The following is a 57,671-nucleotide window of genomic DNA, read 5'->3' on the forward strand; positions in this document are numbered from 1 at the left end:
AGACAGCGCAGGCTATGCCTAAATCAGATGCTATGGACAGGCTAATAAAAGAGCTACTTGGCGACAGACTTCTGGAACTTAGTAGATATGTGATGCTGGATACGCTAAACAGATCCATGACAATAGACAAAACAGCACTTATAGATGCTGGATATACGCTAATAACTCATTAATGGGCGGGTCAATTCACAGTGTAAAAATCGGGATTTAGAAATAAATCTGACCCACCTCTAAAATCGCTAGTTTTGATTTTAAGGTGGGTCAGATTTAAGTATAAAAGTGGGTCAATTTTACTTGACAATCAACAATATGACCAATGCAGCTGGTTTTGAAGAAAACTACAAAACTTTTAATTGGAACACTCAGAATATTCTAAGCGGCATAGATCCGGACATGAAGGATGAGGATATAGCATTATATTTGCATGATGTAATAGATGAGATGACTACGTACAAACATATAGGTTATGGGGCGTACAAGCCCTGTGGACCGCTTGTATATGGACAGGCTGTGTGTGAAGGCTATGCAACAGCATATATGTATCTGCTCGAAAAAGCAGGTGTACAAACATATAAGGTATACAGTAATAGTATGAATCATGCATGGAACTATGTAGAACTTGATGGGAGTATATATGCGATAGACGCTACCTGGGATGATACAAGGTATTCCGGTTCAACATTAAACGGAGCATACGGACATAAGTATTTCCTAAAAACCGATAGTGAAATGGAAGCGCTTGGACATTATGATCTCAAAGTATCAGGAGATGTAAAGGTTTCAGCGACATCTGATAAGTACTCTGATAGTTTTATACATACAGTTGAAGGTGCATCAAAATTCTATGAAGGTTATTGGTTTTATGCTGATGGTGCTGATATTAAATATGCGAATTTGTCTGACTCCGAAGGAACTACAGTTTTGACGGCTAACGGAACGGTTAAACTTGTAGATGTAAAAGATGGAATTATAACATATATGGTTGGAAGCGCTACTTATACTTACAATTTGACCCAAGATTCATCTAAAGGAGCAAATCAAGATCAGACCGGCAGCGACAATCAAGATAATAACAATTCAGGAACTGTAGCAGGTAGTACTGAAGATGGTGCATCTAATCAAGAAATAGATCTTTCAACCTGTACCGTTGCTAAATTTTATCTTGTAAAAGAAGGTGGAAGCAGAAAAAATTATTCTTCTGGCAACTATATTAGTCTTGGAAAAGGCTACATAATAGAAGAAGTAAAAATACAAGATGATGAAGAAGCTATAATAGCTAATCTTGCTCAGATACCATCATATGAAAACTATGTTTCTGAGGGAAAGAGAGTACAGTGGTATTCCATCAAGAAAGAAAATGATGGATGGCACGTCGATGGGGAGATAGTAAAAAAAGAAGAAAACCAAGAACCACAAGCCCCATCAGAACCACAAGCCCCATCAGAACCACCGGCCCCATCAGAAACAACGGATTCATCAGAATCATCAGAAGAATCCGGATCCGGTAATATAGACAAAACGGAAGAAGGAACTACAGAAAACCAACCCATAAATAGCGATAATCAAGATACAGGTGACAACCAGGGTAGTGTAGAAGAAACTCATGTGGATGATACATCAAAACAAGAGATAGATCTATCAACTTGTACTGTTGCAAAGTTCTATCTTGTAAAAGAAGGCGGAAGTAGAAAGAATTATTCACCAAGTAATTATATAAATCTTGGAAAAGGCTACATAATAGAGGAAGTAAAAATACAAGACGATGAAGAAGCTATATTAGCTAATCTTGCACAAATACCATCATATGAAAGCTATGTTTCGGAAGGAAAGAGAGTGCAGTGGTATTCTATCAAGAAAGAAAACGATGGATGGCATGTTGATGGAGCAATAGTTGACGAGTAAGTATACTTAAAACCATATATAATGCTAGTACACAAATGTGACATCATCATGTTAATGGCTTATTACAAACAGAGTAAACTGTGGAAATAATACAGTTTACTCTGTTTGACTATATAAATATAACATGCTAGAATTACCACGTTTTGAAAAAATCATCTGGGGAGCAAAGAAAAAATGTCTGCAATTTATGGAGCGATTGACTTTAACGGGAGATATATAACAGATAAGGAAATAGAATGTTTAAAAAAGCCCTTTGAAAGGTGCAAAATAGATAGATATTCAGATAACCATGAAGGAAATGTTTATATGGGATGCGGATTACAATACGTAACCAGGGAATCTCATATGGAGAAACTTCCGTATTGTGATAACGAAATTTTTTTTGATGCAGATCTGATCCTTGATAATAGAGAGGACATTGCATTAAGACTGGGAATTGATACGGATAAGATAAAAGATATACCGGATGCAGAGCTTACTTTTAGATACATCAAATCAAAGGGTGTTGATGGGCTAAATGACCTTTTGGGAGCATATGCATTTATTTATTATGATAGAAACAGTAACAAGCTTATTATGCCTATTGATGCAGTTGGTAACAGGTGCATTTATTATAGAGTGATTGGAAATACTTTTTATTATTCTTCACTAATGGAATCTCTTGAGAATCTTGAAAGAACTACTAAAAACGGCAGATGGATATCTGATTTTCTTGCCATGGATTCTCTGGTAATGATTAATGAGCTTTTTGAAACTCCCAAAAAGGAAATCTTTAGAGTGGGTCCGGCTCATTATGTTTCTTTTGATGGAAAGAATGCAAAGCAGGTCAGATATTGGGACTGTTTAAGGGACAACTCCCAAAATCTCGTAATAAAAACAGATGACGAATATAAAGAGGAATTCAGAAAGATATTTTTTGATGCGGTACGGTGTGTACTTCGCTCAGACAATAAAACATCAATATTGTTAAGCGGAGGTTATGATTCAACCGCTGTTGCGGCGGTTGCCTCAAAAGAACTTGCAAATAGAGGAGAGGAGCTTTTTTCATACACTTCTGTACCTTTAAAAGGTCTAAATACCCAGAGCCTTAATAATGCAGCAGTTGATGAAACTGAGGCTGTACTTAAGACTCAGAAAATATACACCAATATTAATTGTAAATTTATGGATCTTGAAGACAAAAATCCATGGAAAGATAGAAAACTCGTATTTGATGATATTGAATTTCCATATAAATCTATCCCCAATACCATGTGGATAAGAGAGGCATTTGTCAACTCAAGAGATATAGGTGCTAAGGTAATGCTAATGGGAGAATTTGGTAATACTACCATTTCATATGGCAACTATAGACTGTACGTGTATGAGCTTTTAAAAAAAGGCCATTTTATCAAAATTCTTACACAAACCAGGGCTTTTTGTCATAAAAACGGATATAGTACCAAATATTTTTTGAAATGCTTTATAAAGGATTTGATAAATAAACATACAATTGATATGGATAAATTAAGTAAATCAATATATTTATCTAATACAGCCATAAAGAAGTACAGTGTGTATGAGAGACTATCGAGCTTGTATGAAAAATTTGATAAGGCTGAGAGATCTTATAAGCTTGAAAGAAGTGTAACAAATGAATTGCTAGCACTTAGACAAATAGGTGAGATAAATACGAAGCTCTCGCTTGAGACTGGGGTAATTGTTAGAGACCCTGCCAAGGATAAAAGAGTATTAGAGTTTTGCCTTAAAGCACCTATTGAATTATTCCAACATGGTTTTGAGTGGAGAAGGCTTTGCAGCATATACTTAAAAGATATAATGCCTGAACATGTTTTGAATTGCAGTTTTAAGGGTATACAAAGTGCAGATTTTAAAAGCCGTATTGCTGTTAACTGGGATGGCTTTATAAATGATTGTAAAGAACTTGTGAAAAAGGCTCATAATAATAATGAATTAATAGAAATAGTAGACCTTTCAAAGATAGAAAAAGATCTGGACAATTGGGATGATTCAAATAAATTAGGAACATTTGATGTTAATCGAATGATATATACAATGCTTATCATTGAGTATTATTTGAAGAAATGACTGTTTTGAATTGTTACAAATGTGTAGGAATCCTTGATAATAAGAGAAAAAGAGATAAAATAAATTATGTAATAAAAATTTATAAATAAAGGAGAACTACGGTATGAAGAAGTGGAACGTACCAGCAATGGAAGAACTTTCTATCAACGAAACAGCTAACGGACTTGCTCCAAGCGAAGATTTTGATGGAGATTGGGTACAGATCGACGGAAAATGGTATCGTCCAGGAAATGGCAATTCTAGTAACTAATTTTAGTTAATAATAATGCCATGAGCCGTGTATTTATTACACGGCTCTTTTTTTGTTATTATATATCATTTAGGAATTTGAAAATACTGGATTTGCCGTATGTATAAACTTGGGGTACAATATGGCAGTAAGTCTTTAACAAGGGGGATTTTGAAATGTATAAATATCGAGAATTCGGATTTAATATAGAGTCATACAGAGAAATATTGGAAGCGCCTGTATCAGATTTTGAAGGTGAACCGGATGTTGTTATTTATGAGGAGCGGTTTTCTAAAGATTATGATAAGCTTTTCGAGAATATGAATGATGACATAAACCAGATGTCAACAATTGATAAAGATGAAATTGTAATTGCTCATAAGAACTATGGTTTGTTTGTATTTCGTGAAGGTAAGAAAATAGGATGCCAGCTCCTTGGCTCATGTACAGCGGAGAGATTCACTATTTTCATAAACTGTTTTGCCTTAGCTCATCTTATGATTCAAAGAAAAGAAGTGGCAATACATGGAACGGGTCTGGAATATAAAGGCAAAGGGATCATAATCTCAGGATTCAGTGGTGCAGGTAAATCGTCGATAGCTCAAGAACTTATAGAAAGAGGTTGCGGATTTCTTTCTGATGATCTTATCAGAATAAGGCAGATAGATGATGTAAACTATATGTGTCCTGCCAATCCGGAGAGAAAACTGTGTTTTGATACAGCAGAAAAATATAATTATGACATAACCACGTTAAGAAGAGTTATTGATGAAGATAGAGAGAAATATTATCTCAAGGAAAATGATAATTATATAGATAAGCTTATGAAGGCTCAAGTGTTTATCATTCTTGATGTAGATGATATCAAAGAGGTTAAATACGAAGAGATAACCGGAGGAGAGAAAATTAAGCAGATCATGGAATGCCTCTTTAGGCTAAGTGCGTATAAAGAATTCGGACAAGAACCGGCTCTGTTTATGAGAATGATGAGTCTGGCCAATCAGATCAGCTTATATAAGATAACAAGGCCAAGAGAAGGAGATACTATAGCTCAAAGGGCGGATTTTATCCTTGATATTGTGGATAATATTTGATACTATGGATTTTGCTTTGGGGATTATGTAGATATAAGTTGTATGATGGAAGCTGAAATGAATTATTGGAATAAAGAAACTATAAAGGATTTCCTTGGATTGCTCAAGGCTTCTCTTTTAATTAAAGATAGATATGAAGAAGCCGTTAGTGTTATAAATGGTATTAATTTTTCAAATATAAATTGGGATGAAGTATATAGTGCCGCTAATATAAACGGAACAATCCCGTTGCTCTACCCGGTAATAGAATATATCAGAGATAATTCTGATGTTATTGCTGATGATTTAGCTGATAAGTGGAAGACAGGTACAAAAGTTAATATGATCATCGAGTTGCCTAAATATACAGCAATTCGAAGAATAATTGAAAAGGCTTCTCAGGCTGATATTAAGATTGTCTTTTTTAAAGGGCTGATTCTTTCTGATCTTTATCCCAGTTATCTTTATAGAAGTAGTTGCGATTCAGATATATTTGTTGATAAAAAAGACATAAGAGCATTTGAAAACATTCTTGAAGAACTTGGATATGTAAAAAAGCAAAGTTCTTCCAAAGAAGAGGTTCAGGTTTACAAGCACCCTTCAATGCGGCATGTTGTTGAGGCACATACTTGCCTATGGGAAGACTATAAAGGACCTAGAATGGATATTCTGGATAGACTATCTTTAACAGATAAGTCTACAATGGTTGATCTTACTGCATGCGGAATAGAAGTAACAACGCTTGGATATGAGGAGCATCTTATATATCAGATGTTTCATATCATTAAGCATTTTAGTCTTAATGGTATCGGTATCAAATACTTGATAGATATTACATTATATGTGAACAAGTATCTTGAGTTCATAGATATAAACAGATTCTGGCATAAAATAGATTCTCTTGGATATGCTAAGTTTGCGGAATATTTCTTTTATGTATGTCATGAATATCTTGGAATGACAGATGAAATATATGTTCAAAGGAATCCGGAAATTGGAGAAAATGTACTTGGCTTTATTATAGATTTGATAAATCTGGGGAATGTTAATGAAAGAGAAGCCGGATGGCAGATCCTTGGAGCTATGGAAGCCTATTTTACCGGTGAAGAGAAGGTATCAGGTACCAGATTCAGACGTAAGATACAGATGATATTCCCATCTGTAAAGGCGATGCCTAAGGTCTATGGGTATGTAAAGAAGTATCCTATTTTGCTACCGGTAGCCTGGATACACAGATATATTAAGTTTATTAATAAAAAGATATCTCAAAAAGATAATGTTTACGGAATGACTGAAAAAATCAATGTTGCCGAGAAGCGTTTATATTTGATAAAACATCTGGGTTTGGCTGAAGCCATAAATGATGAGTGTCGCGATGATGACTAAAAAAGAGCAATCGCTATAGATGATCCAATCATCTATAGCGGTTGCTTTTTTACCGTGAGCCTAACGGAATACGTCATTTTATTGAATAGTAAACTGGTAGAAGAATACAACTTATTTTATAAGTAATTGGATTCATTGATCTCATGAATCTGGCGTTTTTTCCCTGATAGGCGTTTAAATACTTGTTAGATTTCCACTTTGGGAAAGTATCCTGTAGTTTTTTCCAATTTAAAGAAAATGCTTTCTTACGGCTAGCAGAATCTTTTATCCGTGCCATACGGCCAAAGGAACTGCAAAGGAGTATTCTGGTATATAAAAACTCCAAAGCTTCTCCATAGTCTTTAATAAAGCCTTTCTCTTTATAAAATGCATATATGTCATCAAGAATATCGAATATCTGCATTGTCTTTAAAGTCTGAAAGTTATTGATGGAAGTTCCTCTTTGAACATAGTGGACGAAGGGGTCTTCAACATATTCAATCCTTGTAAGAAAAGGAACGATCTTACAATAAAAGTTTACATCCTCATATATCAGCCCCTTAGGGAATCTGACACCGGTTTCCAAAAGCCATGAGGCTTTGTATATCTTGTTCCAAACAACGGATCTGCCGTTCATAATAAGTTCTTCTTTATCATGAATATGCCTGCCTATCTCGGTGTCTTCGAAATCGTCGAAAGTGTGGTGAAGATTACATTCTACAATGTCTGCAGACGTTTCTATAGCACGCTTATACATTGTTTCGTACATCTCCAGATCTATGTAATCATCCGAATCAATAAATCCGACGTATTCTCCGTGAATATATGGAAAAGCGTAGTTTCGGGCATCAGAAAGTCCGCCGTTTTGCTTGTTTAATACAACGATCCTGGAATCTTTTTGGGCATATCTTTCAAGGATATCAAGCGAACTATCTGTAGAGCCGTCATTAACTGCAAGTATCTCGATATCATTAAGCGATTGGCCGGTTAATGAATCGAGACACTTCTCAAGATAGTTTTCAACGTTGTAGATAGGAACTATTATGCTGACCTTAATATTGGTATTGTTCATAATAGGATTTATCCTGCCTGGTTTTTTATGTTAAAGAAATAAAATTAGCCTCTTCAAGCTGCGCAAGGAACTTCTCTGTTCCTGAAAGGCATGTTTCTTCATCTACATCGTAGATAGTAAGGAGAGTCTTTACAAGATCTCCAACAGTTGTTTCACTCTGGATATTGTCCCAGATATCTACAGCTGTTCCTCTGAGAAGGAAATATTTACCGCTATCAAAATCAATCATGACCTTATCACCGGCCATATCAGTTACATCAATTTTTTTGATCAGTTTGATTTTTGTTTCTTTGTTCATCACAAACCCCATTTTCTAAAACTATTTTCACATAGCAGTTGTATTTTCTGCCGAATCAATATTATATTATAGTGAAAGAAATATCAAGTTAAAATTCTATAATGTTAGATCGTGGGGTTAATATGAATAGTAACAAAGCATTACTGACTAAGCAGTTTATCCGGTTGCAAAGATATGCACTTGATAACAAAAAGCCGGATATTTCTTATGTCGGTTGTGACTGGGAGACGCTTATTTCTTTGGGCGGGTTAAATAAATGCGGGGCTCTTCTTAACAATGCTGTAAATAAAGATCCGGACTATTTTGACATAGATAAAGAGGTACTTAAAAAATGGAATGAAAAAGCCAAGAAGGAATTTCTGGATTCCTATAACAGATTCTCAGAGTTTAAGAGAGTTTATAGCTGCTTTCAAGAAGAAGGAATAAGAGCTGTTGTTTTAAAAGGGTATGTTCTTGCTGTGTTGTATCCTGATATTTTTTCAAGATATAGTAGTGATCTTGACATTAAACTTGATCCTAAAGACAAAGACAGGGTGCATGAATTATTAACACAAAAGCTCGGCTTTTCTTATAACAAGGCAGATAGCAAGAACAATGTCAAACTTTATATGCATGGTAATCTTTTGATAGAAGCACATTACACCTTGTGGGAAGATTATCATGGTGATAATATCGATGTGCTTATAAAAGAAAAACTCGATGATGAAGGTACGCTTGTTAAAGTTCCTATCACGGATGATGTTGCAGTGTGGACTTTGGGACATACAGAGCACCTTATTTTGCAGATGTTTCATATTATCAAACATTTTATCGTAGAAGGTATTGAGAGCAGATACTTGATTGATATTGCTTTGTTTGTTAATAAATATAAGGATGAGATTGACTTTAAGAGGTTTTTCAGAGTATTCAAAGAAATGAATTTTGATAATTTCTGTGCTGTTTATTTTACGAAATGCATTGAATACTTTGGAATGGATGAAAATGTTCTGGCTAAAGAAGACAGAGTTTATCCGGAGGATGAAGCGGCTTTCCTGCAGGACATTGTTTTTGCCGGCAAAAGAGATCTTGAAGATAATTCAAGTTACAGCCTCCTGGGAATACTGTCTCCGTATGTTAATGGCAAAAAAGATGCAGGAGATAAAAAAGGCGGCAGAATACTTCATACTCTATTTCCATCAGTCTCAGATATTGATGATAAGTATGCTTATTGCAAGAAATATCACTTTCTGTTGCCCATAGCATGGATACACAGGGCATTTCGGGCCATATATTTTAAACTTACAAAGGGAAACAAAGTATACGGAGTAAAGGATAAAATTACCGGATCTGAATACAGGATCAGGATGATGAAGAATTCAAAGATTCTTTAATATAATCAAGGAAGTTATAAAGGTGAATCAGGTTTCAGTAATTGTGCCTGCCTATAACAGTGGCAGGACTATAGAAAGATGTATAAAGTCTTTAATTGGCCAGACTTACGATGCTAAGGAAATAATCATCGTAGATGATGGGTCTACAGATAATACTCCTAATATCTGTCAAAAATATGAGCAAAAGGGAGAACTTAAGTACTATAAAGCTGCGCATGGAGGCGTTTCTAAGGTCAGAAATCTAGGCCTTTCAAAGGCTAACGGACAATATGTGATGTTTGTAGATGCAGATGACTATGTCAGAGATACCTTTTTGGAAAAAATGGTAGAAGCTTTGGAGATAGGAGACTGCGATATGTGCATCTGTAAATATCTTCGCGTCGTCTACAATGATCATTATCCGATAAAGAACCTTCAAAAAAGCGGCATCATAGATAGGAACAAGTATCTTATAGACACTCTAAATGATCCCGGACATCACTATTTTGGCGTTATCTGGAATAAAATATTTAAGACAGATATCATCCGAAAGAACAATATAAGATTTAGGAGCGATATCACGCTGGGAGAAGATTTTGTATTTTCGCTGGAATACCTGCTACATGCAAAGAAGATCAATGTAATAGATGATAAACTTATATATTACTGCTATCAGGACAGCAACACACTTTCCAGGATTAAGGAAAAAAAGATCACTGACTGCGAAAATGAAATGACTAATCGTAATCATATCTACGAGACGTATGTTAATGTGATGAATAAAGCAGGTCTTTACAGTAAGTATGAAAAGCTTATTAACAGGTACTGGATTGTCTTTTATCTGAGACAGAAATATGATCTTATTTCCAATTATAAATGGAGCATAGAGGAAAAGAAGCTCTGGATGCAGGAAATTCTTGATAATGGCAACTTAAAGGCAGCTCTTAGAATATATAAAAAGCCCGAGATCACTGCGCAGTACATGTACTACATAGTGACTCAGACTACTAAAAATATGCTTAAAGCGGTTATAAAAAAAGTTAAGAGTTAAATTCTGTTTAGAGCTGTATAAGAAGCAGGTCAAAGTTACATACAACGCATTTGTATTATGAAAACAGCAGTTTATTATAATGCTTACATATTCATATACAGATAATCTGATCAGTTATGAGTGAATCAGTCCTTAAGAATGGGTAGTGTTATGGCAAAAGTTGTGCCATGGTCACTACCTGTTTTTGATCTACAGGTTATAGTTCCTGAGTGGATCTCAACAATCTTCTTACAGATAGACAGACCAAGTCCGGCGCCTGATTTGCCGGAAGGAGTCCTGGGTATATCTCCTGTAAAGGATCTTTCAAAAATCTTATCAATATTATCAGGTGAGATACCCGATCCGTTATCTGATACAGATATAATAACATGTGTTTCGGATTCATCGGTACTTGCACTTAGCGTGATACTGCCATCTTCCCCCAGATATCTGAGAGCATTATCAAAAAGATTATTCAATACTCTGTCAAAATAATTAGGATCGATCTCGATAGTGTACTCAAAGCTCATAGGCACATCAAGTACAAGATCAACATCTTTGAATTTGGAATCCGCCTCATTAGTAAAAAAGAAATCTTCAAGATAATTGCCACATGGAAGCGGAACAGGCCTTACTATCGTACTGTTAGAAGATAACTTAGACAAAAGAAATATCTCGTCTATCATGTATTCAAGTGAAGCGGCTTTTTTATCGATCAGTCTGTAGAGATCTTTTCGGTTATCTGTACTGATTCCGGGAGTTTCTTCTAAATACTCAATAGCACTTCTGATAGCAGCTATGGGTGAACGAAGATCATGCGAGATATTAGAAAAATACTCACTTTGCTTTTGATTTATACTTCCTAGTTTAAGATTTGATTTATATAGACCTTTCGAAAGATCTTCTACTCCAAGAGATGGTTCATCGTATCTTTTTTTGGAATGCTCTTTCATCTTACCTTATTTGATCCGCATAAAGTTAAGGATCAACCTTTCTTCTCATATAAGTTTGGCGGCATTTAAAAAAGCCGGATTTTCATTTGGTTTTAGAATATATTTTAAGCCACATACAAAAAGCGGTCTTGATGATACCTTGAATCTATAAATGATAGTTTGGTTTTAACAGTATAAAGGTCAGTTCATCTTGGAATTATAAATTTATATCCCTTGCCATAAGCCGTTTCTATGCAGTTCATAAGCCCACCATAGCTTTCCAGCTTTTTTCTGAGGCGGCTTGCAACTACCATTATGGTTCTTCTATCACTTTCCTGATATATACCCCAGATTTTTTTGCCTATAGTTTCAAAAGGAATGACTACTCCGGGATTTTGGACGAGCAACAAAAGAAGCTCATATTCTCTATTTGCAAGTATGATCTCGGTGTCGTCATTGTACAGAACTTTGCGGTCTAAAAGCTTGATTTGAAGAGGGGGATATGTTATCGTATTAGCTGCTTTTGTAATGTTTTTCTTTTTGATTTGAAGCCTTATTCTAGCTGACAGTTCTTTTAAGCTGTAAGGCTTTATCATATAATCATCTGCACCGGACATGAGCCCTTCAACACGATTGTCTTCAGAGGCTAGTCCGGACAAAAGTATAATTGGGGAGTCGGTATATCTTTTGATAACATTGATGGCGCTAAGGCCATCTGTTCCGGGCATCATAATATCAAGAACGATGCAGTCCGGATGAATCTGCTTAAGGGCAGATATAGCATCGTCGGCCGTCTGATAGGTATATACTTTATATCCTTCATCTGAAAGATGGTTTTTGTTTATCTCTAAAATATCCCTGTCGTCGTCAATTATCATTAAAACCATAGTGTACCTCACTGTGAAAATAGGTTTTTGTTAATTATATTATATCTGTTGGAGGAAATGAATGGAATTATCTGGGGAAAAATTGAATAAAGCAGCTGATTATGCTGAAGCTAATTTTAAGCTGATGTGGAAGCTCTTTTCCGAAGAAGACAGAGGCCGTATCCTTACCGGTATGGATGAAGTATCAGAATATATCAGAACGATTGTAAGAGATTCGTACATAGTAGATTCAAGCCCTATTTATTGGCTGGAATTCCCGCTTATTGGAAATCCTTGTACAGACTTTTCTGTTGGATACTATGCTGATGAGCTTCCTGAGCAGATACACATAGTTGGCGAAAGCCTTAGAGATAAAAAGGGATACTTTGAGCATTTCTACAAGTTACTGAAAGAAAATGATAAGCACAACGAAGTATGTCTTGAGTTTGATGTATCTGCAGGTGAGATAAAACGGCCATCGTATGGGAGCATCCCATATATGGTAGATGATTTTACCATCTCTGAGAATAAAAAGAGAATAATTGATAATATGACTCTCATTAATCAAACTGACAGAATTGATGAAGCAATATCTATCTATGATAAGAGCCCTGAATATTGGAAGCCATACTATCAAGGCGTATCTGACGTAAGAGAGAATCTCCCTATGAGGATCACGTGGTTGCTTGATGATGATTGCAAACAGGTCTATAAGGAGGATCCGGGACAGCTCAAAAAAGACCTTGAATCTGTAGGAGCAGTTATGACGGATGCTACTATAGATCAGATGCTTGAAGTTCTTAAGCTTGAAGGAACTGTAGAACTGCAGATGGATCTATCAAAAGACGGTCATGTTCTCTCACATATCGGGCTGTGTGTTTCATCTGATTATTATTATCAAAGCACAGATCCCATGAAGATTTATGAGGATTATATAAAGCTTGGTATTAAATGGGGGATTGCAGATGAAAGGTATAAGTGCATTTCTCCTGAAAATAAAGTCATCATGTTACCATACTATGATGAAGAAAGGGGTATGATACATAAAAGAATATCAATGGGGCTTTATATATTAAAGTTTAAATGGTCACATAAAGGTATCATACCACTCAAAGCATATTATTTTATGAAAAGTAATAAGATGATGTGATGGTCAAAATAATCTTGGGACACCATCATCATATGATAAGAAAGATAGTAGATTAATTACCATTTAGAAGTGAGGTAAATTTACAAATGGGGAAAATCAAACAGTATTACAAAAAGTATAAGAAACAAAAAGAGAGGGGAAGAAATTACTTTAAATGGCTCTTCGGATATACAAAACCATATATTTTTAAAATAGTTGCTCTTATGTTGATAAGCATAGCTTGGACATATATTGGAATTGAATACTCTATTATGTCTAAGAAAATCATAGACATGGCGGGTGATGGTTATATTACTAAATTCTCGATTGCTGTATTTGTTTTGCTTATCGTATTAATTCTTGTTGGAGATGCAGTGCAAAATCTGCTTTCGGCTATGCTTAATGAAAAATATTCATTTGGTATACGTAAGCAGGTATATGATAAGATTATACGTTCCACATGGCTTGGAACACAGAAGTTCCATACCGGTGATATGATGACCAGGATGACATCTGATGCTGGCAATATAGCCAATGGAATGGTCAATGTTATTCCTAATATCATAGTTTTTTTGATAGAACTACTAATGGTATTTTTTACTTTATACAATAATTCCAGATTGTTGGCTGTTTCAGCGTTGTTTCTTACGCCTATTGGACTTCTTTTTGCATATGCCCTTGGAAGAAGACTAAAGAAATATCAGATCAAAGTTCAGGAATCAGAAACTGCATACAGATCATTTATTCAGGAAAGTCTTGCTAACATACTTATTGTTAAGGCTTTCTCAAGTGAAGACAGATTCTCTGATGATCTTACTACTCTTCGTAACAACAGATTTCACTGGGTCTGGAAAAAGAGTAAACTTTCTGCTGCTTCTAATCTGGTAATGGGTGGTACATTTCAGCTAGGATATATGTTTGCATTCATTTATGCAGCAGGACAGATATCCCGTCATGAGATTACATTCGGAACTATGACTTTGTTTTTGACTTTATTTGGTCGAATACAGTCACCTATTGCTTCACTTATGAGAGAGCTTCCAGGAGTAGTATCTATTTTTGCTTCCGCAGGAAGAATTATGGATATTCAGGATATTCCGCTTGAGGAGCGTATAGAGCAGAGTGGCTTAGAAGGAGCTATGGGCGTAGCTGTTCAAAATTTGTCTTTTGCATATGATAAAGATTATATATTCACTGATGTAAACTTTGATATAAAGCCTGGAGATTTTGTAGGTATTGTGGGCAAATCCGGTATAGGTAAGACTACTCTTATAAGGCTTCTTATGAACTTTATTTCCCCTTCTGAGGGCAGTATCAGATATTATGATGATGCAGGCCATACAATGGATCTAAGCGCTACAGTCAGAGAATTTGTGTCATATGTTCCACAAGGTAATACCCTGTTTTCTGGTACTATCAGGAAGAATATTCTGATAGGAAAAGAGGATGCAACTGACGAGGAAATATGGCAGGCTTTGGATATGGCAGTGTGCAGGGAATTTGTCGAGAAGCTTCCGAAAGGTCTTGATACAGTAATAGGTGAGAAGGGTGTTGGACTATCTGAAGGGCAGGCTCAAAGACTTGGACTTGCCAGAGCACTTATCAGGAATTCGAATTTTATTGTACTTGATGAAGCAACATCTGCTTTGGATGAGATTACAGAAAGTCAGCTTCTTAAGAAGCTATCTGAGATGACGCCAAGACCTACATGCATACTGATAACACATAGAAAGAGTGTTCTTGATTACTGCAACAGAGAATTCGTTTTGGAAGATGGAAATGTTAAGGTGAAAGACATTGGTTAAGCTTAGAATTGCTAATTTTGTTATACATTTTTATGGTAAACCCGAATATCTTCATGAGAGGTTCAATGACTTTCTTTATGATGGAAGTGATGAGCCGGATATGACTATACGCATCATTGATAGAAAACCATTTTTTGTAAGATATCTTTTTGATAAAGGGACTCCTATAGGAGAGTTTTCATTCTACCATGATGGGGACGTGATGCAGCAGTACTATCAGAGTAAAAAAAGGCTTGAAGTAAGGCTTGTCAAAGGAAAAGATAACTATAAACAAACTGATATATACTTATGTGACAGATATAAAGGTTATACAGCAAAAGTAGTAGGCCAAAAGCAGTATCTTGAAATGGTACAAGGCCTTATTTTCAATGCTCTTCAGCAGATCTTCTATAACAGGATCCTATTTGAAGATGCGATGTCTATTCATTCAGCCTCAGTAATCTACAAGGATAAAGCGGTTGTCTTTTCTGCCTCTTCAGGAACCGGTAAAAGTACTCAGGCAGGTCTATGGCAACGAGAACTTGGCTGCCGTGTGCTGGACGGAGATGTAACTGTATGTCGTGAAAAAGAAGGAAAGTTGTATGTATATGGCCTTCCCTGGTGTGGATCGTCCGGAAAATATATAAATAAAGAGGTTGAACTTGGTGCTTTGGTATTTCTAAAACAAGCCAAGGACAATACTGTCAGGATCCCGAATATTCGTGAAAAGATAAGCTATGTTTTTTCTTCTACATTTTCAGAGTCTCTTACAGATGAAATGGCTCATAGAGTAGCCGGTGTAACTCAGAAAATAGTAGAAAAAGCTCCGATATATGAATATGCTTGCAATATGGAGCCTGAAGCTGTGAGTACATTGAAAGATGTTATTTTTAAGGACTAATAGTACTTTTAATAAGTATGTAAATGATATATTTTAATACCTGAATTAGTGGTGTATGCTCTGTAAATTTGGACCATTAGCAGGTCGCTTCACTTGCGTCATGATATTAATGATGATCATTATATTTTCTGCATAGTCAGAATGTTTATGTAATGAAAGTGGACTTATATTGGCCGAATTCTTACAATCTTGCAACAAATCAAGAAATAACGCCGTTTATTCTTGAATTATCGATTATTTGTTGCTACTATAATTAACGTTCTTAGAATATTCGGAAAGGGGAGAGTGAGTATGAAGAAAGCGTATGTTAAACCAGAGCTTAATGCTTCAATGAACGGTACACTTGAAGGCGTATATGCTTGCTACGATTATGAGACAAGCAGCAACAAGGGCAACAACTGTAATTGGCAGCCTTATCCTTGCCAGCCTCAGCCAAGATGCGGTGGAAGAGCTACAGTTTACATTGGATGGTAATAAGCTGTAACCGATCATTGTTTGTACTAATGTGGTGGCAGGAAACTGTCACCATATATCATTTAAAAAGGAGTTTATATGAGATTAAATACTGAGTTTTCAGTATGCGAAGTATCTGGACAGTCTTTCATAGTACCTACCGGATCGAAGCTGATGGATGTAGATAAAATGATGGATTTGAACGATACGGCTCTATTTATCATTAATTCATTAAAAGACAAGGATATGTCATTTGATGAGCTTCTTGTAGCAATAATGGATGAATATGAGATTGATATGGAGACAGCTTCTAAAGATCTTGGAGACTTTATAGATAGTGCCAGAAAGGTCGGAGTAATCATATCATGATGGAACAATCTGGGAATCGTGATGAGATGATTCATACAGATGCATGGATGCCTATCTATCTAAAGGGACTTAAGGAAGGCAGGAAGGTCAAGCTTACCCCTTTTGGATTTAGTATGTATCCTCTGCTTGTAGGAGGCAGGGATAGCTTGATACTTCGAGGTATAGACAGAGAGCTTAGGCGAGGCGATATATGCCTGTACAGGAGAGATAACGGCATATATGTAACACATTCGGTTCATCATGTGGATAAAGAGGGGATTTATCTGATTGGAGAAAGCCAGAAGAATATAGAAGGACCGCTTACAATGGATCATATGCTTGCATATGCTGAAGGATTTGTGAGAAAAGGGAAACTTTATTCTTGTGATAAAAAATCATATAAAATAGCGCATGAGATTTGGATGATACTAAGACCTTTGCGTCCGATGCTGATTAAAATATATAGAAAAATCATGAAATATTGATGGAAACTAGTTTTGAAAAGAGTTTTTCCTCTTAACCAGAAACGTTGATGTATAGGGATAGAACAAAAAATATACATTTGATATATATGTAAATACAGTTAAATATGTATCGAAAATATGTAAACAGCGGAAACGCTGCAAAAATAATCAAAAATATGATTGTTTTTATGATAGTTAATCTGCTATTATCGAACGGAACTTGTATTAGAGGACTAATACAAGTTAGAGGGGTGAAAAAAAGGGAGAGATGATATGAGAAAGTTATTATTGGTAGCTTCTTCAGGTGGTCATATGGAGGAGCTTACAAGACTTAAGAGCATTACTGAAAGGTATGACTGCTGCTGGGTCACTGAAAAGAACAATTTTCAGAAATATGGGAAAGTTGAGGAGATTCAGTATTACGTTCCTCAGGTTAATCGTAGGGAGATTCTTTTCCCTTTAAAATTTTTCCTTTTATTTTTTGTAGCATTTTATGTGCTGATCAAAGAGAAACCGGAAGTTGTTATTTCAACAGGTGCTTTGATATCATATCCATTCTGTCGTCTTGCCAAGATGATGGGCAAGAAGGTTATTTTCATTGAATCTTTTGCCAGAGTCAATGAATTATCTCTTACAGGCAAGCTTCTGTACAAGCATGTTAATACCTTTATTGTACAGTGGTCAGAGATAGCACAGAAGTATGATAAAGCAATTGTTGGAGGCGGTATATTTTGATTTTTGTAACAGTTGGAACTCAAAAGTTCCAGATGAACAGGCTCATGAAGCAGATAGAAATGCTTGCAGCCATGATGCCGGAGGAAGAATTTGTTATACAATACGGGCATTGCACCTATGTCCCTAAGAATTGCAAGACATTTATGTTTATGGATCGTCCTCAGTTTGAGGAGTGCATTAACAAGTGCAGAGTGCTCATCTCTCATGGAGGAGTAGGAACAATTATGGCGGGTCTTAGAAAGAGAAAACCTGTTATAGTAGTACCAAGACTTCATAAGTATGGAGAACATGTTGATGATCACCAGATCGAAGCAGCACATGCACTCAAGCATAACAAATGTCTGCTTATCTGTATGAATATAGAATATTTGAAATTTATGGTTGATAATATTGACAACTATGAATTTAAGCCATATATAGAGCCTGAGAGGAAGGTTGAGGATATTGTTATTCATTGTATAGAAGACAATTCTTCATATTCTGAGAAGCATTCATTAACTGCCCTTGTAGGTCTTTTAGGCAAGAATGAAAAGATGATCAAGAAGTCGGCATCAACACACAACGGGATTTTTTGACTATTAGATATTTGGCTTTTGATAGGTGAAGAAGTTTGTCAGGAGTATGCAAATATTACTTTTGGCACCGACATTATAGTATGGAATATATTTATAGGCAGTATACTTATTGTATTTATTCAACACATTAAGCGTACTGTCTTTTTTATGTTTAAAAGTTTCTATCCTTCTTATTTATAGGCTTTTTCTGCTATTCGTGATAGAATGTATAGAATAGATTTAGGAGATTATTATGAGCAGTTATAAAATAATGATTGTAGAAGATGACGTAAATATAGGCGATATGCTTGAGGAAGTATTGAAACTTGAATCATATGAAGTTACAAGGGCCTACTCCGGAACAGAAGCTCTTATGCTTTTGGAAAAAGGAAGGCCGGATCTGATACTCCTTGACCTGATGTTACCCGGACTTTCAGGAGAGGAGCTTATTACAAAGTTCAATGGAATCCTTACTATAGTATTAAGTGCAAAATCTGATATAGATAGCAAAATAAGTCTTCTAAAAAAGGGTGCCTGTGATTATGTTACAAAACCTTTTGAACTATCTGAACTTCTTGCAAGGATTGAAGCCCATCTAAGACTCATGAAAGAAAATTCGTATCAGTCACAGCCACTGGATGAGGGAGTTATTAAGGCCGGCGAGATTATGCTGGATACTAATCTTATGTCTGTAACAATCGGAGATAGTGAAGTCAGCCTTACCAGAACAGAATCTGCCATACTTAATATACTTATGCTTAATCCTAACAGACCGATAGGACGCAGTACTATTCTGGATCGTATAAGTGAGTCTACGCCGGATTGTACGGAGCGCTCTTTAAAACAGCATATCTGTAATATTAGAAAAAAGCTCCAGCAGATTGATAATATTGATCATATTGAGGCAATTTATGGAATAGGATTTCAATTTCACGAATCTTGACCATATCTTGACGTTTTCTATACCACTTTCTTGACCGGAGGGTGGTATTTTTATTGTGATGACGCGAGCTCCATCAATTTGAACCATTAGTAACTCGTTTCACTCGCGACATGAGGTTAATTATGGAATACGTATTTAAAGCAAATGGAATAAGTAAACAATACGGAAAGTTTACAGCTCTTTCTGACGTAAATATGGAGATACCTAAAGGTGCAATATATGGTTTTGTAGGAAAGAACGGAGCAGGAAAGACAACACTTATCAGGATCATGTGCGGGCTTCAAAAAGCTAGCAGCGGATTTTACGAGCTTTTTGGCAAAACAGCAGACGATGCAGATATTTCAAAGGCAAGACGCAGGATGGGGGCAGTTGTAGAATCCCCTGCAATATATAAAGATATGTCTGCAAGAGACAATCTGATACAGCAGTGCCTGATGCTGGGGCTGCCGGATTTTAGCTGTGTTGACGAGATTTTAAGCCTGGTAGGACTTTCAGGTACCGGCAAGAAGAAAGCAAGACACTTTTCACTTGGAATGCGTCAGCGCCTTGGAATTGCAGTAGCTCTTTGCGGCGATCCTGACTTTATCGTACTTGATGAGCCGATTAATGGTCTTGATCCTCAGGGAATTATAGAGATAAGAGAATTGATTCTTAAGCTTAACAGAGAGCGGGGAATTACCTTCCTTATATCAAGCCACATCTTAGATGAGCTTTCCAAGATTGCAACTAATTACGGCTTTATTGATAAAGGGCATATAGTCCGCCAGATGAGCAGCAAGGAGCTCAAAAAAGAGTGTCGTAAGTCAGTACGTATGAAGGTAAGTGATGTAGGACTTCTTACAAAAGTCATGGAGGAAAAAGGTATAGAGTACAAGGTTATCGATAACAGCACAGCAGATGTATATTCATCGATCAACTTTTCTGAAATTGCCAAGGACTTCGACAAGGTTGGATGTTCTATATTTACCATGGAAGAGCATGACGAAAGCCTCGAGGCATTCTATCTATCATTACTTGGAGGCGGAGAAAATGTTCAGAAATCTGTATGCTGATACCAGAAAGATATTTTTTAGCCGAGGTTTTTATCTGGGAGTCATAGTAATCCTGTTATACCAGATATTTGCAAGTCTTATAATCTGGATGCTTACCGTTTTGTTTATAAAAGGTCAGGTTGCATCGGATGATATAGCTTTTTCTTTTACCAATATTGCAGTATTTGTAGTAACCGCAACAACGCTTCTGGTAATGCAGGGAGACTTTGAAGACGGATGCATCCGCAATAAGCTTATATCGGGTGTAAAAAGAAGAGATGCATTCCTTTCAGTAGTGATAAGTGGGATGCTTCTGGGGGCGCTGCTTTCATTTATAGCATTTGTATCTTCTATGGCTGTCTTGCCTATATTCTCAGAAGGCTTTATGAACTATAAGGTTTCTGAGATAGCAGATTACTGGCTTATAATCACCTTATCATGTATGGCGATAGGAGCTTTTTCTGCATCGCTTATTATGGTGCTTGGTGGAAGTAAGCTTTCTTATGTAGTTGGACTTGCGATTGCTTTTGGACTTGAGACGCTTGATACTCATGTACTTGATAAGCTGTATCCGGAAAAGGGGAATTGTACATTAACAGGTTCAAAACTTTTATTGTACAAATTTATCGACAGGTATATACCGTATTCTTATCTTTCAATAGGACCGCATTGGGATAGCGTCAGCTACCTTGCAGGATGTACCGGACTTATACTGATCTCGGTAATAATAGGACTAGTGGTCGTTGAAAGGAAAGAAATACACTGATAAAAATAAAAAACAGATGATATCAAAAAAATAAAAAATATAGAAAAAGAAAATGATACCAAAAAGAACCTGATATCAAAAGAAACTAATATCAAAAAGAAAAAGATAACAATATTATTGGTATACAAGTCGATAGTCATAAATACACATGATTATCCTTAGCAGGAGGTTTAAATGAAAAACATATATATATCCGGTATATATAGAATTCTAAAAAATCACATATTTATCCTTGGATGCATTCTGGCGTTCGTTATAACCCTCGTATTTACAGCCAATCTGATGGGCATGACAGGACGATTTGAAAGAATGGGATGTGCCGGCAGGATGATATTTATAAATATAGCTATGATGGCCTTTTTTACGATATTTGTACCTCTTTATACCAACGAGGAATATCGCGATGGCACTATCAGAAATAAACTCGTAGCAGGCTTTTCGCAAAAGCAGGTCTATCTTGGAATACTTTTTTCACATATAACAGCGCTTTTGGAGATGACAGTATGCTATTTCCTTGCCGGAGTAATAGGCGGCGCAAAGGTAAGCACGGAGCTTGCCATAACAACAGTTGTTTTATTCTTTGCCATGTGCGGATATATATCTGTTATGGAGTTTGTAGCAATGCGTGTGCAAAAGACAGTATTAGTGGCAATATGTGCTTTTGTAATTCTGAACCTTGCCTATAACATAGTTATGATCGGTAATTTCTTCCTTGCATTTATTCTAAAAGGAACTGCTTATACAATTGGCAGGATCATCTATAATGCTTCGGTATTCGGTCAATGGCTGATACAGGCAGGATTTGCTGATCCGCAGACAAATCCCGGGAATATAAATCAGCTTATAATTTCAGTTTTGATAGTTGTTATTTCAATACTTTTGGGCTGTATTGGACTTAACAAGAGAGATTTAAAATGATCTGCACTTTATTAGGAAACATATATAGAATCGATATAATTAGCTTATTTGATTAGTTCATAAACTTCATATTCAAGAATATATGTTTATGATATACAGTCTTGATTGCAGAAAAGAGGATTATAAAGTTGCGTAGATACAGATTTGTTTTCATGATAAGTACGATGGTAGTTGTAGTTTTCATCGCACTTCTTTCATTTTTTAAATATACAAATGCCTTTAACGATGTAAAAAAAATTGATGGAATAGAGGATGTGGCACAGACTTTTGATGAGTTTGAGATTCCGGAAGGTGTGAGAGTAGTTGGAATAGGAGAAGCTACTCATGGAAACCGCGAATTTCAGCTTGCTAAAAAGGCAGTACTTGAAAAAGTTGTAAATGAAGGCGAAGGCCGCTGCATCTGCTTTGAGATGGCTACTGGCGATGCAGCCATGATCAATGATGCAATACATGATAAAAGCTCCGATCTTGTACAAGTGATAGGAAAGCAGAGCTACCCACTTTATGATACTGATGAAATGGTGCAGCTTCTTAAGTGGATGAGAGATTATAATATGACAGTTCCCTATGAAGAGTCCTTAATGTTCTATGGTGTCGATATTCAGGGAGCCCAGACAGCTATCACATATATGCAGGAGCTTTGTGATGAGAATGATACTCTTTTTACCCTAGAGGAAAAAGAAAAACTCTTATCAATAAAAACAGAAACCAAGGATGATTACAAAGCTGACAGAGATTTTTTTGATAAGCTGTCCCAGCGCCTTTCTAAAGAAGAAGGACTTAAAGAAAGGCAGTTATCTATTGTAGCCAAGTGCGTAGTCCTTCACATTGATGCGCCGGATTATGATAAAGATCAAGAGGAATTTGGCAAAAACAGGGATATTCAGATGGCACAGCTTTTGAAAGACTATTCTGAACTTGAAGATGCTCGTGGTTATGCTCAGGTAGTTATAACTGCTCATAATGCGCATGTTATGAAGGGCGGATCCAGCGTGCTCCCTGCTGCAGATGATGACACTATGGGTGATAGGATAGACGCTCTGTTTGAAGGAAGCTATTTCTGCATCGGTACGGGATTTTATGAAGGAAATGTAAATATCCATACTGCCGGAACTTATGAAGAGAACTATGAGAGGAAGGATCACTTCTACGTCTCTGATGATCCATTTGCTTATCAGGCCAGGTTTTTTGAAAATGGCACATACTGCCTTGATTTCTCAAAGGTAACAGATGAAAATAGTAGTGTATACAAAAAGCTTCACAGCTACGTTTTTACAGGCCTTGTCGGTGAGGGCTATTCACCTTTAAATGATCTTTTTAACAGCCATAGAACATCTATGATACTTGCAGACCGCTATGATGCTTTGATATGCTACTATGAAGTTACACCCATAGATCCAATTGATTACTAAATGAATTATGAAGAAAGGTCAAAAAATCTCTTTTGACCTTTTTTATGTCATAAAGACCTTAAAAAGAGCCAAAGGAGCTTTTACTAAATGAAATACCTGCTTATAATCTGCCTGATAGTTATAATAATATTGATCATGAAGATAATCGCAATGAAGCTATCGATCAAAGAACTAAGAGAAGACTATGAGGAGAGAGCCGGTATTCATACCAATACAGTTCTGACAGTTTCAAGCAGGGATAAGGAGATTTTAGAACTTGCCAGGACTCTTAATAAGACACTTGTAAAGCTGAGAGATTCTTATAACAGGTATGAACACGGTGATCAGGAGATAAAATCAGCAATAACCAATATCTCACATGATCTAAGGACGCCTCTTACAGCCATAAGCGGATATCTTGAGCTTGCGCAAAGACAGGACTGCAGCCCTGAAATGGACAAATATCTTACAATAATAAAGGGCAGAACAGAGCATATGAAAAAGCTTACAGAAGAGCTTTTTGAATACTCGATAGTAACAGGTGGTGAGATTACAGAAGAAAAGCAGGATGTCAACATCGGCAAGCTGCTTGAAGACTGTATCATGAACTATTATCCGTCGCTGAAAGCAAGAGGAATTGCCCCTGTCATAGATATTACAGAGGAAAAGATTGTTCGAAATCTTTATCCAACTTATGTAGAAAGGATCATAAACAATCTTTTTAGTAATGCACTTAAATATAGTAGTGGTGATCTGGAGATATCATTATCGGATGATGGCAGACTTAGGTTTGCAAACTCTGCCCCAAATCTCTCCAGTGTAGATGTTAGCAAATTGTTCGACAGGTTTTTTACAGTAGAAAATGCCAGAAGCTCTTCAACAGGTCTTGGCCTTTCTATAGTCAAGATATTTGCTGAGCGTATGAACTGCGATGTCAAAGCTGACTATATAGAAGGAAAGATAGTTATAGTAGTTAATTTTTGAGTCTTATCTATAAACAACTAAAGCATCCCACCCTGGCAGTGTAATACCAGGGTGGGATGTTTAAGTTGGCTTAGGCACACCTGTAAATGATGAAAAAAGTCTCTACTAGTGCTATTCTATAATCTGGTTATATTAGTGAACGACTTTAGAAAATATTATATGCCAGTAATCCAGTGATGGCATATAGGACATTTGATGACTGACATAGTGCGTTTTCTTAAGCCTTTTACTATAGCAATAATATGACGTAAGGGTCAAAAGTCATTTCGATTCGAGCTTGCTCGAAATCGAATATGAATTTATGACCCGCAAAACATGAGCAAAGTAGCACGTAGTGCGGATTTGCGAATGTTTTAGGATTGTGAGAGTTTCGAAGAAACGGAACAATCCGTTAGTCATAAGGTGTCAAAAGGAACTTTTGACACCTACCTCATAATATCGACAGATACATTGATACAAAAAAGTATAAACAAAGAGGAAAGACATCAATGGGAATTTTCACGGACAAAAAAGTAACACTTGTTATGTCAGGCGGCGGAGCTAAAGGCGCATATCAGATCGGAATGTTAAGAGCTTTGGAAGAAGAGGGGCTTGAAAAGAAGAATCTGACCCTTGCAGGCACATCGATAGGTGCTATGAATTCTTTGATCTATGCGATCAAAGACAAGGAATCAATATATGATCTTTTAAAAGTATTTAAAGATGCACTTGCTGCAGAGATGGCGGATCCATATATTAAGACAAGGATGGAGCTTATAGATAAGGCCAGGCAGGACGTCCTTGATGGCAAGGTATCACTTGAAGAGTATCTTCATTCAAGAAGATATTATCAGATGGACAATCTGTATATGATAGAAGCAATGCGAAGGATCTGCCCTGATGAACTTCTTTTAAAAAACGACGTACCTGTTACAGTATGTGTTTATTCACTTACGAAGCAAAAGCCTGAATATTATAAGCTTAACGGACTTGATCCCGAGGATCAAAGACTTCTTACCATAGCAAGCGGAAGTATACCTTTTCTATCACCAGCTATTTACTATAAAGGAGACTACTATCTTGACGGCGGCTGTATTCCTGAGATCTGTAAAGATCCGGCACCTGAAGACAAGATCCCTGTAGGCTGCGTAAAAGATATACCATGCGACTTTTTTATCATAAGTTATTTAAAACCAGAGGACAGGGTGCAGATACCTGTGCTAGGCGGCGAGGCTAAAGTCATAGAGATAATTCCCTCTGTCCCTCTTGAGAAAGAAAAGGATACAGGAACACTTGACTTCTCAGATGAATCCCTTAAATGGAGGGAAGAACTGGGATATAAAGAAACGTGCGATATTTTATCAAAGATGAAATGATCCGTATATTTCAAAATATACTTTTAGTGTATATTTCAAAAAAGGGAATATACCAAAAGCCAAATTAACAAAAAGCAATATTAACAAAAAGCAGTATTAACAAAAAGCAAGGTAATACTATTGTCAGAAAGAAATCTTGAATACACAATTACACAAGAAGATACAGGGAAGCTTGTCAAAGATATCCTTAAAGAGATACTTCACATGTCCCGCAGGGAGATAAGCCATGCCAAAGCGTTTGACGACGGTATACTTATTGACGGCAGACATGTTAATGTTTTATACAAAGTAACATGTGGAGAGATACTCCATGTCACGATCCACGAAAATCTTGAGGATTCATCGTATATCGAGCCTATAGAAGGAGCCCTTGATATCGTATATGAAGATGAAGATATCATTGTAGTTAATAAGCCTGCAGGCATGCTTGTACATCCTCTAAAAAGCCACGCAGTAGCCACTCTTTCCAACTATATTGCCTGGCACTTTGAACAAAGCGGCGAAAGACATGCACTTCGCCCTGTTGGAAGGCTTGATAGAGAGACGTCTGGTCTTATAGTCTTTGGTAAGAACAGATTTTCAGCCAATATCTTAAATGATCAGAGCATAAATGGTATCAAGGTCAAGGAGTATCTTGCGCTTTGCAGCGGCTTTTTTGATAAGCCCATAGGACTTGTTGATGCGCCCATAGGACTTCCGCCAGGAGTTAAGATGGTCAGGGAGATAAGAGAGGATGGAGACCCTTCACTTACACATTATGAAGTTATAGAACAAAAAGAGGGATTTGCTCTTGTAAAGCTCAGACTTGAAACAGGAAGGACACATCAGATAAGGGTTCACATGAAATCTATAGGGCACGCCCTTCTTGGGGATGGTCTGTATGGTGCTGATCTTCCAAGCTGGTATGGAATGGAGAGGGTAGCTCTTCATTCATCGCATATGGAGATCATGCATCCTGTTTCAAGCAGGAAACTGTCCTTTGATGCAGACATCCCCTATGACATGCAAAAAACATTATCGGCATATTAACTAAAACTCTCCCAATCCTTAGTAGCAGGCTATTATAACTCCCACAAGGATCATAGCCTGGGCAAAGCAATTAGTAAGCTGCTCGGTCCAGTTGTTCTTAACATCAGTTTTGTCATGCTTTTTGAAAAAAATAGTCATGGCGCATAGCCCAAGAATTCCCAGGGCAAAGAATATTACTGCAGGAAACGAAAAAATAGCAGATGATATATTATTCCAATCAGTGCCTTGCCCCTTAATGACAAATGAAATAAGCATTAAGGCAAAACCTGCAGGCATCAGAACTATAAATAGAGGCCTGTTCAAAAATCGAACATCTTTGTGAATGGTTGCAAGGAGCACCTTCCATAAGACCTTGCACATACCTCCCAGGATAGTCAGTATCGCACCCAGACTAAAGAGTATATTATTAAAAATAGAACCGATGACAGCACATGTAATTGAGAATAGTATCACCGGTACTGCGTCAACAATTGCCAGAGACAGGGTGAAATCCTTATATTTATCATATGAATATGAAGAAGCTTTGTCGTTGTGAATCATAGACTACGACCTTTCTGATTGATTAAGGCTTCCCGTTTACCAAACATAAGCCGTTTCTTACAGCAGCCAGAGCTTGGTGAGGGAAGCTATTAAAATATATTATTTTGCCAGATGATAGAGCGGAATAAATGGAAAAAGTATAGGTGTATGATCAGCATATTCTCTGTATTCTTCCTTGTCTCCGTAATTCTTGTTCTGCTTGGATTCAAGCCTCTTTGCACTATCAACCATTACATACAGGATCAGGATATATCCGATAGCTGCAAAGATAAATTCAAATACACTGTCATAAGCAGTTATTCCTTCTACGAATACTCCTGTCCAGAAAATGATCTCGCCCAGATAGTTAGGACATCTTACGATCTTGTAAAGACCTTTGGTTGCAACCATATCCATTCGAACTTTTTTCTGGGCACTTTTCTGAATATCTGCAAGAGATTCAAATAATATACCAAAAACTGAAATAGCGCAGCCTGCGTAAATAAATAAATTGTCGCCTGTCATGTTGTCTATTCTGAAAAACAGCGGAGAAGTCTGAAGGACATATAACAAAGCCATACCGATCCACATGCCAATTTTGGCAGGAAGGGGCATTGACTTGGAATGAGGCGTTGCATCACTTAGAACCTTCTTGTATGCGCCGTTTTTTAATTCCCTATACACGAGAAAACCCGCAAGACGTATACCATAGATCATCATTATAAGGCAAGCGAGTATAGTAGCTGTAGTAGACTTATCGTTATAGTATATTAGAAGGGTAGCACCTATAGCTGCGACAGATAGTCCGTATCCAACAGACATAAAGTAAACAAATTTATAAAAACCTACGCTGCAGAATGCAAGCGAGATTGAAAAAAGAATTAATAATCCCTGAATATTCATGATGATTCCTCCCTAGTGTTATATAGAACTCGGACTGTTTTAATAAATTATGATATTTTTGAGCTGTTAACTACATGTTTTATCGATGGCATAGAGTTTAAAAGGAATTTTTTATATACTCTGAAAAGCTCTGCTTTCCATACTTTACATCCCCCACAAGATTACCTGTAAGAGTGAATTTACTGAATTTGATTATGTCTGCTTTTCCTGTCTTTTTTATCTTATTGATAAATATAAGAATATCGAAGATAAAAGAAGGCGCTCTTTTTATAACACAAGGCTTGCCGGCAGCTTCGAAACACATCCTGGCAATCTCATCATAATTATAGGTTTCAGTTCCGCCTATGGAGATCGTGATGTTCTTTTCATCAAGATGACTTGCTATATAGTCAGCAAAATCCTCTGTTGCAATTACATTAGCTACGCCAGGCTCTCCTGATAGAAGATTTATAGCGCCCTTTTCTACCATTGGCTTAAGAACGTGGACAATATCATAGAAATAACCGGTGGGTCTGTAGATAATGTATTCAAGGCCACTTTCTTTGAGTGCTTTTTCAAACTTAGCTTTGGCGTCAAGAAGAGGAATCTCCGGATGTTCGTCGGCATGGATCACCGAGATATAGATGAACTTCTTAATGCCGGCACTTTTAGCTTCTTCAAGAAGGTTAATATTTCCTTTTAAGTCGATACTGTAGCAGCTTACATCTTTGGATGCTTTGGTAAGACCGACAGTTGATATGATCATATCTGCGCCACTTAAAACTCCGGATAACATATCCGATTTGGTTACGTCACAGCGCTTGAATGATACGCTTCCATTACCTGTAAACTCAATTGGCCTTTCGTTTAAGTCAAGAGCTATAATATCATGCCCCATGGATTCAAGTGCCTTCAGAATGTCTCCTCCCAGATGGCCATATGCACCTGCTAATACTATTTTCATGATAAGCCTCCTATAAATATATTTATGATGTGATGTGACAGAAGATGATTCGTATCACATTAATGCTATTTTTAGTAATCTTATGTCTATATCCTTGTTGGAATAGCACAGAAGGATATTCTCAGAGATAAAAGCTTCCAGACCCTCCTGCCCGAATTTGAGATACAACCTGTCTCTTTCGTTCGGGAATTTAATAAGAAGATAGGAGATAAGAGATGACAACTCTTCTGAAAGCTTCTTATGATGCTGCGGATAAGATGATGAGAACTGCTTAGAAACAGCGGTTGCGCGCCATATGTTCTGGTTGGTCTTGGTGAACTGCCTAATACCTTCATATATGATATCAAGTCCGGACATCAGGTCCGATGCGCCATCAAGAGATCTGTACATACTATCCTTGGATCTGGACCATCTATGCAGGATGAGATCTGCAATAAGTGCATCTTTGGTAGGATAGTAGTTATATATGGTACCAACGGCAATTCCGCAGGCCTTTGCGACACCTCTGATACTGATCTTTTCAGGGCCTTCCTGCACTAAGAGCTTTTCTGCCTGCATTATTATCTGCTCCTTAAGATGCATAATGATCTTAGGCATAAACTAATCTCCTTTTTTAACAGTTATTATGAACATGTTCATAATAACACCGGATTATGAGTTTGTAAATCGCAGATTCTGCAAAAACTGTAATTTTTTGCGGCTTGACTATATAGTTTCCACATTACAAGAGTTTTATGCTATTATTATTTCTGATAAAAAAATACGGGTTTGCTGTCACTAAAAATAAGAAGGCAGTATGTGACTTTTTTAGTCGTTTACTATAAATCATTGCCTTATGAAATCCTCAGCTGGTGCGCTGACTCGTTTATATTTAAATTGGGAGAAAAACGACTATGGGTAAGAAATCAGTAAGACCAAATAAGAACCTTTATATGATAAGTAGAGAGTCACTTGATCTTACAAGAGAGGATGCTGCAGAGCTCACAGGCATTTCTGCAGATCGTCTTGAGAAAATCGAAAATGAGAAATCTTTGCCACATCCGGACGAAGTACTGATGATGGCCAAGTATTATAAAAATCCTTCTATTAATAACTATTTCTGTTCACACGAATGCCCTATAGGACAGCAGTATGTACCTGCTATTCCTAAAAAAGAGCTTTCACAGATCGTGTTAGAGATGCTTGCATCTCTCAACAATATGAATCGTGAGAAGGAACGCCTTATTGAGATCACAGCTGATGGCAAGATCGGCGATGATGAGCTTGAAGACTTCCATAATATTCAGGAGCAGCTCTCCAAGATCTCTGCATCTGTAGAGTCACTGCGCCTCTGGGTTGAAGAGATGATCGCCAAGGGCAATATTACTGCCAGTTCTTCACGTCAAAATTAATGATATTCTCAGTTGATATAAGATAGGTATCTATAGTATAGGTTTTTTCTACAGTTTCTCCATCGAGGAGGCTGTACATGACTTCAACAGCCTTTTGTGCTATAGATACCGGAGACTGAGCTCCTGTTCCTTTGACAGGAGAATCTTCTTTGATAAGTTCCTGCTTTATTAAGGGCGATCCATCTACGCCGTAGATACAGCAGTCCTTTATTCCCAGCTCATTTACAGCTTTTAAAGCACCAAGTGCCGTAGGATCGTTTTCTGCGAAGATAGCTGTAATATCACTTTTTATATTCAGAAGCTTTTTGGTATTCTCATAAGCTTTTTCTTCATCACCGCTGCAATCATATATTGAGAATATATCAAAGTCATGCCCCATGATAGCGCTTATAAAACCGTCAACTCTGTCTCTGGCAGATCTTGTAGACGGAGCATCGAGGATTATGATAGAACCACCATCCGGGCATCTTCTTACAAGGTCATCGCCAACAACTTTTCCTGCATTATAATTATCAGAACCAATATAGCTGTCGATACAGGAGACATCTTCTACTTGTGCATCAAAACATACAACAGGTATATAAGCTTCTTTTATCTTCTTAAGAGGAACTATTACCTTTTCAGAATCTACAGGATTGAGAAATACGCCGTCGATGTCCATAAAGGCCATATCTTCAAGCTGTGACTGCTGTTTGGATATATCATTTTCACTATCATACACGATGATGCTGTCACCTCTTGCTTCGACAAGAGTAGTGATCTCTTCAAGTATAGTGGCAAAATAAGGATTGCTTCCATCCATGCAGGTATATGCGAAGGTATAATGGTCATCTTCAGAAGAAGTATTTAGATCAGTGGCATTATTTTTTCTGCATCCCGTAAGAAGAAGCAGTGACAATATCATAGTAAATATGCTTGGAATCTTAAGTATGTTTTTGACATTCATATCTTTAATCTTTTTGATAAAGCCAAGGATAACAGCAGTTACAAGGCTTCCGATCATGATAGAAAGGAAGTAAAGAACAGGTTTGCCAACTATAAGAAAGACAAAAATACCACCATGAGGAGCCATAAGAGTACATCCAAAGAGCTCAGACAGTGTTGCAGACACGCTTGCGCCTATCATACAGGAGATCATGACCCTTACGATATCTGATAGAAGATAGGTGATGGCACCTTCTGTGATAAAGGCAAGTCCCATGATAAGTGTAACGCCGCTTCTTCGGCGTTCGGACTCTGAGAACCTGTTGGCAAAAAGAATCGTAGAAAGTGCGATACCGCAAGGCGGAGTCATACCTGCCGCCATGATAAAAGCCATGACGTCATATTCTTTGTTCATAATAGCAGTGGTTCCAAAGTAATACGCAGCCTTGTTGACAGGTCCGCCCATGTCGCAGCCCATCATAAGACCGCCTACAATGCTTAGCGGAAGTTTGCCAAGTCTTGCAATAGCGTCAAGCATTTCTGTAAGTGCAGAATTAAAGATATTTGCAGTCGGAATGACCATAAAGTACATCAAAAAGCTTATCAAAAGAAGACTTAGCACCGGATATATGATAATAGCAGAGAAGGCATTAAATGATGAAGGCAATTCTTTGACAAAGTTCTTCATAAGCTTGACGCTGTATCCTGCAGCTATTCCTGCAAGAAATGCCCCCATAAAACCGGCATTACCTACATATGCCATATATCCGCCCATGAAACCTGCGACAAAAGCTTCATATCCGCCCAGATACATCGCAAGGAATGCGGAGAACACAGTGAACATGAAATTAAAAGTCATATCTCCCAATGCCTTGAAAGAAGCTGCAAACTCTGTTATAGAACCAAAGCTGCTAAGCTGGCTTGCGTCAAGAGTGCTGATGTCAATACTTGCAGCATCTGTAAGGAAGGCAAAAGCAATTAAAATGCCGCCGCCAACAGCAAATGGAATCATATGATTGACACCATCTACGATTCCGCCAAGGACCTGCTCATAGATATTTGCATCTGAATGGGCGATAGATACGTCCTCGTAGTGGATATCCAGAAAGTTATCAGCATTTCCGGATGTTTTTTTACCTGAAGCAGTAGATTTTGAAATATCAAAACTCATCTTAGGGCTATCAGATACTTTACTAGAAGTGTTCGAAAGAACATCAGCACTTCCGGAAGTATCTGATCTTAAAACATCCGTTTCATTATCCGCAAGATCGTTATAATCAGTCAGTATACCTCTGCCGTTATTTTTGGACGCATACAAAGCTGCGTCTGCTCTTTCCATATTCTTGGTAATATCGCTACTGTCAATGATACTGGCCATGCCAATACTAAGAGAAAGAGTTATCCCTTCAATTATCTGGGCTTTATTCACATCTTTCATAAGGTCTGTAAGGATTCTTTTAGCCTTTTGGACTGAATCACCGCTTTGAGACTTGATGATACCTACAAACTCATCGCCGCCCCACCTTCCGGCTATAATATTGGAACCTTCAAGCTCTTTTAACTTAAGACCGATATATTTCAGGGCAGTATCACCGGAAGCATGACCATTATTGTCATTTATGACCTTGAACTTATCAACATCGATCATGAATATGACTGCATCTTCGAGCTTACCTTTCTGGTTCATCTCGTCGTAACGTTCTATAAATGATTTTCTGTTAGAAAGGCCTGTTAATTCGTCAGTTGTAGCCATCCTTACGATCTGATTTCTATAAGACTGGATAAAAGAAGTTACGATCAGGATTATTACTATGAACGCATTGACAAGAAGTATATTAAGAGATACTGATACAGTATTGTTGTCGATTATGGTCACATCAGAAGGAATTGCGCTGACAATAAGAGTGTACCCGGTAGAACCTATCTCAAGGGTCTTGTATATAGAATTCTCAGAATCCATGGCTCCGCGAGCGAAGATATATGTAATGTCACCATTTGGGTCGGTCACGATTACATCCATGTTGTAATAGTCTATGAAATCCCTTATTATAAGATCCCAATTCTCGAAATCTAATATCTCGAGATTGTGTTCAAGTGAACTGGCATTGGAATTAATATATTTTTGCGCAGCTTTCTCAGACTCATTATCATACATAAGAGTAGTAATGAGGATGCAGGAAGCAAAAGCCACTATCAATATGATATCCAATATGATAACTCTGGATAGATCGCTTTTATGAGCTTTGTCCGGGTTCATTATCTTCTCCATAAGTTACATATAATGATTGATCGCATCAAGATCATAAATCCTTGAACATAATGTTCAAGAAGTAACACCTTATAAGTCTTGACCAATTAGTCACAATAGTATATCGGCAAACAGCTCATTAAAATTCAGCACAATTGCAATATTGTACACGAAAAAGTGATAAAATATAGGAGGAGAAAAGAGGTCTATGCAAGGAGGAGTCTATGGATAAAAATCAGGTTATTGATATCCTTACTACTAAAGGTTTCAGAGCGCATGATACTAACGGAATATTATATGTTGATCTTGAAGATATAGCTCCGGCGTCTATAGAGAAGATAAGGACTATGCTTAAAGAGCTTCATTACTACAATTCATGGGGAGTCAAAAAAGTACTCGTAGGAGCACAGCCACCTAGTAATGTCAAAGTAATTGATTCTTCTGCCCAAAATAATACTATTGAGGATGAAGAATCTGACGATAATAATGACATATATCCAGAAACTAAGGAAGTTTTAGATAACACTGTTTTAAATAATAGATATAGGTCAGAGGATGAGATGGGTACGAAGAATGAGATAAGCACAGAAGATGAGGATCAGGATCCGGATCTTGATGATGATATGACTTTTGATGAGAATTCACCATTTGAGCAGGTTTCATTATTTGATATTATGACGTAAGGGTCAAAAGTCATTTCGATTCGAGCTTGCTCGAAATCGAATATGAATTTATGACCCGCAAAACATGAGCAAAGTAGCACGTAGTGCGGATTTGCGAATGTTTTAGGATTGTGAGAGTTTCGAAGAAACGGAACAATCCGTTAGTCATAAGGTGTCAAAAGGAACTTTTGACACCTACCTCATATTTTGAGGTAGGCGTAGGACACTTTGCTCGTATGTAGAAGTAAGCGTTATAATATGTTGTAATTCATTTTATCAGTGCTTTTTAGGAAGCGAATATGAATTTGTTGACATGGCTTTTCTAAATCGGCATAATGAAATCTCGGGCAATGATCCTGGCAGCTATTATGCCGGCATGCTTAAAAACTTCAATAGGACATAGCATTAAAATGTACAAAGTAATCGATTCTAATATAACCGAAATAGGGCGCTTTAAGATTCATATGGACCATCTTGAAAGAAATGGAAAGACAGGTCCATATTCTTATGTTTCCATGAAAGCCGGAGTACATGTGCTCCCAATTATAGATGGAGATAAGGTCTGTGTACTAAGACAGTACCGTTATCCCATTAAAGACTGGGATCTTGAATTCCCCGGAGGGGCTATGGATGAGGGCGATTCTAAGGAAGAAGCCGCCAGACGCGAGTTATACGAAGAAACGGGTTATATAGCGGATGAGCTTATATATCTTGGCGATATATATCCGTCTCCCGGTTACTCAGATGAGATAGTACATCTTTTTGCTGCGCATTGTCATAACAAAGAAAAAAGGAATCTTGAACCGCTGGAAGTGATAGAGCACAGACTCTTTAGTATTGACGAAGTAGATAAGATGATGGATAGCGGCGAGTTCAGATTTGCAGGAGCAATCATTGCATGGAACAGATATAAAAAATTGAGGTAGGATGTTTGGAAGATAATATTTTAAAACAGGAACAGGAACATTTAACAACTACATATAATAAGCTCCTTAAGATAAGCGAGGAGCTGGATGAAGATATCAGAAAACTTGATAGTCAGGCTACAGAAGAAAAAAATGACATTAGAGACAATATAAGACTTGATTTCGCCGATGATGAAACAAAGGCAGAGACATACGGAGAGCTGGAAGTATGGAATAGATATATAGATACCTATAACGTACAAAGTGAAGCGCTTCGTAACAAGAAGACACGTATTGAGTCACTGTTAAAAGCACCTTATTTTGCCAAGATAACGCTTCAGTTCGACCCTTCAGAAGAGCCGGAAAGCTATTATATTGGCAACGTTGAGATGTCAGAAAACGGAGCAACTCCTATTGTTGTAGACTGGAGAAGCCCTATAGCTGAAGTTTATTATAATCAGGAGAACGGACATACGTTTTATGAGGTAAATGGCAACAGGATAGATGTTGATCTTCAGCTTCGCCGCCAGTTCGATCTTGATAGAGATAAGCTTAATTCATATTTTGACACACAAGTCGCAATAGAGGATCCGCTTCTTCTCAGATCACTTTCAAAACAGCGCTCAGACAAGATGCAGTCTATAAGTGCAACTATTCAGAAAGAGCAGAATGCTGTCATAAGGCATCCTGACGTTCCGGCGCTTATAGTATCCGGTATTGCAGGATCCGGCAAGACATCAGTACTACTGCAGCGTATAGCTTACCTTTTCTTCAAACAAAGAGAGAATCTGCGCCCGGATCAGGTCTATATGATCACTTTAAATCCGGTATTTCGTGAATATATCGATAGTGTACTTCCGGATCTTGGCGAGTCCAATCCCAATACACTGACCTGGCAGGAGTTTATGGACTCTTGCAGCATACCTATGGCAGACAAGAACCCGGCTGCAACAGACGCCAGGGACCTTGAAGCAATAGATGATATGTTGTCTTTATTGGTACCTGATGATGGTGACTTCCTTCCTGTATATCAAAAGGATGAGCTGATATTGTCCAAGGCCGAAGTCCAATCTGTTGTTGAGAAATATAACGAGACGATCCCTATGGGAGTACGCCTTGTGCAGGTAGTAGCAACAGAGCTTGAAACAAGAGCAAGGAAGGTATTCCGCTCCAGAAAAAGAGATAATAAGGAGCAGCAAGGAGAAGAGAAGGCTGCAGAGAATCAGCTCGAAAATGATTTTGGCGGAGCCTTAAAGACAATCAGAAACTGCGGATGGCTCAATTACAATGCTATCTCAAAGCGCCTAATAGGCCATACACCATCTGCAATAGAATGGTTCTATCTTAAGATGTCACTTACAGGAATGTGTGATCGTAACGCACGTTATTGTATGGTGGATGAAGTTCAGAACTATACTAAGGCTCAGATGATGATCCTTAAGAAGTATTTCCCAAGAGCTAAGTTCATGCTCCTTGGTGATGAATTCCAGGCAATAAGACCAGGAACTGTAACCTTCAAGGAACTGGAGGCTCTTTTCTCAACAGATAAAAAGAGCACTGACACTATATCACTACTTACAAGTTACAGATCATCGCCTGAGATCACGCAGCTCTTCACATCACTTCTTCCGGAAGAAGTAAGGATCAACACCCAGAGCGTCCAAAGAGAAGGAACCAAGCCTCTTATCAAGGCTTGCAGTAGTGAAGAGTATAGAGATTTCCTTCTTGATACTATACGAACAAATACAGATAGTGAGGGACTTCTTGCAGTAGTATGTCAGAACAAGAAGAGCCTTAATGCGGTAAAAGATATCCTTGGACAGGATGCGCCTCAGGTTATAACAGGAGATAAGAAACTTCCTAAGGAAGGTGCTATCTTGATAGAATTGTCGCACGCGGCAGGACTTGAATTTGACTGCGTCGTGATACCTGATGCTGATGCGTCACGCTATCCGGATGATAAGCTCTCTAAACACCGCTTATATACAGCTATGTCAAGAGCAACCCGTAAGCTTGCGGTATTGTCTGACGGAGCGATGACACCATTGATCCTATGACATAGAAATGCATCCATGCATTTCTGGACATGTCTTGGTTACATCCTGTAACCGACATAGAAATGCATCCATGCATTTCTGGACATGTCTTGGTTACATCCTGTAACCGACATAGAAATGCATCCATGCATTTCTGGACATGTCCTATAGAAATGCGACTAAAAAAGCAGGTAACCTGAAGGTTGCCTGCTTTTTTATGACTTGTTTAATGATCAGTGTTTTTATCAAACCAGCTGTCAAAGCCTGTCTCTAGAGCCATGTACTTATTTAGAGCTTCAGGGCTTTTGTCGGTATCAAAGGTTTCGTCAGGAGCGAATCTTACATAGAAGTACATGCTCTCTACGGGTTTATTATTGTTGACGCTGTATTTCTGAAGCTTAGAAGCCCATGCGCCAAATGTAAGCTCATTCCACTTGTCGGCGCCATTGGACATGATCATAAGATCACCATGGCCGGTAGAGAAGCTTAGTTTGCACCAGTTTAGATCTCTGCCCACAGTTTCTTTGCAATAATCTTTGACAAGCTTGAAAGTCTTACCTATAAGTTCCTGCATATCATTGGGATATAGAGACTCTCTTTTTTGCGGGTCAACTTTTGATACTTTGACACATATACAGAACATACGCGCAGTAAGCTGATCCGCTTTTGGGGGAGCTTTGGGCTTTGGTTTTCCCATGCTCTGAAGCTGATTTTCCGCATCCTGGAGACTTGTTCTGAATGCAGTCCACATATCTGCATTTATTGGATCACTTACTGCCTGAAATACTGCGTGAGCTATCATTTCTTCAAGATTTTTTTTGATCTGGTCTGTTGTCATAGTGTCCCCTTTAAAAAGTATGGCAATGATCTATATACTATCCGTATAAGCGGAAAACTTTAGTAAATGATTTTTTGCATTTGATAAGGCGCTTTCTATAAATATCGGCAGGATAACAAATAATATAAAGAATATACATATATCATATTTTAATAATAATTTATTAAAACTTCCCACTTGGACGGGCCGGCATCCCCAAAATCTTTACAGAGGCAGGCAGCATATATATCATTGCCATGCTTTTAAGAGTTTTATTAAATTCATGAGCGTGATAGATGGAGATTTTCATTCTGCCCGGGGTCCACATGTCTGAGCGAAGCGAGTTTGGACCCCAGAATGGAAAGCTCCAGATATCATGCCATGAATTATAAAACTATTAACAGCATGGCAATGATATATATGCTGCCTGCCTCTGTAAAGACTTTGGGGATGCCGGCCCGTCCAAGTGGGAAGTTTTATCAATCTACACAACTAAAAAGGTATGCCCAATAGTAGGTCATACCTTTTTTACAGGTTGGATTAAGATATCAGTTTTGATATCAAATGGTACATCGACTTCGTCACTGGGACGTCAAAGCACTTTATACTCATGCTTGACATCGAATTTCTTTTCAAGAGCATTCATCATAATATTCATGGCAAGATTTGCCTTTTTTTCAAGATCATTGTGGATGATCCTAAGTCCTTCCATACCAGGCATGTTGCCATCCGTACCGGAGATGATCACTACGTTTTCGTCAGTTGTAAAGCGGGAGATGATCATCCCAAGATAATCTCCGTATACAAGGAGCTTTTTGTTTTTTAGTGAAGAGAGCTCTTTTTTCGTTAATTTATCAAAAAACAGAACTCTGTCTTTGCCAAAAACAGACGAGATATATGTGCTGTATCCTTCATTGAAACAGCTGTCTGTAAGAAGGTAGTAGTCTTCTTTGAACATTTCTGCGGCTTTATCGGCAATCTGCTCAAAATCGGTATGTATCTGGTAGAAAAGAAAATCATTGATCATCATGTCAAGGCACATAATAGGGATAAAATAACTGCCTGACATGATCTTAAAATCTCTTTCGTGAAGATCTATGGCAATGATCCCGTCAAGCCCTTGAACAGGTTCGTATCTGTCGATATCAGGCTCTAGCGGAAGCAGCACACAGTTAAACTTCATGCGTTCAAAGCGTTCTGCAAGAAGATTTATAAGCTGCATGATCTGGGCATTTCGCGAAGGGGTTCCCGCCATTACAGGATGTAAAAGGGAATTCCCGGAAGTACAGGGATGTACTTCTATTTCAGTCAAGATGCTGTAGATGATACCGATTGTATAGCTGCTTTTTGTAGTGTCATTATTTTTATATTTTTCCGGAATCTGGTAGTTTAGGATATTAGCCACCTGAAGGACTTTTTTTCTGGTGGCGTCACTTATCTTGGTTCCCTCTTTATCATTTAAAACATATGAAACAGTAGCCACGGATACACCTGCTTTTTTGGCTATGTCTCTTACAGTGGCTTTTTTCTCTTTGGCCATTTTTTAACCTCATGTCGCGAGTGAAACGAGTGACTAATGGTTCAAATTGGTGGAGCTCGCGACACCAATTTGGGTTTGAAAGTGGAACACTTTTAAACTTGTGCTCTTTCTTTAGATTGCATTAGTTAAGTTAACAAGTTAACCCAATAATACCAAAAATATGCCATATTGACAAGTTTGGGCAAAAGTGATATTTATAATTTAACAGTTAAGTTAACAAGGTTAACAAAATGCACCGATCAACTTAAGCACCGATCAACTTAAGCACTGATCAACTTAAGCACTGATCAACTTAAGTACCGATCAATTTAAGCAACGATCAACTTAAACATCGATAAACTTAAGTCACGATTGGCGCAAAAATCACATGATACAAACAAGGGAGGCAAATATGAAAAAGAATAACGTATTATCTAAAGTCGCAACTCTTTTAACAGGAGTAGTTCTTACAGCAGGATTGCTGACAGGATGCGGAGATACTTCCAGTCAGGCCGGTAGCGCTGCAAGTACTGCAGAGACGATAACAGTAACATTTATGAATCAGGACGAGACTATCGGAACAGCAACAGCTAACGTCGGAGAAGTTCTTGATAAGTCTTCATATGAAGCATTTGAGACAGCAGAGTCAGGTGAATTTAACGGATGGTATGAGACACCTTCATATCTTGAATCCAGCAAGAAGGATCTTAATACAGATTCTTTTACCAAGGATACAACTCTTTATGGAGATTTCAGAGCTGCAGAGGTATCTGAAGATACACGTCACTGGTACATTGCAGGAACTTCCAAGACAGGATCACTTGCACTTAACAACTGGGCTGCAGACCTTAGTGATGAAGACAAAGCCCAGTTTGAGCTTGTTCCTACAGGTAATGCAGTTAATGAATTCTCAATTACAATAGATCTTTATGAAGGCGATCAGTTCCAGATCATTCCTGACTGGTCATGGGATGGTCAAAAAGGCTACGGCAAGTTCACACAGATTGATGATACTCAGATGGAGAATGCAGGTGGCCTTGCAGACTCAGTTGACAAAGCCAATGTACAGGTTAAAGAAGACGGCAACTACACCATCACTCTTACAACCAATCCTGACAATCAGGCTCAGGACACGCTTACTATTGTAAGAAATTCAGACCCGGTAGAGGCAAACTGATCAGGAATCCAACTTTGAAAATGTTTCATTTTCAAACCCAAATTGATATTGCGAGCCCATCAATTTGAACTATTAGTGGCTTACTTTGCGCGCAACATGAGGTTAGGTATGAATCAATTAGCATTACAGCACATTACAGATTCTGCATATTGTTTTCCTGTATCAGACAATGAAATTGTTATAAGGCTCAGAACAGCAGCTGATGATATCAAGGAAGCTTATATAATATACGAGAGCAAGTACAAGATTGCAGAAAGCCGGCACAAAAAGCTAATGACCAAAATAGGTACCGGCAGGATATATGATTACTATTCTATTCGTTTAAGGCTTGATGATACAAGGCTTGCATATGTTTTTTATCTAAATGACGGAGAGAATTATTACTACTTTTCAGAAGACGGCGCTTCACTTGATTATGATTTTAGTAAGGGATATTACAACTTCTTCCAGTATCCGTATATAAACGAAGCTGACATCCATCATAAGGTTGAATGGCTATGTAATAGCTGCTTCTATCAGATATTCATAGACAGATTCTGTATAGGAGATGATAACAAAGATAAGAGCTATATCAACCTTAAGTGGGGAGATAAGCCAACTCCAAAGAGTTTTGCAGGAGGAGATATTAAAGGGATCATTTCAAAACTTGACTATATCAAAAGTATAGGCTGCGATGCCCTTTATCTTACGCCCATATTCAGATCGCCCTCCAATCACAAATACGACATAGTTGATTACTATGATATAGATGAGCACTTTGGTAGCAAGGAAGATTTTAAGAACCTTGTGGAACAGCTTCATAAGCGTAACATGCGAATAGTTCTGGATGCAGTTTTTAATCATGTAAGTGAAAAAAACGAGTTGTTTCAGAATGTCATCAAGAAAGGTAAAGACTCTGAATATTTTGATTACTTTGTGATCCGCGGTGACAGACCCTGTAAGAATCCTCTAAATTATGAAGTCTTTGCTGGTTGCGATTATATGCCCAAATGGAATACCTCCAACCCGGCAGTGCAGGACTATCTTATAGCAATAGCCCTATACTACATACAGGAGTACGATATTGACGGCTGGAGGCTTGACGTATCTGATGAGATCAGCCACGATTTTTGGAGGAAATTCCGAAAAGCGATTAAATCTGTCAAAAAAGATGCTGCCATAATCGGGGAGAACTGGCACGACGCATCGGTTTACCTTAGAGGCGATCAGTATGACAGCATCATGAATTACGCTTTTACCAAGGCATGCCTTGACTATTTCGCATATAATAAACTGGATGCCACGAAGACGGCACAGAAGCTTAATGACATACTTATGCGAAATACTGATACAGTTAATGACATGATGCTGAACCTTTTGGACAGTCACGATACCGACAGATTTTTAAATGAGGTCAAGGGAGATAAGGACAAACTCTATGCTGCACTCTGCCTTTTATATCTTTTCCCCGGTGCTCCATCCATATTCTACGGTACGGAGTGCTACACCATGGGAGGATATGATCCGGATTGCCGCAGATGTATGGACTGGGAGACAGCTCTTAATAAGGACAATAAGGCAGTATTATTGCTTAGTAAGTTATCCCTAATTAGAAAAAAATGTGAATTCTCTTTTGAAGGTACATTGGTAAATGCTTCACAAGATGGAAGGGTACTGATTTTGAAAAGACATGGTCAAAGAGCAGATGCCGAGCTTTATATAAATCAGACAGATGAGGTAGGTACTTATAACGAATTACAGATAGCCCCCGGGAGTTTCAGGCTATTTGCAGATGGAGGAGAAATATTATGAAATATCAGAAAGTTACTGCTACTGTATTGACAACAGTTATGGCCCTTGGAACCTGCGCCTGTGGCAAAAGTCAAGAGACACAGACGGGGACAGGTGAAGGCGGAGAGACTATCACTCTCAGAATACTTGAAAATGATACGGCCAAATCAGAAGGCTATCTTGATGAACTTTTAAATGCCTTTAATGAAGCCTATAAAGACAAGGGCATTCAGGCAGTTGATGCCAATATGGAAGAATACAGTAATCTTGCAGAAAACGGCCCTTATGGCTATGGCCCTGATGTTTTGTACCAGGCCAACGATAAGCTTATGGCCTATGCAGAAGACAAACATCTCATGGCGATCAACAAAGAGGATTTTGAATGCGCAGACCAGATCCCGCAGGAAGCCTGGGATGCATTTGCCGTAACTGTTGACGGTCAGAAGTACACCTGCGGAGTACCAGTTAATGTTCAGGAGCCGATGCTCTTTTACAGGAAAGATCTCCTGCCGGAAGATTGGGAGAGTACATGGGATAGTGATGGAAGCGGTACTCCTGATTTCTTCGAAAACTGGAGCTCCTTATATTCATATTCCAAAGAGCTTTATGAGGCATCTAATGGCGAGAAATTCGGTCTTGTTGCGCCTTGCAATGACCTTTATATGATGGCTGAGTTCATATTCTCATATGGCGGATATGTATTTGGTCAAAACGAAGATGGAAGCTTTAACTCAGAAGATATCGGCTTTGCAGCCGGGGATACAGCCAATGGTATAGCGGCTATGAGACAGTTTGCCGGGATCATGAGCGAAGAGTGTCTTGACGATTCTATCAAGCAGAGCAGATATTCTAAGGTTGCTGACGGATCATATTTTTGCTCAATCTCAACCCCTGACACCTACGTCCTTTTCCATGACAGGTTACAAGAAGTATATACAGGCGAAGGCTTAAGCGAAGAAGAGGCTGACAAGAAGGCCACCGAGAACCTTGGTATGGTCGAACTTCCCGGCAAGATGCCATCTGACGGTGATCTTGAATCTGGTACAGCAGATACAGACACGATCGTAATGGGCGGTGTGAATGGATACGGCATCAGTGCTTATACAGAGCATCGCGATGCCTGCATAGAATTCGTTAACTTCGCTACTAGCTATGAGATGATCACAAAGAGAGCACAGATCCTTGGAATAGCTCCTACAAGGGGAGACGTAGCAGATGAAATAGGCGGTGTGACAGGTATGATATTTGAGAGCCTAAATGAAGGACATATATATCTCATGCCTTCTGTCAAAGCAGTCGATCAGATCTGGGACCCGATGCAGACTCTTCTAAGCGATGTTGCCAAGGATGCTTTCAGACAGTCCAAAGGAGAAACTGTCAAATACGCAGATACAGCGGCAATACAGGATGCCCTTGACAAAGCTGACCAAAGCATCTATGACGCGATCTATACTCTTGCTAATTAAGAGGTGCCGGCATGAAACACAGTAATCTAAAAACCAAATGCTCTTATGTAGTGATGGGACTTGGCCAGTTTCTATATGGTCAGAGGATCAAAGGAATACTGTATATGGGCATTCTGGCAATATATCTTATATATCTTTTTACTCAGGGAATCTCTGACATGACAGGACTTTTCACCCTCGGAACCATCGAGGGTGATCCCTGGCTGGGGACCAAGGGCGATGACTCTATTATCATGATGCTGAAGGGTATACTTTCATTTATGATACTTGGAGCAGTTATCGTTTTTTATCTTTCTAATATCAAAGATATAAAAAATATTCAAAAGCTAGCAGAAAGCGGCAGGAGAGCGCCTGGTTTTCTTAAGTCGGTGGAATCGTTTGTGGACAAAAAATTCTATGTTGTAGCTCTTTTTGCTCCTGTAGTCGGTGTGCTTATATTCAATGTTCTTCCAATTGTCTTTATGATCCTCATAGCCTTTACCAACTACGGCGGCAATATTGTACCGCCAAAGCTTATCGACTGGGTAGGATTTGATAATTTCAAGCAGATTTTCGCTATGTCCGGCATCAAAGAGACATTTTTTAGAATTCTTAGCTGGAATATAGTCTGGGCAGTCTGTGCTACAGTTATCAATTATTTTTGCGGTTTGTTTCTTGCGCTGCTTCTTAATAAGAGGTGTGTCAAAGGAAAGACCTTCTGGCGGGCATTCCCAATTATCGCTTATGCAGTTCCCGGATTTATAACCCTTCTTGGTTTTAAATTCATGTTCTCTTATGGCGGCCCTATCAACTATTACATTAAGGCTCTTGGCGGGAGCAGCATTGGCTTTCTTGATATCGATGCCGGCAATAAGGCAAGGCTTATAGGCCTTCTTGTAAATGCATGGATATCTGTACCCACATCGATGCTGCTTGCAACAGGAATCCTTTCTAATATGAACAATGAACTGTATGAAGCAGCAAGCCTTGACGGAGCAGGAAGATGGAAACAGTTCACAAAACTGACACTTCCATTTGTTGTCTTCTCAACAACTCCTACGCTTATAACAGGATTTGTAGGCAACTTTAATAACTTCGGTGTGTTCTATTTCCTTAGAGGTGGCCTTTATCTTGACGATTATTTCCTTGCCAGCGATACAGATCTTCTTATCAACTGGCTGTATAATCTTTCAATTGATAATAATTACTATGGAATAGGAGCAGCAGTCAGCCTTATCATATTCGTTATTACATCAGTGATATCGCTGTCAACTTATGTTAATTCATCAGCATTTAAGAAGGAGGATACATTCAGATGAGAAAAGAAAGAATCTCTGAAGTAGTGATCACCTATGCCATTCTCATACTTGTTTCCTTCATATTCTTTTTCCCTGTACTATGGCTTGTAATGGCATCATTTTCTGCAACAGGCTCGATTTACGATTATGATGGATTTTTCCCAAAGAGCTTTAGTACAGGAACCTATTATAAGCTTTTTAATGATACTGCAATGTATGATTATCCGGCATGGCTTAGGAATACTCTTTTTGTTTCTGCCTGCTCATGCATACTTTCTACAGTGCTTGTGATACTCACTGCTTATACCATGAGCAGATTCAAATTCAAAATGAGAAAGCCTCTTATGAAGACAACTCTGGTACTTAGCATGTTCCCAAGCTTTATGGGGATGACAGCAGTATACCTTATCATGATCAATTTCAATATGATCAATAATCTGTGGAGCCTTATACTGATCTACTCAGCAGGTGCACCTATGGGATATCTGGTTCAAAAAGGATATTTTGATACAATCAGTACATCAATATATGAAGCTGCAACAATAGATGGAGCTTCCAATCCGACTATATTCTTTAAGGTAACGCTGCCTTTGTCCAAACCAATCCTTGTATATACAGCGCTTACTTCTTTTGCATGGCCTTGGAGCGATTTCATACTTCCTAACATGCTCCTTAAGAACAGGGACTTGTGGACTGTAGCTGTAGGACTTACACATCTTGGCGAAACGGAGTTTTCAAGATTTGCTGCAGGTGCCATCTTCATCGCAGTACCTATCGTGATCCTGTACTTTGCACTATCAAGATTCCTGGTGGCTGGAGTGTCCGACGGAGCAGTCAAACAGTAAAGATAGGAATTAAGGAATACGACACTCAGATAGAAGCATCGGTAGACGAAGTGTTCAGCCTGGATGATGTAAATAAGGTATTGAAAAAGGTGGCTTCCGGTGGGTCAAAGGGAAAGACAATTTTGAAGATATCGTAATTGAATAACGAATTGTTACTACGCCTGCGGGCATTGGGAGAAATCCTGATGTTCGCAGGTTTTTTGTTGGTAAAGCTGGTAGATATGGGAGAAGAGTATGGCTATTATAAAAGCTAAAAAGAAAATTAAGGGATTTAACTGGGTATATATTATAGGCACAATTGTAGTCTTTGGTAGTGTCATGGCTTATGGAATGGTAGGAGTGCTGGTATTTGACTTTACCAAGGAAAGCGCTTTCCTAGATTTTCGTTGACTGTAAAAAGAAGTGGTGAAATAATAACGATACCGGGGTACCCAATAGCAAACAATGAAAATAATCAGCAAGGGAGGGATATAAAAATGAAGAAGAAAATAGTATCGATTTTTCTGGCCGCTTCTATGGCATTAAGCCTCTGTGCATGCGGAGATGCAGCAGGCAACACAGCTGCTCCTGCAGAAGGAACACAGACAGGTGATAGCACAACAGTAAGTGATGCAACAGCAGATAACGAGGCAACCGATAACGTGGCAGGAGAGAAAGAGACCATAGCCCTTAAAGTATGGGGATCACAGACAGATCAGGAGCTGTTAAAGGAGCTATGCGAAAAGTTCGCCTCCGAGCATCCTGAAAATGATTGGGAATTTGAGTATGGTGTAGTAGGAGAGGCTGATGCTCAGGCCAGATATCTCGAAGACCCCGCCGCAGCCGCAGATGTTTTTTCATATCCTGATGATCAGCTCATCACACTTGTCCAGGCGGATGCTCTTTATGAAGTTACAAGAAATGTAGATGAGATAAAGAGTGCAAATGCACCCGGAACAATTGATGCAGCAAGCTATAACGGCGTTTTATACGGATATCCTATGACAGCAGACAATGGATATTACCTGTATTATGACAAATCTGTTCTGACTGAGGAGGATGTTAAGACGCTGGACGGCATCCTTGCAGCAGCTAATAAGGCAGGAAAACAGGTACACATGGATGTTTCAAATGGATGGTATCTTGCTTCATTTTTCCTTGGAAACGGATGCCAGTTAACTCTTGATGAGAACGGCAAACAGATCTGTGATTTCAACAATGAAAAGGGACTTGAAGCAGCAGAAGCAATTAGAGCGTTCTGTAACGACCCTGCATTCGTAACCGGAGATGACAGCGTTCTTCAGGGCGGCATCGGAGACAATATCTGCTGCGGAATAAGCGGCCCATGGACATCTGCTAGCATTAAGGAAAAGCTGGGAGATAACTTTGGAGCAGCCAAGCTTCCAACCTTCACCTGCGGCGGTAAGCAGGTTCAGATGGGATCATTTTTGGGCTGTAAGGTGCTTGGAGTTAATACACAGACAGCACATCCTGTAGAGGCCATGGAGCTTGCTGAGTTTCTTACAAACGAAGAATCACAGGCTCGTAGATTTGAGGTTTTAGGCTATGGCCCTTCTAATATCAATGTAGCTAATTCAGATGCAGTAGCTTCAGATCCTGCACTTAAGGCTCTTGCTGAGCAGAGTCAGTATGCTATCAGTCAGCATGTAAACGGTGCTTACTGGACTCCTGCTGAGGCATTTGGAGCAGAGCTTGAGGGACACTCCACAGGAGACCTTCAGACAATGCTGGATCAGCTGGTTGAGCAGGCAACAGCAGAATAAATAATAACTTACGTGTATGGCCATCGCTTTGTGGCGATGGCTATATTTGTAAAAAGGAATAGGAAAATGATAATTTTAAGCTTTTTGTATATCCTGGCTGAAGTACTCATTGCTTTATTTTTCTTTGGCTTTGGACTTAAATATCTGTCACATTTTAATACTCTTGGGGAGAACACTCAGCTTAAGGTGTGGAATGAGCAACTTCAGATTTATGAGCGCAAGATAGGCGACAACTCCATGCTGATTCTTCTTTTTAGCGTACTTACCATAGCTGCATGCATTTTGTTTGCAATTATCCTTATCTTACTCATAAGGAACATTAAAGCTATAGTATTTCGAAGCAAAAATGGAGAGCATATCGAGACCTTCAAGGAAGTGGTGGAGGATCTGTTTGACAATAAATTCCACATAACGCTGCTGGCAGCGCCTATAACTACACTTATTCTTTTTACGGTTCTGCCCATAGTGTTTATGATCCTGATAGCCTTTACCAATTTTGATTCAAGTCATCAGCCTCCGGGGGAGCTTTTTACCTGGACGGGACTTACAAATGTAACGGATGTATTTCTTGGAAATTCAACCAAAACACACACATTTTTTGGAATACTTGGATGGACTGTTGTCTGGGCTATCCTTGCAACATTCACAAACTATATTCTGGGAATGCTGCTGGCAATAATTATAAACCACAAGCTTGTTAAGTTTAAAAAGATGTGGAGAACACTTTTCATCATATCCATAGCGATACCTCAATTTGTTAGCCTCCTCCTGATATCAAGAGCATTGGAGCCTGCGGGAGCAATAAATGTTGCTCTTATGAAAGCAGGTATTATTTCATCGCCACTACCATTTTTGACAAATACGCTACTGGCTAGGTTCTGCGTAGTGGTAATAAATATGTGGATAGGAATCCCTTATACTATGATGACCTTCAGTGGCGTTCTTATGAATATACCTGCGGAGCTTTATGAAAGCGCAGAGATAGACGGGGCAGGAGTATTGCAGAGCTTTGTCAGCATAACTCTCCCATACATGATATTTGTTACAGCTCCCGCAACTATCACCACATTTGTTGGCAATATCAATAACTTTAACGTGATCTACCTGCTGACGGGAGGTGGCCCTTTTGCTCTGGATTACTACCAGGCAGGAAAGACAGACCTTCTGGTGACATGGCTGTACAAGCTGACGGTGGACCAACATGACTATGCGCTGGCTTCAACCATTGGTATTTTTATCTTCATGCTCGTGTCCACGGTTTCACTGGCAGTTTATAACAACACAGGATCGGTAAAGAAGGAGGATATGTTCCAATGAGCAGACACAAGAAAATTGTAAGCATATGCCTTCATGCTATATTGACCATTCTGGCTATAATCTGGCTGATCCCTGTGTTTTGGCTGGTGCTCAGCTCCTTTAGAGTGGAAAAAGGTGCCTACACCTCCAATTTGTGGCCTTCGGGATTTACCCTGGATAACTATATAAGGCTCTTTACTGACAGGAGACTTTTTGACTTTCCGAGATGGTTTATGAACACACTGTTTGTGGCTACCTGCAGCTGTTTGATAACCACTATTCTCACGCTGATGGTTGCTTATGTTTATTCGAGGCTGAGGTTTAGATCAAGAAAGGGACTTATGAATATTTCCCTTATCCTTGGGATGTTTCCTGGGTTCATGAGTATGATAGCAATCTACCATTTCATGAAAGCCATCGGCCTTGACCAGACTCTCTTAGCGCTGATTCTGGTGTATTCAGGAGGGGCAGCGCTTAACTATTACATAGCCAAAGGCTTTTTTGACACAATTCCAAGATCACTGGATGAAGCTGCCAGGATAGACGGAGCCAACAGGCATACTATTTTTTGGAGGATTATACTTCCAAACTCTAAGCCCATCGTAGTCAATACTGCTATAAATGCATTTATTGCTCCCTGGGTGGACTTCATCTTTGTGTCAGTTATCATGAAAGATAACTATAAGAACTATACAGTAGCAAAGGGCTTATACACGATGGTTGATAAGGCCAACATATTTGAGTACTACACCGCCTTCTGTGCAGGTGCCGTACTGGTTTCGATACCAATCGTGTGCCTTTTTATCAGACTACAGAAATATTATGTTGCCGGAGTTACTTCCGGGGCATCGAAAGGATAACATAATGGACTACGCATCAATATTTCACAGACCTATGAGTGAGTATGCCGATGCGGTGGATGATACCCACTATCTCTTTCGCTTGAGATGTAAAAGAGATGATATCAGAAACTGTACATTCTGGTTTGCAGATAGGGCTGAGATGGCTCCGACTCTCAATTTTTCTCCAGCACCAATGAACAAGGTGAGGCGTGATAAGTATTACGACTACTTTGAAGTGCTTATAGAAACAACATTTCTAAGGATTGCATACTATTTTGAAATCGACGACGGCACCGAGAAAACCTTTTATCTTGGCGACTGTTTTAGCGAGACTCCGGATGTGGAGCGCTATGAGTTTTTCCAGCTGCCGTTTAACTTAAGATCCGACAGGGTTATAATTCCGGATTGGGTCAGGGAGGCAGTAGTATACAATATCTTCCCGGACAGCTTTGCAGATGGTAAAAGAATAATAGAAGATGTAGAAAGCTCAGCTGAGTATCAGGGAGAAATCTGCAGATCTCTTCATGGCGGCACCATAAAGGGAATTGAGGAAAATCTTGATTATATCAGGGATCTGGGGTGCAATTGTGTTTATCTGAATCCGTTCTTTGCGGCATCCTCCTATCATAAATATGATCTTCTGGATTACTATCATGTGGATCCCACAAGAGGTACGGATGAGGATTTCAGATCGCTTGTAAAGACAGCCCATAGCATGGGCATCAGAGTTATCATCGATGGCGTCTTTAACCATGTATGCTACAAACATCCCTTTTTTAAGGATGTGCTTGAAAAGGGCAAAAACTCTGAGTTTTACGACTATTTCTATGAGTTACCGGAGCATCCTGTGTACCCTGAAGGTGGGGAAGAGCCGGGATATCTTTGCTTTGCCTATGTTCCGGAAATGCCTAAAACAAATACCGCAAATAAAAAGCTAAGAGACTATTTTTGCGACGTGGGTGCTTACTGGATCAGAGAATTTGACGTGGACGGTTGGCGCCTTGATGTGGCAAACGAGGTTGATGATCAGTTCCTCAGGGCTTTTAGAAATTCTGTTAAAGAGGCCAAAGAGGATGCGCTGGTTATCGGAGAAGTTTGGGAAAACGCCAATCATTACATAAACGGAAGTATGATGGACAGCGCCATGAACTATGATTTTAGAAGGTTCTGCGGGCAATTCTTTGCAAAGCGCAATATAGATTCCGCTGAGTTTGATGCCAGGGTCAGCAACTTGCTCATGAGATATCCCCAGCAGGCCACTTATGCCCAGCTTAACCTACTTGACAGCCACGATGTGAGCCGTTTCCTTACGGTTTGCGCAGGGGACAGAGACAGGATGGAGCTGGCAATTTTGTTCCAAATGACCTTCGTTGGAATGCCAAGCATTTTCTATGGTGATGAGAAGGGGCTTGAGGGAGAAAAAGAGTCTGAGTACAGAAGGCCTATGGAATTCTGCAAGGAAGACAGACTTGAAGAGGTTTACAAGAGCTTCATAGCACTTAGGAAGTCTCACCCATGCTTTATGAACGGGAAATATGAAACTGTCCTTGTTAATGGAAACACATACGGATATAGAAGGTCTGATGACACAGAAACTGTTACTGTTTATATGAATAACGGTGAAAAGGCATTGCCTCTGCAATTGTCAGGCCGCATAATTATTAGTAAGAATTACAAAGACGAAAAGCTTTTTGAAAATGGATATGTAGTGACAACAGAGGAATGAGTTAGGTGATTTATGGCAGCAACAATTTATGATCTTGCCAAAGCAGCAGGAGTGTCAATTTCAACAGTATCAAAAGCTCTCAGCGACAGCTATTCTATTTCTGAAAAGACAAAAGAAAGAATAAGAGAGATTGCAGAGAGCATGGGATATCAGCCCAATGCCAGAGCCCGCAGTTTTGCCAGAAGAAAAAACGGAATTATACTTTTCGCGGCAGATCTGTCCAAGGGAGTAGGATTTGAAAACCCGCACATGTTTGAAATTGTGACGGGTGTGGACAGATACCTTGAGGAAAAAGGATACTCGCTTATCTTAAAGCATGTTTCAAAGGATACAGCTCCGGAGGCTATAAAAGAGCTGATGCACAGTGAAGAAGCTGACGGGATAATTCTTCATGCGGGGATTTTGACTAAGCAGCTGGCTTTTGTTCTGGGAAAGGAAGCTTATCCTCATCTGGTGATAGGAAAGCCTGATTTTACTACCACCATCAGCTGGATAGACGTCAGCCATGAATCTGCCGGTCAGATTGCGGCCAATTACCTTCTGGATAAGGGCTACCGAAGGATCATCTTCCTAATGGGAGATGAAAAGGAGGATCAGATATCCTTAAGAAGACTTGATGGAATCAATATGGTTTTTGAGGAAGAGGAGCTGAAGATAGAAACCATTACCAATGTCACCAGCTATGGAGAGAGCCGTGTGGTAACTGAAGAGATATTAAAGAGGAAGAATATTCCCGAGGTCATCCTGTGCACCAATAATTATCTTGCTCTTGGATGTATCCAGAGCATACATGCAAAAAGGTTGGATATTCCCTCAGATATTGCTCTCATGACCTTTGATAATTATCCCTTCTCAATGCTGGCTGAGCCTACCCTGACTGCAATTGAAGTTGATATGTATGAGATGGGCGCTCAAGCTGCACGGTTCATGCTCCAGAAGATAAAAAATCCGAATCTTCAGACTCAATCGTTTTGCACTACTCCGGTACTGCTGGAGAGAGATTCAACTTAAAATTTCACTTTACGCATTATCAGAATATGGAAGATATGGCGGTTGTTTACCGCTTCGTCTTAAATCCCGATGATGAAGGCAGAGCATCCATCCTGGTTACAAATCAAAGAGATGTAGCCCATCACAAGTCTTATCTGCCTGCCCGGCAAAACCTTTGGGGATGCCGGCCCGTCCAAGTAGTTTTAGTAAGTAAGGTAAATTGTGATATCATTATAGTATGAGTCTACAGGTGTTAGGAGTGCTTTGCCATGAACAAGAATGAGAGCAAGTATTTTAAGTCTGCGGAAAAAATGCATACAGCGTTACTGACACTTCTTGACAGTAAAGATTTTGAACTTATTTCTGTTAAGGAGATATGTGAAACCGCTGGCGTTAACAGATCCACCTTTTACCTTCACTATGATAATGTAAATGATCTTCTGCATGAAACGGTGGAAGCTGTATATAAAGATTTCTTTGGGCGCTTTGGTGCTGAGGGACCTGGAGCACTTGATATTGATGAAAAAAAAGAGGATGAGCTATTCCTTGTAACACCCAAGTATCTGATGCCATATCTGGATTTTGTGGAAGAGAACCGCAAGCTCTTTTATCTGATGTATGAAAAGAACGAGATGATGGGCGCAGAAAAGACCTATGAAACCTGGTTTAAAACTATATTTGGCCCCATTCTTACAAGGTTTGGAGTTCCCCAAAAAGAACAGCCACTTATCATGGTCTTTTATCTTAAGGGCATTATCGGAGTTGTCACTGAGTGGGTACGAGGTGGATGCACCGAGTCAAAAGATGAGATCATAAGTGTCATACAGAAGTGTATCATCAAGCCATAACGCTTGGAATTATTGGGACTTTGATCTTTGGCACAGGGATGTGCTTTGGACTTAGTGTCTTTGGAACAGGAGTAATTTTCATGGTCATCGGGGTGCTTCTTGGAATAGTAGGTGTTGCAATCTGCATCATTAACTTTCCTTTATACAAGAAGCTCCTTAAAAAGGGCAAGGAAAAATATGCCTTTGAAATTCTGGAACTTGCTAAAGAGATAACAGGAGAAGCACAATGAAGCATACCAGTGCTACTTTCGGATAGGGAACAATAAAAGAGGGATGATTTTAATAGCTCCGGAATCAAGATCTGATTGATGCCTGGGGCTATTTTATTTTTGTCTGAAAAAAGGGTAGAATAATGATCAGACTACAGAAAGTTAAAGTGAAAGATGTGGAAAGTAATTTGGAGAAGAAAAAGATTGTAATATTTATAACAGGAGTGGTTGTATTACTATTTGCTGTGATAACATCTTTTTGGGGATATCAAAAATTTAATCTCTCAAAAAAGCATATAGAAGGATTTCCAGAGCCAGATAGTGTTTATGAAGTAAATGTTTACAGTGGACCATATGGTGTGTCAATATCTGATCCTTCTTCTATTAAAAGAATAGTTGAAGCATTGAAGACAGCTAAGGCAACAGATAAAAAGGCATCAACTAACATTAATTTTGCGGAAACTTTGGATGTGGTAGGCAGATTTCATGATGAAAATGGGGAATATGATGTTTTTTCCTTTTATATTTTTAAGGAAAAAAACAACTACTATATCGATATTAATTTTGAGCCCAATTATCCAATGTATGATGATTATTTATGGCAAGTTGATGATGAATTCTATAACATGATAGTTACTATTGTAAGCGAAAATGAAGTGAAATAGTTCATTATTCAAAAAAAGTGCCAGTCACTGTGAAGAAAAATTCACGGTGACTGGTACCAATATATGACTTGGGTGAACATATCCCAGGTGAAGATTTCTGCTATTGGTTGTACGTGACAGACTTTGGGGTGGACAGAAATTATGAGAGGCAAGGCATCGCGACAAGACTCATGAAGACTGCACATGAAATCGCCGGTGATGAAAAGGATATAGCCGAATATCTGATTGCCAATGAAGATGCTGTAGGTTTTTACGAGAAGATCGGAATGAAAAAGGCTGATGAAGTAATGAAATACAACCACATAGAATGACAGATCTCGTGAGTTAAGTCCGCGAGGAATGGAAGACAGGAAAAAATATAGTAGTTGGAAGCCATGGTACATCATTAAGCACCATCATAAATTTTTATGATAATTCTTTTGGCTATCAAATAAAAGGTACAATCGTAGTCCTGGTGGTGAATCATACCAAATGGTAATGGAGAGATTATTCAATGCGCTGGATTATATTCTTGGTCAACATGATGCTTCTTCAGACAAAAACCTGCTTATAATATCGCACGGTGTTGTCATTATGACGCTTCTTGCTATGAAAAGAAATATACCATTTGAGGAGTCGCATACGATAGAGGTTGATAATGCATCGCCTATAGAATTCAGTATCGAGGAACTGAAAGATATAAGAACACGGCTTTAATGGAGGTTGATATGAATTTTCTATTTGTAGCACTTGGTGGTGCCTTGGGTGCAGTAGCGCGATATGCAATAAGTCTGATTCCTGTTAAGACTTATTTTCCGATATTAACTCTGATTACAAATATCCTCGGTGCCATACTAATTGGATTCGTTGTTGGAATTACCAGTAACCGAGAAAGTGTATCTAATAATACCATTCTTTTCTGGAAGACAGGGGTGTGTGGAGGTTTTACCACATTCTCTACATTTTCCCTTGAAGCTTTTAATTTGTTTGAGAAGAAACAATATATGAATGGCGGATTATATGTGGCACTGAGTTGTTGTTGCTGCATATTTGGAATTCTATGCGGAAAGAAACTTGCGACGATAATAAAACTTTGAATTTCAGGATAATGAAATAAGCAAATCGGGATTAGTGGAGTAGAACATGGATAAAAAAAGGGCTTTGTTTGGCGCCATAACATTTATAACCCTGATGGGAATCGTAAGTCTGTTTTCGGACATGACTCATGAAGGCGCCAGAAGCATATTGGGCGAATATCTGAACCTCGCAGGGGCATCCGCTGCAACCATCGGATTTGTGTCCGGTATAGGAGAATTGTGCGGGTATTCACTAAGGCTCATATCCGGATTTATAGCAGATAAAACGAAGAAATACTGGACATTTGTTATCACAGGCTATGTAATACAGGTTCTGGCGATTCCTGCACTGGCACTCGTACCTGAACATGGCTGGATTTGGGCCTGCGGTCTTGTGATCCTGGAGCGTATCGGAAAAGCGATAAAAAAGCCTGCCAAAAACACATTGGTAAGTTTTGCGGCAAGCGAGATAGGAACCGGAAAAGGCTTTGCCTATCAGGAGTTTCTGGATCAGCTTGGCGCGTTTCTCGGACCGGTACTGCTTTTTGTAACAGCTCTTGTAAAAGGTACAGACGACCTTTTTACAACATATAGGATCTCTTTTGCGATACTGCTTGTTCCTGCAATGATCACCATAGCTCTTGTTTTGACAGCAAAGATAAGATACCCTGATCCGGAGATCTTTGAAAAGCAGGAAGATAAACCGGCAAGCTTTGAATTCAGGAAGTCATTTGTTCTGTTCATGGCGGCCATCTGCTTTTTTGCTTTTGGCTTTGCAGACTTCACCCTGATCACACTTCATTCGGCTAATACCGGAGCATTTAATGAATCCATGCTCAGCCTGCTATATGCTGGGGCAATGGCTGTGGATGCCTTTGCTGCACTATTCTTTGGCTGGCTTTATGATAAGGTCGGGCTGAAGGCTCTGATCATTTCCACACTATGCAGCACATTCTTCTCATATTTTGTTTTTATGACTGGAAATGCCTGGTTGATCGGAGCTGGGATAATTCTGTGGGGGATTGGAATGGGTGCGCAGGAAAGTATTATGAAAGCAGCTGTCAGCGGAATCGTCCCGCGTTCCATGCGAAGCACCGGTTTCGGAATATTTGAGACAGGATTTGGTATTGCGTGGTTTCTGGGCAGTTGGCTTCTCGGTGCCCTGTATGATTTGAATCCTGTGTATCTTGTCACTGTGTCTGTGGTATCACAGTTTCTGGCGATTGCATTTTATGCTTTATGCCTCCGGTGCAATAAGACAGAGTGCTAACAATTCCAGTTTGTTGGAATGAGCATTATATCAGAATATATTTCAGTTAAATGATCCAAGATTCTGGAACTCAAGCTGCACTACATTCGCTTTAGAGTTGCGGGTGTGAATATCTTCTCTACCACTATCTCTGTCATCTCTTGCACCGATTCTGTATAACCGCCTCTGGCCCATTTTATAAATATCCCAAAAAGGCCATATGCCAGATAGAAACTTTCATATGTATTCAAGGCCTGATCGGTGTCACTGTCAGTTGTAATCAGTTCGTAGGCAGACAGTATTGCACCGTGATGACCTTGATCAATTATAAGATCATTCTTTTTACGCATAGAATAGCAGAAATCAAAATACTGCTTCACGCGATATCCGTCATTCAGCGGATGTTCCTTGAGTTTGTGTTCACGTTCGTATTCCCGCCACTTCATGACAATGTACGATGTAATGATCTCGTCTTTGGATTTGAAATTGCGAAAATATGTTGCTCTGCCGATGCCCCCTGCTTCACAGAGTTCGTCAACAGTTATCTTTTCTATATTTTTTTTCTTCATTAATTTAAACAATGCTTCTCCGTAGGAAGAGATTACATAATCTGACATTTGCAAGATCACCTTTCCGG

General features: G+C 38.8%; 57 protein-coding genes. 45 read left to right on the top strand and 12 right to left on the bottom strand.

The features are described 5' to 3' along the window. The first annotated feature begins 294 nt into the window (after window positions 1-294). The 5 genes from BMX21_RS15800 (at window position 295) to BMX21_RS15815 (ending at window position 6,678) form a co-directional block, all read left to right on the top strand. Complete coding sequence (locus tag BMX21_RS15800) at window positions 295-1,902, top strand: transglutaminase domain-containing protein (RefSeq protein WP_092045800.1); 1,608 nt, start codon at window positions 295-297, stop codon at window positions 1,900-1,902. 174 nt (window positions 1,903-2,076) lie between these two features. Continuing rightward, a complete protein-coding gene (locus tag BMX21_RS15805) occupies window positions 2,077-3,990 on the top strand; it encodes an asparagine synthase-related protein (protein WP_092045802.1) in 1,914 nt (637 codons plus the stop codon). Window positions 3,991-4,093: 103 nt separating this feature from the next. Beyond that, window positions 4,094-4,240, top strand: coding sequence for a hypothetical protein (locus tag BMX21_RS19450; protein WP_177174071.1), 147 nt, complete (start codon window positions 4,094-4,096; stop codon window positions 4,238-4,240). 155 nt (window positions 4,241-4,395) lie between these two features. After that, window positions 4,396-5,313, top strand: a complete 918-nt coding sequence (locus BMX21_RS15810) for an AAA family ATPase (RefSeq protein ID WP_092045804.1) — start codon at window positions 4,396-4,398, stop codon at window positions 5,311-5,313. A 57-nt stretch (window positions 5,314-5,370) separates the two neighbouring features. Next, a complete protein-coding gene (locus BMX21_RS15815) occupies window positions 5,371-6,678 on the top strand; it encodes a nucleotidyltransferase domain-containing protein (protein WP_177174072.1) in 1,308 nt (435 codons plus the stop codon). A gap of 73 nt (window positions 6,679-6,751) precedes the next feature. On the opposite strand, the gene BMX21_RS15820 is transcribed toward BMX21_RS15815, so the two are convergent. After that, window positions 6,752-7,729 (bottom strand): glycosyltransferase, encoded by a 978-nt coding sequence (locus BMX21_RS15820; protein ID WP_092045809.1) that lies wholly within the window; start codon window positions 7,727-7,729, stop codon window positions 6,752-6,754. Between the two features lie 25 nt (window positions 7,730-7,754). Further along, window positions 7,755-8,027, bottom strand: coding sequence for a PqqD family peptide modification chaperone (locus tag BMX21_RS15825; protein WP_177174073.1), 273 nt, complete (start codon window positions 8,025-8,027; stop codon window positions 7,755-7,757). Between the two features lie 122 nt (window positions 8,028-8,149). On the opposite strand from BMX21_RS15825, the gene BMX21_RS15830 reads away from it, so the two are divergent. Both BMX21_RS15830 and BMX21_RS15835 read left to right on the top strand, forming a co-directional pair. After that, the gene (locus BMX21_RS15830) at window positions 8,150-9,397 is read left to right on the top strand and encodes a nucleotidyltransferase family protein (protein ID WP_177174074.1); all 1,248 of its coding nucleotides are present in this window, start codon (window positions 8,150-8,152) and stop codon (window positions 9,395-9,397) included. A gap of 22 nt (window positions 9,398-9,419) precedes the next feature. Then, complete coding sequence (locus BMX21_RS15835) at window positions 9,420-10,427, top strand: glycosyltransferase family 2 protein (RefSeq protein WP_177174075.1); 1,008 nt, start codon at window positions 9,420-9,422, stop codon at window positions 10,425-10,427. Window positions 10,428-10,552: 125 nt separating this feature from the next. Here BMX21_RS15835 and BMX21_RS15840 read toward each other — a convergent pair whose 3' ends face one another. Both BMX21_RS15840 and BMX21_RS15845 read right to left on the bottom strand, forming a co-directional pair. Continuing rightward, window positions 10,553-11,359, bottom strand: a complete 807-nt coding sequence (locus BMX21_RS15840; RefSeq protein WP_092045817.1) for a sensor histidine kinase — start codon at window positions 11,357-11,359, stop codon at window positions 10,553-10,555. A 185-nt stretch (window positions 11,360-11,544) separates the two neighbouring features. Continuing rightward, window positions 11,545-12,225 (bottom strand): response regulator transcription factor, encoded by a 681-nt coding sequence (locus BMX21_RS15845; RefSeq protein ID WP_092045820.1) that lies wholly within the window; start codon window positions 12,223-12,225, stop codon window positions 11,545-11,547. Window positions 12,226-12,286: 61 nt separating this feature from the next. Between BMX21_RS15845 and BMX21_RS15850 the strand changes: the two genes are divergently transcribed. The 16 genes from BMX21_RS15850 (at window position 12,287) to BMX21_RS15925 (ending at window position 26,989) form a co-directional block, all read left to right on the top strand. Further along, window positions 12,287-13,354, top strand: a complete 1,068-nt coding sequence (locus BMX21_RS15850; protein ID WP_092045822.1) for a hypothetical protein — start codon at window positions 12,287-12,289, stop codon at window positions 13,352-13,354. Window positions 13,355-13,557: 203 nt separating this feature from the next. Then, window positions 13,558-15,138, top strand: coding sequence for an ABC transporter ATP-binding protein (locus tag BMX21_RS15855; protein WP_278305257.1), 1,581 nt, complete (start codon window positions 13,558-13,560; stop codon window positions 15,136-15,138). Further along, window positions 15,131-16,018, top strand: coding sequence for a hypothetical protein (locus BMX21_RS15860; RefSeq protein WP_092045826.1), 888 nt, complete (start codon window positions 15,131-15,133; stop codon window positions 16,016-16,018). The genes BMX21_RS15855 and BMX21_RS15860 overlap by 8 nt, the downstream gene beginning before the upstream one ends. A 291-nt stretch (window positions 16,019-16,309) precedes the next feature. Further along, window positions 16,310-16,492 carry a hypothetical protein gene (locus tag BMX21_RS15865; RefSeq protein ID WP_027217053.1) on the top strand — a complete coding sequence of 61 codons (183 nt, stop codon included), beginning with the start codon at window positions 16,310-16,312 and terminating at the stop codon, window positions 16,490-16,492. A gap of 78 nt (window positions 16,493-16,570) precedes the next feature. Next, on the top strand, window positions 16,571-16,840 hold the full coding sequence (locus BMX21_RS15870; RefSeq protein ID WP_022757287.1) for a PqqD family protein: 270 nt from the start codon (window positions 16,571-16,573) through the stop codon (window positions 16,838-16,840). Then, the gene (locus BMX21_RS15875) at window positions 16,837-17,304 is read left to right on the top strand and encodes a S24/S26 family peptidase (protein ID WP_022757288.1); all 468 of its coding nucleotides are present in this window, start codon (window positions 16,837-16,839) and stop codon (window positions 17,302-17,304) included. Before BMX21_RS15870 ends, BMX21_RS15875 begins: the two co-directional genes overlap by 4 nt. A 252-nt stretch (window positions 17,305-17,556) precedes the next feature. Then, window positions 17,557-18,018 carry a PssD/Cps14F family polysaccharide biosynthesis glycosyltransferase gene (gene pssD, locus BMX21_RS15880; RefSeq protein ID WP_027217054.1) on the top strand — a complete coding sequence of 154 codons (462 nt, stop codon included), beginning with the start codon at window positions 17,557-17,559 and terminating at the stop codon, window positions 18,016-18,018. Then, window positions 18,015-18,593: a PssE/Cps14G family polysaccharide biosynthesis glycosyltransferase gene (pssE, locus tag BMX21_RS15885; protein ID WP_092045828.1), complete on the top strand. Its 579-nt coding sequence runs from the start codon at window positions 18,015-18,017 to the stop codon at window positions 18,591-18,593. The genes pssD and pssE overlap by 4 nt, the downstream gene beginning before the upstream one ends. Window positions 18,594-18,825: 232 nt before the next feature. Continuing rightward, window positions 18,826-19,515 carry a response regulator transcription factor gene (locus BMX21_RS15890; RefSeq protein WP_092045830.1) on the top strand — a complete coding sequence of 230 codons (690 nt, stop codon included), beginning with the start codon at window positions 18,826-18,828 and terminating at the stop codon, window positions 19,513-19,515. A gap of 122 nt (window positions 19,516-19,637) precedes the next feature. Then, window positions 19,638-20,567, top strand: coding sequence for an ATP-binding cassette domain-containing protein (locus tag BMX21_RS15895; protein ID WP_092045832.1), 930 nt, complete (start codon window positions 19,638-19,640; stop codon window positions 20,565-20,567). Further along, a complete protein-coding gene (locus tag BMX21_RS15900) occupies window positions 20,545-21,312 on the top strand; it encodes a hypothetical protein (RefSeq protein WP_092045834.1) in 768 nt (255 codons plus the stop codon). Before BMX21_RS15895 ends, BMX21_RS15900 begins: the two co-directional genes overlap by 23 nt. Before the next feature lie 174 nt (window positions 21,313-21,486). Next, window positions 21,487-22,230, top strand: coding sequence for a hypothetical protein (locus tag BMX21_RS15905; RefSeq protein ID WP_092045837.1), 744 nt, complete (start codon window positions 21,487-21,489; stop codon window positions 22,228-22,230). Window positions 22,231-22,358: 128 nt separating this feature from the next. Continuing rightward, on the top strand, window positions 22,359-23,642 hold the full coding sequence (locus tag BMX21_RS15910) for an erythromycin esterase family protein (RefSeq protein WP_143057271.1): 1,284 nt from the start codon (window positions 22,359-22,361) through the stop codon (window positions 23,640-23,642). An 87-nt stretch (window positions 23,643-23,729) separates the two neighbouring features. Continuing rightward, window positions 23,730-24,605: a sensor histidine kinase gene (locus BMX21_RS15915; RefSeq protein ID WP_092045840.1), complete on the top strand. Its 876-nt coding sequence runs from the start codon at window positions 23,730-23,732 to the stop codon at window positions 24,603-24,605. Window positions 24,606-25,093: 488 nt separating this feature from the next. Beyond that, window positions 25,094-25,960, top strand: a complete 867-nt coding sequence (locus BMX21_RS15920) for a patatin-like phospholipase family protein (protein WP_092045842.1) — start codon at window positions 25,094-25,096, stop codon at window positions 25,958-25,960. A gap of 120 nt (window positions 25,961-26,080) precedes the next feature. Further along, complete coding sequence (locus tag BMX21_RS15925; protein WP_092045844.1) at window positions 26,081-26,989, top strand: RluA family pseudouridine synthase; 909 nt, start codon at window positions 26,081-26,083, stop codon at window positions 26,987-26,989. Window positions 26,990-27,007: 18 nt separating this feature from the next. Here the strand turns inward: BMX21_RS15925 and BMX21_RS15930 are convergent, their stop codons facing one another. From BMX21_RS15930 to BMX21_RS15945, 4 genes are all read right to left on the bottom strand, one after another. Beyond that, window positions 27,008-27,529 carry a hypothetical protein gene (locus tag BMX21_RS15930; protein ID WP_092045846.1) on the bottom strand — a complete coding sequence of 174 codons (522 nt, stop codon included), beginning with the start codon at window positions 27,527-27,529 and terminating at the stop codon, window positions 27,008-27,010. A gap of 99 nt (window positions 27,530-27,628) precedes the next feature. Then, complete coding sequence (locus BMX21_RS15935) at window positions 27,629-28,411, bottom strand: DUF1295 domain-containing protein (protein ID WP_092045848.1); 783 nt, start codon at window positions 28,409-28,411, stop codon at window positions 27,629-27,631. Window positions 28,412-28,508: 97 nt separating this feature from the next. Then, a complete protein-coding gene (locus BMX21_RS15940; protein WP_092045850.1) occupies window positions 28,509-29,354 on the bottom strand; it encodes an SDR family oxidoreductase in 846 nt (281 codons plus the stop codon). Between the two features lie 54 nt (window positions 29,355-29,408). Further along, window positions 29,409-29,951: a TetR/AcrR family transcriptional regulator gene (locus BMX21_RS15945; protein ID WP_092045852.1), complete on the bottom strand. Its 543-nt coding sequence runs from the start codon at window positions 29,949-29,951 to the stop codon at window positions 29,409-29,411. Between the two features lie 296 nt (window positions 29,952-30,247). On the opposite strand from BMX21_RS15945, the gene BMX21_RS15950 reads away from it, so the two are divergent. Beyond that, complete coding sequence (locus BMX21_RS15950) at window positions 30,248-30,745, top strand: helix-turn-helix domain-containing protein (protein WP_022755185.1); 498 nt, start codon at window positions 30,248-30,250, stop codon at window positions 30,743-30,745. Here the strand turns inward: BMX21_RS15950 and BMX21_RS15955 are convergent. Continuing rightward, window positions 30,717-33,926, bottom strand: coding sequence for a fructose-specific PTS transporter subunit EIIC (locus BMX21_RS15955; RefSeq protein WP_177174076.1), 3,210 nt, complete (start codon window positions 33,924-33,926; stop codon window positions 30,717-30,719). The two genes, BMX21_RS15950 and BMX21_RS15955, sit on opposite strands and share 29 nt — an antisense overlap. Before the next feature lie 215 nt (window positions 33,927-34,141). Here BMX21_RS15955 and BMX21_RS15960 point away from each other — a divergent pair, with 215 nt between their 5' ends. The 3 genes from BMX21_RS15960 (at window position 34,142) to BMX21_RS15970 (ending at window position 37,541) form a co-directional block, all read left to right on the top strand. Next, complete coding sequence (locus BMX21_RS15960; RefSeq protein ID WP_092045856.1) at window positions 34,142-34,600, top strand: hypothetical protein; 459 nt, start codon at window positions 34,142-34,144, stop codon at window positions 34,598-34,600. Between the two features lie 389 nt (window positions 34,601-34,989). After that, window positions 34,990-35,505 carry an NUDIX hydrolase gene (locus BMX21_RS15965; RefSeq protein WP_022757305.1) on the top strand — a complete coding sequence of 172 codons (516 nt, stop codon included), beginning with the start codon at window positions 34,990-34,992 and terminating at the stop codon, window positions 35,503-35,505. Between the two features lie 5 nt (window positions 35,506-35,510). Then, window positions 35,511-37,541, top strand: coding sequence for a HelD family protein (locus tag BMX21_RS15970; protein WP_092045858.1), 2,031 nt, complete (start codon window positions 35,511-35,513; stop codon window positions 37,539-37,541). A gap of 205 nt (window positions 37,542-37,746) precedes the next feature. Here the strand turns inward: BMX21_RS15970 and BMX21_RS15975 are convergent, their stop codons facing one another. Next, window positions 37,747-38,358: a hypothetical protein gene (locus tag BMX21_RS15975; protein ID WP_022755181.1), complete on the bottom strand. Its 612-nt coding sequence runs from the start codon at window positions 38,356-38,358 to the stop codon at window positions 37,747-37,749. A 571-nt stretch (window positions 38,359-38,929) separates the two neighbouring features. Beyond that, window positions 38,930-39,877: a LacI family DNA-binding transcriptional regulator gene (locus BMX21_RS15980; protein WP_092045861.1), complete on the bottom strand. Its 948-nt coding sequence runs from the start codon at window positions 39,875-39,877 to the stop codon at window positions 38,930-38,932. Window positions 39,878-40,268: 391 nt separating this feature from the next. On the opposite strand from BMX21_RS15980, the gene BMX21_RS15985 reads away from it, so the two are divergent. From BMX21_RS15985 to BMX21_RS16065, 18 genes are all read left to right on the top strand, one after another. Beyond that, window positions 40,269-41,033 carry a hypothetical protein gene (locus tag BMX21_RS15985; protein ID WP_092045863.1) on the top strand — a complete coding sequence of 255 codons (765 nt, stop codon included), beginning with the start codon at window positions 40,269-40,271 and terminating at the stop codon, window positions 41,031-41,033. A 108-nt stretch (window positions 41,034-41,141) separates the two neighbouring features. Next, the gene (locus tag BMX21_RS15990; protein ID WP_092045865.1) at window positions 41,142-42,824 is read left to right on the top strand and encodes a glycoside hydrolase family 13 protein; all 1,683 of its coding nucleotides are present in this window, start codon (window positions 41,142-41,144) and stop codon (window positions 42,822-42,824) included. Next, entirely contained in the window at window positions 42,821-44,269 is a 1,449-nt protein-coding gene (locus tag BMX21_RS15995) for a sugar ABC transporter substrate-binding protein (protein ID WP_092045867.1), read from the top strand. The genes BMX21_RS15990 and BMX21_RS15995 overlap by 4 nt, the downstream gene beginning before the upstream one ends. An 11-nt stretch (window positions 44,270-44,280) precedes the next feature. Further along, window positions 44,281-45,567 (top strand): carbohydrate ABC transporter permease, encoded by a 1,287-nt coding sequence (locus tag BMX21_RS16000; RefSeq protein ID WP_027203911.1) that lies wholly within the window; start codon window positions 44,281-44,283, stop codon window positions 45,565-45,567. After that, window positions 45,564-46,391: a sugar ABC transporter permease gene (locus BMX21_RS16005; RefSeq protein WP_022755175.1), complete on the top strand. Its 828-nt coding sequence runs from the start codon at window positions 45,564-45,566 to the stop codon at window positions 46,389-46,391. The genes BMX21_RS16000 and BMX21_RS16005 overlap by 4 nt, the downstream gene beginning before the upstream one ends. A 234-nt stretch (window positions 46,392-46,625) precedes the next feature. Beyond that, window positions 46,626-46,781: a hypothetical protein gene (locus BMX21_RS19455; protein ID WP_155243639.1), complete on the top strand. Its 156-nt coding sequence runs from the start codon at window positions 46,626-46,628 to the stop codon at window positions 46,779-46,781. An 86-nt stretch (window positions 46,782-46,867) separates the two neighbouring features. Continuing rightward, window positions 46,868-48,154: an extracellular solute-binding protein gene (locus BMX21_RS16010; RefSeq protein WP_034489598.1), complete on the top strand. Its 1,287-nt coding sequence runs from the start codon at window positions 46,868-46,870 to the stop codon at window positions 48,152-48,154. A gap of 66 nt (window positions 48,155-48,220) precedes the next feature. Continuing rightward, window positions 48,221-49,471: a carbohydrate ABC transporter permease gene (locus BMX21_RS16015; RefSeq protein ID WP_051212008.1), complete on the top strand. Its 1,251-nt coding sequence runs from the start codon at window positions 48,221-48,223 to the stop codon at window positions 49,469-49,471. Further along, complete coding sequence (locus BMX21_RS16020; RefSeq protein ID WP_092045873.1) at window positions 49,468-50,310, top strand: sugar ABC transporter permease; 843 nt, start codon at window positions 49,468-49,470, stop codon at window positions 50,308-50,310. The genes BMX21_RS16015 and BMX21_RS16020 overlap by 4 nt, the downstream gene beginning before the upstream one ends. A gap of 4 nt (window positions 50,311-50,314) precedes the next feature. Next, window positions 50,315-52,018, top strand: coding sequence for a glycoside hydrolase family 13 protein (locus BMX21_RS16025; protein WP_177174077.1), 1,704 nt, complete (start codon window positions 50,315-50,317; stop codon window positions 52,016-52,018). Between the two features lie 12 nt (window positions 52,019-52,030). Beyond that, window positions 52,031-53,029, top strand: coding sequence for a LacI family DNA-binding transcriptional regulator (locus BMX21_RS16030; RefSeq protein ID WP_092045878.1), 999 nt, complete (start codon window positions 52,031-52,033; stop codon window positions 53,027-53,029). A gap of 248 nt (window positions 53,030-53,277) precedes the next feature. Further along, window positions 53,278-53,856 carry a TetR/AcrR family transcriptional regulator gene (locus BMX21_RS16035; RefSeq protein ID WP_029320093.1) on the top strand — a complete coding sequence of 193 codons (579 nt, stop codon included), beginning with the start codon at window positions 53,278-53,280 and terminating at the stop codon, window positions 53,854-53,856. A gap of 20 nt (window positions 53,857-53,876) precedes the next feature. Next, a complete protein-coding gene (locus tag BMX21_RS16040; protein WP_242952943.1) occupies window positions 53,877-54,086 on the top strand; it encodes a hypothetical protein in 210 nt (69 codons plus the stop codon). 122 nt (window positions 54,087-54,208) lie between these two features. After that, entirely contained in the window at window positions 54,209-54,730 is a 522-nt protein-coding gene (locus BMX21_RS16045; protein ID WP_022755170.1) for a DUF5301 domain-containing protein, read from the top strand. A gap of 68 nt (window positions 54,731-54,798) precedes the next feature. After that, on the top strand, window positions 54,799-55,041 hold the full coding sequence (locus BMX21_RS16050) for a GNAT family N-acetyltransferase (protein ID WP_207637976.1): 243 nt from the start codon (window positions 54,799-54,801) through the stop codon (window positions 55,039-55,041). 160 nt (window positions 55,042-55,201) lie between these two features. Beyond that, window positions 55,202-55,426, top strand: a complete 225-nt coding sequence (locus BMX21_RS16055) for a histidine phosphatase family protein (RefSeq protein ID WP_022755168.1) — start codon at window positions 55,202-55,204, stop codon at window positions 55,424-55,426. Window positions 55,427-55,437: 11 nt separating this feature from the next. Continuing rightward, the gene (gene crcB / locus BMX21_RS16060) at window positions 55,438-55,806 is read left to right on the top strand and encodes a fluoride efflux transporter CrcB (protein WP_022755167.1); all 369 of its coding nucleotides are present in this window, start codon (window positions 55,438-55,440) and stop codon (window positions 55,804-55,806) included. A gap of 46 nt (window positions 55,807-55,852) precedes the next feature. Beyond that, window positions 55,853-57,055 (top strand): MFS transporter, encoded by a 1,203-nt coding sequence (locus tag BMX21_RS16065; RefSeq protein WP_092045880.1) that lies wholly within the window; start codon window positions 55,853-55,855, stop codon window positions 57,053-57,055. 80 nt (window positions 57,056-57,135) lie between these two features. Here the strand turns inward: BMX21_RS16065 and BMX21_RS16070 are convergent, their stop codons facing one another. Beyond that, window positions 57,136-57,651, bottom strand: a complete 516-nt coding sequence (locus BMX21_RS16070) for a TetR/AcrR family transcriptional regulator (protein WP_092045882.1) — start codon at window positions 57,649-57,651, stop codon at window positions 57,136-57,138. Window positions 57,652-57,671 lie beyond the last annotated feature (20 nt).

The organism is Butyrivibrio sp. TB, from assembly GCF_900110805.1.
GTDB lineage: Bacteria > Bacillota > Clostridia > Lachnospirales > Lachnospiraceae > Butyrivibrio > Butyrivibrio fibrisolvens_C.

Bases quoted from the DNA above. Each gene is read 5' to 3' on its own strand.
- BMX21_RS15805 (WP_092045802.1), top strand. From the start codon at position 2,077: ATGTCTGCAATTTATGGAGCGATTGACTTTAACGGGAGATATATAACA.
- BMX21_RS19450 (WP_177174071.1), top strand. From the start codon at position 4,094: ATGAAGAAGTGGAACGTACCAGCAATGGAAGAACTTTCTATCAACGAA.
- BMX21_RS15810 (WP_092045804.1), top strand. From the start codon at position 4,396: ATGTATAAATATCGAGAATTCGGATTTAATATAGAGTCATACAGAGAA.
- BMX21_RS15815 (WP_177174072.1), top strand. From the start codon at position 5,371: ATGAATTATTGGAATAAAGAAACTATAAAGGATTTCCTTGGATTGCTC.
- BMX21_RS15820 (WP_092045809.1), bottom strand. From the start codon at position 7,729: ATGAACAATACCAATATTAAGGTCAGCATAATAGTTCCTATCTACAAC.
- BMX21_RS15825 (WP_177174073.1), bottom strand. From the start codon at position 8,027: ATGAACAAAGAAACAAAAATCAAACTGATCAAAAAAATTGATGTAACT.
- BMX21_RS15830 (WP_177174074.1), top strand. From the start codon at position 8,150: ATGAATAGTAACAAAGCATTACTGACTAAGCAGTTTATCCGGTTGCAA.
- BMX21_RS15840 (WP_092045817.1), bottom strand. From the start codon at position 11,359: ATGAAAGAGCATTCCAAAAAAAGATACGATGAACCATCTCTTGGAGTA.
- BMX21_RS15845 (WP_092045820.1), bottom strand. From the start codon at position 12,225: ATGGTTTTAATGATAATTGACGACGACAGGGATATTTTAGAGATAAAC.
- BMX21_RS15850 (WP_092045822.1), top strand. From the start codon at position 12,287: ATGGAATTATCTGGGGAAAAATTGAATAAAGCAGCTGATTATGCTGAA.
- BMX21_RS15855 (WP_278305257.1), top strand. From the start codon at position 13,558: ATGTTGATAAGCATAGCTTGGACATATATTGGAATTGAATACTCTATT.
- BMX21_RS15865 (WP_027217053.1), top strand. From the start codon at position 16,310: ATGAAGAAAGCGTATGTTAAACCAGAGCTTAATGCTTCAATGAACGGT.
- BMX21_RS15870 (WP_022757287.1), top strand. From the start codon at position 16,571: ATGAGATTAAATACTGAGTTTTCAGTATGCGAAGTATCTGGACAGTCT.
- BMX21_RS15875 (WP_022757288.1), top strand. From the start codon at position 16,837: ATGATGGAACAATCTGGGAATCGTGATGAGATGATTCATACAGATGCA.
- pssD (WP_027217054.1), top strand. From the start codon at position 17,557: ATGAGAAAGTTATTATTGGTAGCTTCTTCAGGTGGTCATATGGAGGAG.
- BMX21_RS15890 (WP_092045830.1), top strand. From the start codon at position 18,826: ATGAGCAGTTATAAAATAATGATTGTAGAAGATGACGTAAATATAGGC.
- BMX21_RS15895 (WP_092045832.1), top strand. From the start codon at position 19,638: ATGGAATACGTATTTAAAGCAAATGGAATAAGTAAACAATACGGAAAG.
- BMX21_RS15900 (WP_092045834.1), top strand. From the start codon at position 20,545: ATGTTCAGAAATCTGTATGCTGATACCAGAAAGATATTTTTTAGCCGA.
- BMX21_RS15905 (WP_092045837.1), top strand. From the start codon at position 21,487: ATGAAAAACATATATATATCCGGTATATATAGAATTCTAAAAAATCAC.
- BMX21_RS15915 (WP_092045840.1), top strand. From the start codon at position 23,730: ATGAAATACCTGCTTATAATCTGCCTGATAGTTATAATAATATTGATC.
- BMX21_RS15920 (WP_092045842.1), top strand. From the start codon at position 25,094: ATGGGAATTTTCACGGACAAAAAAGTAACACTTGTTATGTCAGGCGGC.
- BMX21_RS15930 (WP_092045846.1), bottom strand. From the start codon at position 27,529: ATGATTCACAACGACAAAGCTTCTTCATATTCATATGATAAATATAAG.
- BMX21_RS15935 (WP_092045848.1), bottom strand. From the start codon at position 28,411: ATGAATATTCAGGGATTATTAATTCTTTTTTCAATCTCGCTTGCATTC.
- BMX21_RS15940 (WP_092045850.1), bottom strand. From the start codon at position 29,354: ATGAAAATAGTATTAGCAGGTGCATATGGCCATCTGGGAGGAGACATT.
- BMX21_RS15945 (WP_092045852.1), bottom strand. From the start codon at position 29,951: ATGCCTAAGATCATTATGCATCTTAAGGAGCAGATAATAATGCAGGCA.
- BMX21_RS15950 (WP_022755185.1), top strand. From the start codon at position 30,248: ATGGGTAAGAAATCAGTAAGACCAAATAAGAACCTTTATATGATAAGT.
- BMX21_RS15955 (WP_177174076.1), bottom strand. From the start codon at position 33,926: ATGAACCCGGACAAAGCTCATAAAAGCGATCTATCCAGAGTTATCATA.
- BMX21_RS15960 (WP_092045856.1), top strand. From the start codon at position 34,142: ATGGATAAAAATCAGGTTATTGATATCCTTACTACTAAAGGTTTCAGA.
- BMX21_RS15965 (WP_022757305.1), top strand. From the start codon at position 34,990: ATGTACAAAGTAATCGATTCTAATATAACCGAAATAGGGCGCTTTAAG.
- BMX21_RS15975 (WP_022755181.1), bottom strand. From the start codon at position 38,358: ATGACAACAGACCAGATCAAAAAAAATCTTGAAGAAATGATAGCTCAC.
- BMX21_RS15980 (WP_092045861.1), bottom strand. From the start codon at position 39,877: ATGGCCAAAGAGAAAAAAGCCACTGTAAGAGACATAGCCAAAAAAGCA.
- BMX21_RS15985 (WP_092045863.1), top strand. From the start codon at position 40,269: ATGAAAAAGAATAACGTATTATCTAAAGTCGCAACTCTTTTAACAGGA.
- BMX21_RS15990 (WP_092045865.1), top strand. From the start codon at position 41,142: ATGAATCAATTAGCATTACAGCACATTACAGATTCTGCATATTGTTTT.
- BMX21_RS15995 (WP_092045867.1), top strand. From the start codon at position 42,821: ATGAAATATCAGAAAGTTACTGCTACTGTATTGACAACAGTTATGGCC.
- BMX21_RS16000 (WP_027203911.1), top strand. From the start codon at position 44,281: ATGAAACACAGTAATCTAAAAACCAAATGCTCTTATGTAGTGATGGGA.
- BMX21_RS16005 (WP_022755175.1), top strand. From the start codon at position 45,564: ATGAGAAAAGAAAGAATCTCTGAAGTAGTGATCACCTATGCCATTCTC.
- BMX21_RS19455 (WP_155243639.1), top strand. From the start codon at position 46,626: ATGGCTATTATAAAAGCTAAAAAGAAAATTAAGGGATTTAACTGGGTA.
- BMX21_RS16010 (WP_034489598.1), top strand. From the start codon at position 46,868: ATGAAGAAGAAAATAGTATCGATTTTTCTGGCCGCTTCTATGGCATTA.
- BMX21_RS16015 (WP_051212008.1), top strand. From the start codon at position 48,221: ATGATAATTTTAAGCTTTTTGTATATCCTGGCTGAAGTACTCATTGCT.
- BMX21_RS16020 (WP_092045873.1), top strand. From the start codon at position 49,468: ATGAGCAGACACAAGAAAATTGTAAGCATATGCCTTCATGCTATATTG.
- BMX21_RS16025 (WP_177174077.1), top strand. From the start codon at position 50,315: ATGGACTACGCATCAATATTTCACAGACCTATGAGTGAGTATGCCGAT.
- BMX21_RS16030 (WP_092045878.1), top strand. From the start codon at position 52,031: ATGGCAGCAACAATTTATGATCTTGCCAAAGCAGCAGGAGTGTCAATT.
- BMX21_RS16035 (WP_029320093.1), top strand. From the start codon at position 53,278: ATGAACAAGAATGAGAGCAAGTATTTTAAGTCTGCGGAAAAAATGCAT.
- BMX21_RS16045 (WP_022755170.1), top strand. From the start codon at position 54,209: ATGATCAGACTACAGAAAGTTAAAGTGAAAGATGTGGAAAGTAATTTG.
- BMX21_RS16055 (WP_022755168.1), top strand. From the start codon at position 55,202: ATGGTAATGGAGAGATTATTCAATGCGCTGGATTATATTCTTGGTCAA.
- crcB (WP_022755167.1), top strand. From the start codon at position 55,438: ATGAATTTTCTATTTGTAGCACTTGGTGGTGCCTTGGGTGCAGTAGCG.
- BMX21_RS16065 (WP_092045880.1), top strand. From the start codon at position 55,853: ATGGATAAAAAAAGGGCTTTGTTTGGCGCCATAACATTTATAACCCTG.
- BMX21_RS16070 (WP_092045882.1), bottom strand. From the start codon at position 57,651: ATGTCAGATTATGTAATCTCTTCCTACGGAGAAGCATTGTTTAAATTA.